Below are 55,816 nucleotides of genomic sequence, written 5' to 3'. Positions count from 1 at the left end.
CCAGCATGTCCTATTCGCAGTTCATCGCGGCGGTGAATGAAGGACAGGTCAAGTCGGTGACGATCGACGGGCAGAACGTGCGCGGCATGCTGGGTACGGGTGAGAAATTCTCGACCTACAACCCGGAAGACCCGCACCTGATCGACGACCTGCTCAAGAACCACGTGGAGATCAAGGCGCAGCCGCCGGAGTCGCAGTCGCTCCTGATGCAAATCTTCATCTCCTGGTTCCCCATGCTGCTGCTGGTGGCGGTATGGATATTCTTCATGCGCCAGATGCAGGGCGGCGCGGGCGGCCGGGGGGCGATGTCCTTCGGCAAGAGCAAGGCACGGCTGATCGAAGAAGATCAGGTCAAGGTGACCTTCGCCGATGTGGCGGGTGCCGACGAGGCCAAGGAGGACGTAGCCGAGATGGTCGATTTCCTCAAGGATCCGAGCAAGTTCCAGAAACTGGGCGGCAAGATCCCGCGCGGCGCGCTCATGGTCGGCCCGCCGGGCACCGGCAAGACGCTGCTGGCACGGGCCATTGCCGGCGAGGCGCGGGTGCCGTTCTTCTCGATATCGGGTTCGGATTTCGTGGAAATGTTCGTCGGGGTGGGCGCGTCGCGCGTGCGTGACATGTTCGAACAGGCCAAGAAGCACGCTCCCTGTATCATCTTCATCGACGAAATCGATGCGGTCGGCCGTCACCGCGGTGCGGGTCTGGGCGGCGGGCATGACGAGCGCGAGCAGACCCTGAACCAGCTGCTGGTCGAGATGGACGGTTTCGAAGGCACCGAAGGCATCATCGTGATCGCCGCGACCAACCGCCCCGACGTGCTCGATCCCGCGCTGCTGCGGCCGGGCCGGTTCGACCGCCAGATCGTGGTGGGGCTGCCGGACGTCCGCGGCCGTGAGCAGATCCTCAAGGTCCACATGAAACGCGTGCCACTGGCTGACGACGTGGAAGCGAAGTATCTGGCACGGGGCACGCCCGGTTTCTCGGGGGCCGATCTGGCCAACCTCGTCAACGAGGCCGCCCTGTTCGCCGCCCGCAAAAACAAGCGGGTCGTGGAAATGGAGGATTTCGAGAAGGCCAAGGACAAGATCCTCATGGGCGTCGAGCGCAAGTCCATGGTCATGAGCGATGAGGAAAAGAAGCTCACGGCCTACCACGAAGCCGGCCATGCCATCGTTGGCTTGATGGTCCCCGAGCATGACCCCGTGTACAAGGTCAGCATCATGCCACGCGGCCGCGCCCTTGGCATCACGATGTTCCTGCCGGAGCGTGACACCTACAGCGCCAGCAAGCAGAAACTGGAGAGCCAGATTTCCAGCCTGTTCGGCGGCCGGCTGGCCGAGGAGATCGTGTTCGGTCGTGAGCACGTCACCACCGGTGCCCAGAACGACATCGAACGTGCCACCAATTTGGCGCGGAACATGGTGACGCGCTGGGGGCTCTCGGAGCGGCTGGGGCCGCTGGCTTACAGCGAGGAGGAGGGCGAGGTCTTCCTGGGGCGGTCCGTGACCAAGCACAAGAGCGTATCGGAGGAGACGGCGCACCTGATCGACGAGGAGATCCGCTCGATCATCGACCGTAACTACGAGCGCGCCGAGCGTATCCTCCGGGAAAATATGGATAAGATGCACCTCATGGCCGAAGCGCTGATCAAATATGAAACCATAGACCGTCTGCAGATCGCCGACATCATGGAAGGCAGGTCCCCCAGGGTTCCCCAGAGCTGGGAGGACAATACGCCTCCCGGTAGCGGCGAGTCGGCATCGAAGGGTGGCGATCAGCCGGTATCGGGGTCCTTCGGCAAACCGGCGGAGCAGACCTGAGTTTTCGGGCCGCACAGGCTTTCGAACCCCTGGCGGGCGCAGTCTGCCAGGGGTTTTCTATTGTCCGCGATTTCGCTAGTTTTCTTGAGGACGTCAGAATTGGGGGAGGAAGCAGTGAAGAAAGAGTATTTCGGGACCGACGGAATTCGCGGCAGGGTGGGTGATTACCCGATCACTCCGGATTTCATGCTCAAGCTCGGGTGGGCGGCGGGCTGCGTCTTCGCCCGGGAGATGCCGGGCCGGCGTGTCCTGATCGGCAAGGATACCCGGATTTCCGGATACATGTTCGAATCGGCTTTGGAAGCCGGCTTTTCCGCCGCCGGCGTCGATACGCAACTACTCGGCCCGATGCCGACCCCGGCGGTCGCTTATCTGACCCGCACCCTCCGCGCCCAGGCGGGCGTGGTGATCAGCGCTTCACACAACCCTTATTACGACAACGGCATCAAGTTTTTCGGGCCGGACGGCATGAAGCTGCCCGACGAACTGGAACTGTTGATCGAAGACTATCTGGGCAGGCCCATGACCACTGTGGAGTGTTCGCACATCGGCAAGGCGACCCGCATCGTGGACGCGGCGGGGCGCTATATCGAGTTTTGCAAGAGCACGATTCCCCTGGGTATGCATTTTTCCGGAATGAAAATCGTGGTGGACTGCGCCCACGGATCGACCTACCACGTCGCTCCCGACGTGTTCTCGGAACTGAGAGCGACCGTGAGTACCCTCGGGGTCGCGCCGGACGGTCTCAACATCAACGATCGCGTCGGCGCCACGGATCCTGAAAACCTTCGCCAGACGGTGCTCGAGGAAAATGCCGATCTGGGCATAGCGCTGGATGGAGACGGCGATCGGCTGATCATGGTCGACCACCGGGGGGAGGTCGTCGACGGCGACGAACTGCTGTTCGTCATCGCCAATGCCCGGCACGCCGAAGGCGAACTGAAGGGTTCCGTGGTGGGAACCCTGATGAGCAATCTCGGCCTGGAGCAGGCGATACGGCGCCTGGGCCTGGAATTCAGGCGGGCCGCGGTCGGCGACCGCTACGTGATGGAAATGATGCTCGAACACGGCAGCATGCTCGGCGGCGAAGGGTCGGGACACATCATTTGCCGCGACCGCACCACCACGGGGGACGGCATCGTCTCCGCCCTGCAAGTCCTGGCGGAGATCGTCCGCAGCGGAAAAACCCTGCACGAACTGAAGCAGGGCATGAGGAAATATCCCCAGCGGCTGGTCAACGTGCGGCTGGCGGAACGGGTCAGTCTGGCTTCGGTGCCGCTGGTCCAGAAAGTGAAGGCCGAGGTGGAGGCGGAGTTGGGCGATTCGGGACGCGTACTGTTGCGCCCGTCGGGCACGGAGCCCTTGATCCGGGTGATGGTCGAAGGAGCGGACGAGGGCCAGGTCCGCGAGCTCGCCGACCGGTTGGCGGGAGCCGTGGCCCGGGCGTTTTCCGCCTGAAGCGTGTGCCGGCCAGGCTCGTTTCCGACTTATGCCATTGAACGGAAAGGGGACATTCCCTGTATCACGAGTCGGTCGGCTTCCCGTCCTCGCGCTGCATCTTTGCTACAATCGGGTGCGCAGCGCGGAGTCCGGCTGCCGGCCGTGTCAGCGATCCGGCCGACCATTCCCTCCTTTCCGACGATTCTAGGAGTGTTCCCATGGCTGGTGTCCTGCTTCGCTCCGGCCGCCTGAAGCACTTTTTGCCCCTGGGTGCCACCGGCCAGCCGGTCTACCGCGCGGCTTCGCAATTGCGGGCCGCGATTCGGCGGCAGCTCGGCCAGGAGGCGGCGGATTACTTCGCCGTGCCGGTCCAGGACGAGAAGGGGGATACCCTGGATTGGTATTCCGCATTCGATGGAGACGTGGTGCCCTGGACGTCGGCGACTCCGGAGGAGCGCGGCCCGGCCAGGGCCAGCCTGTTGGCGGCGCGCGAGCGCCTGCTGGAGAAGAGCCGGGCGCTGCAGGCGTCGGAGGACGGCGAGCAGCAGGTTTTTGGCAAGCTGCTGGCGCTGGCGACGCGTATTCCCGGGGAGGATCATGTGTATCTCGTCGGGGGGCGGCCGGTCATGACGTTCTGGGGCTTCGCCCAGCGCGAGGAGGTTTCGGAGCGTGACGTGCTGGCCAGCCTCGACGTAAGCGGCATCTCGGCATCGGCGGCGCGTTTCGAGGCGGGGCCGGGCAAGATTCCACCGATGCCTGGGCGCCGGCGCTGGTGGCACTGGCTGTTGTTGCCGCTGCTGCTTCTGGTGGGACTCCTCTTGTTCGGCTTGAAGAATTGCGGGCCGGACGGTCTGTCCGGGTTCGTCCGGCAAGAGCCTACGCCGAGCCCGCTTCCGCTGGAAAGGGAAGGGGATGTCATCCCCGACGTATCTCCCAGTCCCGATGCAAAGGAGGAAAGTGGGGAAAAGAGCCGCAGCGACGTCGCCGCCTTCGGTGAGCGAATCGACCGGAGCGGGCGCCAGGACCGGGACACGGTGAGCGTGAAGCGCTCGGTGGAGGGTTCCCGGACCGTCGTGGACTCCACGCAAGTGGATCAAAGCCCGGAAGGGGCGACCGATACCGAGAACTGGGACACGTCAGCCGCGATGCCGCCGGAGAGTGCGGCTGACGCGGCCGAAAGCACGTCAGTCTCCGAGGCCGCGTCTGCCCACACCGACGTGGCTGGGACCGGATCGCCTGGCGACGATAAGCCGCAACCGGATCCCGGCAGCGGAGGACAAACCGCCGAGGGCCAGCCGGCCGACGAAGCCGCGCAATCCGCCGAAGATAAATCAGCAGCGAAAACCGAACCACCTGCTGAGGCTCCGTCCGAAAAAGCCATTTCCAAGGCTGGAGCCAACGCGAGGACTTCCGGCGCGCCGCTGACGATCCCCAAGGAGGCAGCCAGGAAGGGCTCTACCGACTTCCTGAACGGCCAGTGGCAGTCCGTCACCGGTCTGCAGGACAGCTCCGGCAATCCGATTCGGCTCGAATACGATTTCAAGGGCAAGGATGGCATGGCCCGGCTGAAGCGTTCGGTCGGCGGCAAGGAGATGGAATGCACCGCGCCGGTGACTTCCAGTTTCAGCGGATCCAGGCTGGTGATCGACCAGGCCGGCGACATCCGCTGTCCCGACGGCAGCAGCATCCAGCGCTCCAAGGTGGAATGCACCACCGACCCGCAAGGCCATGCGGTGTGCAAGGGCAGGAATCCGGACGGTTCCGATTACAAGGTCCGGATCACCAAGAAATAGCGGAAGGAGCGGGGAAGCGGAATGCTGAGCGAATTGGTGGAATTCGCCGAGAACGCCACGCTGATCATGCGTAGCGGGGTCCAGTTCATGGATTTCGGCCTGACGCTGGACCTGCGCCGGGAGCCGCCCGGCGAGTTTGCCCTGCAGAGCGGCCGGCGCTCGCTGGCGCGGCTGGAATGGGACGAGCGGCGTGAGCGCCACGTGCATCCGGGTGATCCGGTGCTGGTGGTCAAACCCAGGTTCAGCGTGAGCGTCGATGAGTCCATCAAACTGCTGGATGGCTGCTGGCTGCCGCTGCCCGTGCTGCGAGCCGGTCCCCAGCGCCGCTTCGACCAGGGGCCCACCACCTGGGCCCGTGGCCGCATCGTCAGACTCGGCGAAGGCGAAGACCTGCGCGGTCACACTCACCGCCTGACACTGGCCTTCGACACCCAGGTACTGGAGGCGCGTGCGGCCACGGCTTATCTGGCGCCGACCCACGCCGACGTGCAGACCGGCGCCAGTTTCCAGCTTGCCTACCGGGCGCACGAGATGGGCTGGTATCCGGAACTGCCCTGGGTCGACGAATGGCTGGCGGAAGTGTTCCGCGACGAGGCGGCGGAGCGGTTGAAGCTGCCGGCCGAAGACGTCGACAGCGAGATCGAACAGCTCAGCCATCACGCCCATTACCTCAATTTTCTGTACCTGATCGGTGTACGGGCCAACATCCCGGAAATCCGGGTGCGCAGCAACGCGCCGGACGACATCTATGCGCCGATCCCGGTGGATCTGGTGCTGGACGTCGGCAATTCCCGGACCTGTGGCATCCTGGTCGAGGAGCACCCCCAGCAGCACGATGGCCTGAAGAACCGCTACGAACTCACCATCCGCGACTTGTCCGAGCCGCACAAGGTCTATCACGAACCCTTCGAGAGCCGGGCGGAATTCGCCCAGGCATTGCTGGGCAAGGAGCACCTGGCCTGCAAGAGCGGGCGCAACGATGCCTTCGTCTGGCCGACCATCGCCCGGGTCGGGCGGGAGGCGGCGCGGCTGGCCAATCACCGCCGCGGCACCGAAGGCTCGACCGGGCTGTCCAGCCCCAAGCGCTACCTCTGGGACGAGGACCGTTACGAGCCCGGCTGGCGCTTCAACGTCGCCTACAGCCGCGAGGAGATCGAACCGCACGCCACGGGGGCGCCGTTCAGTAACCTGATCAACGAGCGCGGCGAAGCCCTGCACGAACTGCCGGAGGCCGAGCGGATGCCGGTGTTCGTGCCCAAATATTCGCGCAGCTCCTTGATGTGCTTCTTCCTGGCCGAAATCCTGGTCCACGCCCTCGGGCAGATCAACAGCCCGGCCCAGCGGATCAAACAGGGCGATCCGGAAAAGCCCCGGCACCTGCGTTCCATCATCATCACCGTGCCGCCGTCCATGCCCAAGCCGGAGCGGCGGATCTTCGCCGCGCGTTTGCGCCAGGCCATGGCGCTGGTGTGGAAGGCGTTGGGCTGGCAGCCGGAGGACGACGGCATCGACGCGGTGGACGCGGCAGGCAACTCCACCGCCTGGCCGCGCTTCCCGGTGATCCATACCGAATGGGATGAGGCGACTTGCGCCCAGGCGGTCTACCTGTTCAGTGAAATCCACGAGCATTTCGGCGGGCGGCCGGAGGAGTTTTTCCGCATCCTGCGCCGCAGCGGTGTGGATCGTGGGGACCAGACGATCACGGTGGCCTCGATCGACATCGGCGGTGGCACTACGGACCTGGTGGTGGCCGACTACCGGCTGGACCATGGCCAGGGCGCCAACGTCTACATCCTGCCGGAGCAGCGGTTCCGCGACGGCTTCAAGGTGGCTGGCGACGATCTGCTGCTGGAGACGGTGCAGAGGATGATCGTGCCGGCGATCGAGGTGGCGCTGCTCGAGTACGGTGTGGCCGATCCCGCATCCTTGCTGTCCCAGCTCATCGGCGCCGAGACCCTGTCGGTGCAGGACCGTACCTCGCGTCAGCGGCTGGCCCTGGAGGTGTTCTATCCGCTGGGCCTGAAGCTGTTGCATGCCTATGAGCGTTTCGATCCGGCTCTGCCGGCGGAGTCGCATGGCTTCAGGATCGGCGAACTGCTGGTGGGGGATGACCGTCCCTCCGAGCACGTAGTGCGGCATTTCGCGTTGGGGGTAAAGCGGTCGGTTGGTGCCAGGGACAAGGATTTCGATCTGCTCGAAGTAACGATCCCTTTCGATCTGCACCGGCTGCACCGGCTGTTCCTGGAGGACCGGTTCGAGATCTGCAAGACCGTCCGGGCGCTGTGCGAGATCGTCCACCTCTATCACTGCGACGTTCTGCTGTTGAGCGGGCGGCCCTCCTGCATGCCGGGCATCCTGGCGCTGTTCCGCCGCCTGCTGCCCTTGCCGCCGGACCGGATCGTCCCGCTGGCAGGGTTCCGCGCCGGGGTCTGGTATCCCTTCCACCGCGACGGCCGGATCGGCGACCCCAAGACCACGGCGGTGGTCGGGGCGATGATCTGCAAAGTCGGCGGCGCCCGCCGCATCCCCAACTTCAACTTCCTGGCCCATGCCTACAAGGTGTATTCCACCGTCCGCCACCTGGGGCTGATCGACCAGAACCTCGTACTGCGGGACGCCGACGTGTATTACCGTGACGTCAATCTGGACGACGAGAACTACGAGCTTCCGGAGCAGCCGTTCGAGATGCGCGCCCGGATGATCCTGGGGTTCAGGCAGCTCGCCTCCGAGCGCTGGCCGGCGACGCCGCTGTACGTGCTGGACCTGAGCGAACGCGCCAAGCAGCTCCTCGCCAGCGCCGACCGCACCGCGCCCGCCGTGATCCAGATCGCTCTCAAACTGGACCGCAAGAAAGGCGCGGGGCCCGAGAGCTTCAGCGTGGCCTCCGCCGTCACCAGCCAGGGCACCGCCCTCAACCCGTCGCGCGACATCGTGCTCAAGCTCAACACCCTGACCACCGTCGGCATCGGCGAGAGCAGCTATTGGCTGGACACGGGCAGCATCATCCGTTAAGGGCATGCACATGACGACTTGGGATGACAAGACGCTGAGCGAGCGTTGCGAGGCGATTTTCCGGGGTGCGGGGGATGCGCTGGACTGGGTGGCGGAGGTGCGCACCAACGCCCAGCGGCTGGACCGGGAGGGCGACGGTCTGATCGAGAAGCTCCGGCGTTCGCGCAACCTGTGCCGGCGCCTGGGCGCTGCGGCCAAGCGTCCGTTTTCCGCCGGGGTGTTTGGCATGTCGCAGGCCGGCAAGTCGTATCTGATTTCCACCCTGGCGCGTTCCGCCGAGGGCGATCTGCAGACGCTGCTGGACGGCAGGCGGGTCGATTTCATCGGCCATCTGAATCCGCCCGGCGGCGGCAAGGAGGCGACGGGGCTGGTGACGCGCTTCACCCGCGAGCCCAGCGCCGCGCCGCAGGGATTCCCGGTCGAGCTGACCCTGTTTTCCGAGGCCGATATCGCCAAGATCCTGGGCAACAGCTTCTTCAACGACTTCGACCGGGAGCGGGTGAGCTTCGACACCGATCCGGAAAAACTCCGCGCCCTGCTGGGATGGCTGGAACCCTTGGCCCAGCCCGAGCCGACCGGGGGCCTGAGCGCCGACGAGATCATCGATCTCATCGATTACTTCGAGCGCCGCTTCGAGAAATCCTTCGCGCCCTTGCGCGCCGACTACTGGCCCAGGGTGATCGAACTCGCGCCGCGGCTGCGGACCGAGCACCGGGCGGAACTGCTGTCGGTGCTGTGGGGCGGAATTCCCGACCTGACCCGCGCCTATCGCCTGCTGGCCGAGGCCCTGGCGCGGATGTCGCACGCCGGCACCGTGTTCGTGCCGCTGGCCGCGCTGGTGTCCGAGACCGGGGGCGAGCCGGCCTGGCGGGCGGACAGCATCCTCAACGTGGACGTGCTGGACGGGCTCGGCAAGGAGGGCGGCGAAAGCCTGAAGGTCCTGCCCCAGCGTGAGGGCCAGGTCTTGGCCGAGGCAGAGGTGTCGCGTCCGGTGCTGGCGGCGCTGACGGCGGAGCTGCGCTTCGTGCTGGCCGACGCCCCGGCGATCGGCCTGCTGGAAGAGGTCGATCTGCTGGACTTCCCCGGCTACCGCGGCCGGCTGGACATCGCCGACCTGGAGGAGGTGCGCAAGCGCCTCAAGCGCGAGGACGCCGACCCGGCGGCGCAGCTCATGCTGCGGGCCAAGGTCGCCTATCTGTTCGAGCGCTACACCGAAGACCAGGAGATGAACGTGCTCCTGATGTGCACCCGCTGCGACAGCCAGATCGAGGTCACCTCGCTGGCGCCGGCCCTGTCCGCCTGGGTCCACGCTACGCAGGGCGAGACGCCGGCCGACCGCGGCGCCCGTCCGCCCGGGCTGGTCTGGGTGGTCACCCAGCTCGACCGCCGGCTGGAAGCCAAGCCGGGCCAGACTGCCGCCCAGCAGCAACAGGAATGGGCCAACATGGTCCACATCACGCTGCTGGAGCGTTTCTCCCAGTGCGACTGGCTGCACGAATGGAGCGAGGGCAAGCCGTTCGACAACGTCTTCATGGTGCGCAAGCCCGGCATGCTGCGCAGCGCGTTCAAGGTCGATGCCGATGGGGTGGAAACCGATTTCCTGTCGGAGGAGGAGCGCCAAAGGCTGGCCGGGCAGCGCGAGTTTTTCGTGGGTAACGAATCGGTGCAGCGCCATGTCCGCGATGCCGGCGCGGCCTGGGATGCGGTGCTGGGCGTCAATGACGGCGGCATGACCCGGCTGGCCGAATATCTGCGCACCGTTTGTCTGCGCGAAACGAAATGGAACCGGATCGGCGAGCAGCTGGTCAAGATCCAGCAGGAAATCGGCGAACACCGGCTGCTGCCGTATTTCCAGGCCGAGGGTGCGAGTGAGGTCGAAAGGAAGAAGCGCTGTGCCGAACGGTTCTACCAGGCGGTGGTCGAGTCCCCGGATGGCTTCGGCGAATTGCTCCATCGCCTGCATCCCGCTGCGGAGCAGCTGCGGCGGCTGTACCTCACGGCAGACGACGCCGGCGGGAAGGGCGAAGCCGAGACTGCCAGGCCCGCACCGGCACGCCGCGGCCTCATCAACCTGCCCGTGGCGAAAACCGCCGGGCCGGTGCCGGAGCGTGGCGGGCGCGCAGAGAATTTCGCCAGAGCGGTGATATCGGCCTGGATACTTCAGCTCCGGGCTTTGCCGGAGCAGGCCGACTTGCTACGCTATTTGGGGCTGGGCGAGGAGGCAGTGCGTATCGTCAGTGACGAACTGGTCACCGGCGGTGACCGGCTGCAACTCGAGCGGAAACTGGTGGAAGCGTTGCGTCCGCTGGAAGAGATGCGGGGTACCACCCGCATCGGCATCGTCGATCAGCAGGTGATGGTGGTGCGGCGGGTCATCGGCGAATTCGTCGACCTGTTGGGATGGGCCGAAGTACCCTTGGGCGCCCGGCCGGAATCGCCGATGGGTGGGCGCCGACTGTTCGAACCGCCGGCGGCGATCGCGGCGGCCGCCTTGCCTCGGCTCAGCGTGGAAGAGCTGAATTATCCGGCAGCCTTCATCGTCGATTGGTTGGAAGCCTTCCGCAGACTAGCGTTGGACAATGCCGGGCATAGCGCCGGCCGCGAGATCACGCCGGAACAGAATCTGCGTCTGGGCGAAATCCTGGCGACCCTCGGCGTCGTAGCCGGGCATTGAGAGAGACGGTGATCACGATCAGATGCGAACTGGTCAACGACCCGGGTAGGGGTCCCGGCCATGGGCTGATCCGCATCGGCGGGCTGGAGCAAACCGCAGGCCGGCTGGAATTCTGTCTGGAGCGTAACCAGGGCTCGGCGCCTTTTCTGGGGCCGGACGGGATTTGGCAGGCTCAGGAATTCTGGCATGGGGTGGGCTCGGAGGCTGGGCCCGATTCTGCGGTTGCAGGCACACAGCCCCAACCCTTCTCCCAAGGGGAGAAGGGAGCCGATCCCTCTTCTTTTTCCACGGTTCGGGAAATGGCAGCCGAAGCCCGGTCTTCGCATCCTTTTCCCTCTGGGACAAAACCGCCGGGAGCGGTTCTGGTTGAGCAGAGCTCACCCGAAGGGTTTCGGGCAGGATGGCCCGAAAACGAAAAGTGGCCCGAAGGGCCGGATGAGGGGGAAAAGCCGCATGGCGCCGATACGCCATCCATGGGCAAGGGGACCCTCCAGTCCATCCCCCGCCAAATCCCGGTCGGCCCCGAAATCGTCGACCCCATCGTCAGCCAGCCCCCCAGCGTGGTGTTCCGCCTGACCCTGTCGGCGGACGGCGCCCGCTACCCTTGCGTCCTGCGGATTCAGCGGCCTTTGCTCGGTTCCGGCGCATATTTCGAGGCCAAGCCGGCTCCCGCGACCCAAGCGGAGCCTGAACCGGTCCCGGAGCCCGTGCCGGTTCCCGAACCCGAGCCGATTCCTGCGCCGGCACCGTCGCCCGAGCCGGTTCCGCCGCCTGTTCCCCGTCCGTCGCGCGGCCTCTGGCTCGGATTCGCCCTGCTACTGGCGCTGGCCGGCGCGGGCGCCTGGGCCTGGTGGGACTGCCGCATACCGGCGCTGCCGGGACCGCAGTGTCAAACCGCCGCGCCGAAGACGGAGCAGAACGCCGAGGCGCAGCCTGTTTCACCTCCCCAGCATTGCACCGGCCTCAGCGCCGAGGATTGCCTGGCGGCGGCGCAGAAGCGTCTGGCCGCACGCCAGCCGGATGCTGCCCGCCAGTTGTTCCAGGAAGCCGCCGAGCTCGGGGCACCCAAGGCCTATATCGAGCTGGGACGGATGTACGATCCGGACACCTGGTCCGCCGAAACAAGCCCCGCGGCGAACGCCGACTGGGAGACCGCGGCTTACTGGTACGACGAGGCGGCCCGCACCGGAGACCGGGACGGTAGGCTGGGGGCGGGGCGGCTGTATTGCCGTAATACCCAGGACCCGGCCTTCCTGTCCCACGCCCTGGAACTGTTGAGGAAGGCCGTCGCGGAAGCGCCGGGTGATGCGGCGGCGGAGGCAGTGTTGAAGGAATGCGAGGAGAAGGCGAAATGAAACTGCGCTTGAGGGTATTCGGTTTCGTCACCGTTCTGTTCATGGCGCCGGCCTTCGGCGCCGAGCCCCTGCTGATGCCCGGCAAGAAGACCCTCTACCAGCGCGTCCTGACCCGCCCCGGCGCCCGCATCGTGCCCAATCCGGGGAAGACCGACGGCAAGCCCGCGGCGGCGCTGTCGCGCTACTATGTCTACGAGCGGGAAACCCTGGACGGCAGGGAATGGCTGCAGGTCGGCGGCGATTCCCGCGGCAGGATCGACGGTTGGCTGGACGCCGCCCAGAGCGTGCCGTGGAACCAGCAGCTGACGCTGGCGTTCACGAATCCGGCCAACCGTTCCAGGGCGCTGCTGTTCGAGAAGAAGGAGGGCGTGCTGGAGGTGCTCAAGTCTGCCGATCCCGGTGCCATGGCCGCCTCCATCCTGAAGACGGTGGAATCCGGCAAGCCCGATCCTCGGCTGATTTCGGTGGAACCCCAGGAATACGTCGATCCGGCCAAGAAGTTCTACCTGCTGCCCATCCTGCAGGCGGAGGAGCTGACCTCGCCGCGCAACGTACGGGTGTTGGAGGTCGCCTCGGTCACCGCCAAGCGTGGCGAATCCTCGCCCGCGGAAACCCGGCGCGAGGTCCCGGACGCGCCTTCGGTGCTGCGCAATTTCAGCGCCGCGGTGGTGTTCGTGATCGATTCGACCATATCCATGGGGCCCTACATCGACCGTACCCGCGAGGCGGTGCGCCGGGTCTACACCAGGATCGAGAAAGCCGGCCTGGCGGATCAGGTGCGCTTCGGGCTGGTCGCCTTCCGTTCCAGCACCCAGGCCGTGCCGGGGCTGGAATACGTCTCCAAGGTCTACGCCGACCCCAGCGAAGTGAAGACCGGCAAGGACTTTCTCGCCAAGGTCGCGAGCCTCAGCCCGGCCAAGGTGTCGAGCTCCACCTTCGACGAGGACAGCTATGCCGGAATCATGACCGCGCTGCAAAAGATCAAATGGAGCGGATTCGGCGGGCGTTATGTGGTCCTCATCACCGATGCCGGCGCCATCGACGGCAACGATCCGCTGTCCCAGACCAAGCTGGGGGCGGACCAGGTCCGCATCGAGGCTGAACAGCTCGGCGTGGCCTTGTTCGGTCTACACCTGAAGACGCCCGCCGGCAAGGCCGACCATGCGAAAGCCACGGCGCAATACAAGGTGCTGACCCAGAACCAGGTCGCCGGCCGGCCGTTGTATTACGACGTCGAATCCGGCGACGTGGGCAGGTTCGGGAAGATCGTCGATTCGCTGGCCGACACCATGGCCAAGCTGGTGGAAGGGGCCTCGCAGGGCCGGATGGTGGCCGGCAGTGTGCGCACCGCGGCGGGCGCCAAACCGAAGGACGAGAGCGAACGGATCACCAGCGACGCCCTGCTGCTGGGCCACGCGATGCAGCTGGCCTATCTCGGCCGGGAGAAGGGCACGCAGGCGCCCGATCTGTTCCAGGCCTGGCTGTGCGACCGCGACTACGCCCATCCCGAGCTGGCCGCCACCGAAGTGCGGGTGCTGCTGACCAAGAACGAACTGAGCAATCTCAGCCAGACCGTCAAGCTCATCCTCGACCAGGGCGAGAAGTCGCAGGAAACCACCGGCACGGCCGCCTTCTTCGATCTGCTGCGGTCCTCGGCCGCGCATCTGGTGCGCGATCCCGCCAAGCTGGCCGACCCCAAGGCCCGCAAGCTGGCCGAACTGGGCCTGCTCGGCGAATACCTGGAAGGCTTGCCGTACAAGAGCGCGGTGATGAACCTGACTTCCGATCAATGGGAGCAATGGAGCCAGCGGCAGCAGGAGGACTTCCTCGACGGCCTCCGCCGCAAGCTGCGGCATTACCAGATCTACCACGACGACGCCGACCGCTGGGTGATGCTGGACGGCTCGAACGACCCCAGCGAAGCGGTCTATCCGGTGCCTATCGGCGCCTTGCCGTGACCTCCCTGCTGGAACTCGCGGGCGTGGAACGGCGCCGGGGCGAAGGCGAGGGGGCTTTCACGCTGGAGGTCGGGGAATTGTCCCTGCGTGCAGGCGACTGTCTGGCCGTCACCGGCCCCAGCGGCTCCGGCAAGAGTACCTTGCTCGACCTGCTGGGGCTGGTGCTGTGCCCGGATCGGGCAGAGGTGTTCCGGTTTCTCGATCGAGACGTGGCCGCGCTATGGCGGTCCGGCGGAGACGGTGGGCTCGCCGCCCTGCGCTCGAGGCACCTGGGGTATGTCCTGCAGACTGGCGGTCTGCTGCCTTTCCTCGACTTGCGGGAGAACGTCGAGCTGTCGCGCCGCCTGCTGGGGTTGGGGCCTGACTCGTTGACCGGCGAGCTGCTGGCTCGCCTGGGACTGACACACCTCAAGGCCAAAAAACCCCGCGCCCTTTCGGTCGGTGAGCGCCAGCGGGCCGCCATTGCTCGCGCCTTCGCCCACCGGCCCGCCCTGGTGCTGGCGGACGAACCCACCGCCGCGCTCGATCCATCCCTGGCCCTGGAAGTCTGCCGCCTGATGCGGGAGCTGGCGGCGGAATTCGGCATCGCCCTGGTGATCGTTTCCCACGACTGGGCGCTGGTCCGCCGGCTGCGACTGCCGGAGCTCCGCGTCGTCCCGCAAGCCGGCACTTCAGGATGCCGCAGCCGCCTGGAAGGGGTGAGCGATGCGTGATGCCGTGCGCCAATTGCGCAGTGTCGCGGAGCTTGCCTGTCGAGACCTGCTCCACGAATGGCGGGTCTCGCTCTGCCTGGCGCTGGCGATCGCCGCCGTGCTGGCGCCCTTGCTGGTGCTGTTCGGCCTGAAGTCCGGCATCGTCGATACCCTGACGGCGCAGATGAAATCGGATCCGCGCAACCTCGAGATCGTCTGGCGGCTGAACGGTTCACTGGACCGCGATTGGCTGGAACGGCTGCGCGCGAATCCGCGAGTCGGCTTCGCCGTGCCCAGCACCCGCACCCTCGCCGCCACCCTGGATCTTGCCGCCGCCGACGGGAAGGGTCTGGAGGATGTCGACCTGATGCCTACGGATGCGGGCGATCCGCTGTTCGGCGTCGAGGATGCAGTTCCGCAAGGGCTGGGCGCGCTGGCTTTGACCCACGAAGCGGCAGACAAACTCGGCGTTTCGGCCGGCATGAGCGTGGAAGGCGTGGTCTACCGCAATCTCCACCAGCAGCGGCAGGTGTTGAGGCTGTCGCTGCGGGTGAGCGCGGTGCTGGCCGAATCCGTTCATTCCGGCTGGGGTGCGTTCGTGTCCTTACCCCTCTTGGAAGCCCTGGAGCATTACCGCGACGGTTACGCCGTGCCCGAGCTGGGCGTCGCCGACGGGGCGTCTCCCACCTCCGGTGCGTCCCGCTACGCCCGGCTCCGGCTCTATGCGCGCAGTCTGGAAGCCGTGCCGGGGCTGGCCGAATCGCTGCGCGCCCAAGGCTACGACGTTTCCACCCGCAGCAAGGACATCGAACTGGTCAAGAACATCGACCACGCCCTGAGCTTCCTGTTCCGCCTGATCGCCGGAGGCGGGATCGCCGGCTGCGTGCTGTCGCTGGGTGCCAGCCTCTGGGCCAGCGTCGAGCGCAAGCGGCGCGACCTGGCGCTGCTGCGCCTGGTCGGCATCCGCAATACCGTGCTTGCCGGCTTCCCCGCCATCCAGGCCGCAGGCGTCGCCGCGGCTGGAATCGCGCTGGCGTTCGCCGCCTATTTCGCGGCAGCCGAGGCGATAAACCGGACCTTCCGGGCGGATCTGAGCCGGGAAGAGTTCGTATGCCGTCTGCTGCCGAATGACGGAGTGACGGCCGCTTTTCTGACCGAAAGCCTGGCCGTTCTGGCTGCACTGATCGCCGTGGCGGCCGTGCTGCGGATCGAACCGGGGGAGAGCCTGCGGGAGAACTAACCGTGCTTCGGCAACACCGGATAGCCGGCCAAATCAAGGACTATTGGCGGCCGGTCCGGCGCGTTAAACTTGGATTGGCACAGACCGCAAACCCTCTCTCACCGAACCCAAGGGAAGACCCGCCATGACCAGCATCCTGCGTTCATCCACCTCATTCGCGGTTGTAATGATCTTCCTGTCCGCTTGCGCATCGCAGCCGCTGACCCACTCCGAAAAAGAAACCCGGCGGGCGGAAATCCGCTCGATGGCGAACCAGATGCTGGCGCAGCTTTACCAGAGTTATCCCGAGGCCGAGGCGCGTGTCCGCAATTCTGCCGGTTACGCGGTATTCAGCGATTTCGGCATGAAGATCCTCTTTGGCGGCGGTTCGCACGGCGAAGGGGTCGCGATCAACAATGCGAACCAGAAGGCGACCTACATGAAGATGTTGGAGCTGTCGCCTGGTCTGGGCTTCGGGGCCCAGAAGTTCCGCGCGGTGTTCCTGTTCGATACGCGGGAGTCTTTCGACAAGTTCGTGAATTCCGGCTGGGAGTTCGGCGGAAATACCGAAGCCGCTTTGCAGACCACTACGCAGGGGGCGGGCGGTCGCTTAGGGGTTACAGTGTCGCCGGGCGTGACGATGTACCACATCAGCGAAGCCGGCGCCATCGTCGGCATCAGCCTCGCCGGCGCCAAGTATTACAAGAATGACGAATTGAACAACTGATCCCCGAGCGGGAAGGGAAGCGGCGGGAGGCCTTGCTCCAGAGCCTCTTCCCATCGGTCCACACCGCCGCGGCCACGCTATTGCCGGACATGTTGGCCGCACCGCCCCTGTCCAGCACCTGGTCGATCCCCGGCAGCAGGCGCGGACCTTCCGCTGGAGACCGACGGACACTGGTGCCCATTCATGATGGCGAACTACCGGAGGAAGCGGCGGAGACAGCTGCTCCGCCTCAGTTCTCCGCCTCGTGTATGGCCTCGTCCTGATTTCTCGCCAGGTCGGCGTCGAGAAAAGCCCCGCATTCGGGCACTTCCATGCGAAATTGGGAGGTGACATCGATGTCTACGACGGCCTCGCGCATACTGAAATCCAGCACGTGGCCACCCAGGGTTTCGGCCTTGTCCAGGAAATGCACATGGTAGCCGGCGACGTTGACGCCCTGGGTGTAGTCGGGAAAACGGAAGCCGACCAGGGTGCCCTCGAGATGTCCGTATTCGAATTCGGGCTGCCGGCGGGCGACTTCGACCAGCGGCGGGTAGGGCTTGCGCTGGCGCGGAACGGTCCGGACCCGGATGTGATCAAAATAGGCCAGCACCCGGATCGCATAGAAGACGTTCTTGCTCGGCACGGCCTTGTCGACGGCGGCCTGGAACTGTTTCCAGTCGATCGGGTCGGGCCAGACGACCTGCACGGTCGGGTCGAACAGGGTCACCACGGCGAACGGCGTCTTGGCCGTGGGCGGGACGGGATAGGCCTTGCCGTCCGATTTGATCTGGAAGAACCGTCCGCCAAGGGCGATCATCTCGCCATCCAGTGCGTTGAAGGTGCCCAGGCCGAAGTCGCCGTGCCTGGCCAGTTCGCCGTAGGTGGTATCGCCGTCGTAAACGCCTTCCATCAGCGCGCCTATGGTGGAGGCCTGGAACACCTCATGATCCTCATGGCCGAGCGGATGGAACAAATCGCCTTTCTGCTGGTGGGTGCGGAATGCCTGGATGAAGATGTCGTCGATGGCCACGGACGTCTCCTCTCAAGAGTCAGTGCTGCGCCGAGGCGTCGATCGCCTCGACCAGGTGGACGTTGTCGCTGTAGTCGATGGGCACTTCGATCAGCACCGGCGCGTCGGCCGCGAGCGCCCGGTTCAGCACAGGGACGATCCCGTCCGCGGACTCGATCCGGTACCCGATCGCGCCGAAGGCCTCCGCCAGTTTGACGAAGTCGGTGGGGCCGAACTCGGCGCCGAAGCTGCGCCCGTAGTCGCGCATCTGCAGGCTGTGGATCAGGTTGTAGCCGCCGTCTTTCCAGACGATGTGCACGATCGGCAGTTTGAGGCGCACCGCGGTTTCCAGTTCCATGCAGGTCATGAGGAAGGAGCCGTCGCCCGATACCGAAACCACTTTCTTGCCGGGCCGGGCCAGGGCCGCGCCGATGGCCCAGGGCAGGGCGACGCCCATGGTCTGGTGGCCCATGCTGAACAGCAGGTGACGCGGGGCGTAGCAGAAGAAGTAGCGGGCCATCCAGATCTCGTGGGCGCCGACGTCGCAGGTCACCGTCGCCTCGTCGTCCAGCGTGGCCCGAAGGTCGTGAATGAAGCGCAAGGGGTGGATCGGCATACCGGTCAGTGCTGCGCCGCGGGCTTGCTCCTCCAGCAGACGCCGCCGCGCCGCGGCGACGACGGGGCGTCCGGCTCGATCCTCGATTCGGAGCAGGCTGCCGAGCGCGGCCAGGTTGGCGGCGATGTCGCCGACCAGTTCGGCGGCAGGGTGGTAGGCCCGGTCGACGGCGGCGGGCAGGGCATCCAGGTGGATCGCCTGCGACTGCGGTGAGATCCAGGCGGAAGGTTCGTATTCGATCGGGTCGTAGCCGATCGTGAGTACCAGATCGGCTTGGCGCAGCACCTCGTCGCCCGGCTGGTTGAGCACGTAGCCGACCCGGCCGACGAACTGATCGACCAGATCGCGGGACAGGGTGCCGGCGGCTTCGAAGGTCATCGCCACCGGCAGCGGATGCCGCTCCAGGAAACGCCGGACCGCCGCCGCCGCTCCAGGTGTGCTGGCCCGCAATCCGAGCAGGATGGCCGGGGCTTTGGCATCGTTCAGCAGGGACGCCGCGCGTTCGACGACGGCGGCCGGGGCCGTTCCCCAGACGGCGGGTTCGGCCGGCGCCAGGGCCTGCGCGGTGACCGGCGCGGTGAGCATGTCGTTCGGTACCGAGACGTGGACGGCTCCGGCGCACGGCGTCTGCGCGGTGCGGAAGGCGTTGACCAGGATTTCCGATACGGTATTCGGTTCCTCGACCTCGACGCTCCATTTGGTGATCGGCGCGAACAGGCCGACCGAATCCAGGTTCATGTGGCTCTGCTTGAATTGCACGGCCCGCGGCACCTGGCCGGTGATGACGACCAGCGGGTCGCGGTCCTCTGTGGCGGTAGCGACGCCACAGACGGCGTTGATGAGGCCGGGGCCGGAGGTGGTGAGCACCACGCCGGGCCGGCCGGTGATCCGGCCCCAGGACTGGGCCATGAAGGCAGCGCCGGTTTCGTCCCGGCAAACGATGAAGCGCGGGCCGCGGTCGGCCAGCACGTTCAGGATCGGGAGTATCGCGCCGCCGGGCACGCCGAAGACGTATTCGACGCCCAGCGCCTGGAGGGAGTCGACCAGCAGGTCGGCGCCGGTGCGGGGAGGTATCGTTTCACGCATGAGAAAGCCTTTTTTTGGTTTGGAAGTTTAGCAGCCGGTCAGCCGTGCATAAGCCGGGGTCCACATCCGTTCATCCACCATGCGTTCCAGATCGGCATCGCTGGGAGGTGCTGCGACGCCCGCGGCGACGGCCTCCTTCGCGACGGCCAACGCAATGAGGCGGGATACGTTGCGGATGGCGGTCAGGGGCGGGAGCAGGGGGCCGTGCGGGTCGGTGGCCGCGGGGGATGCGTCGGCCAGGGCCTGGGCGGCGGCCATGAACATGCCAGGGGTCACCCGGCGCGCGCCTATGGCGAGGATGCCCAGGCCCAGTCCAGGGAAAATATAGCTGTTGTTGCATTGCGGAATCGGGATCGTGCGTCCCTCCCAGGCGACGTCGGCGAACGGGCTGCCAGTGGCGACCAGGGCACGGCCTTCGGTCCAGGCCAGAATCTGCGCGGGCAGGGCTTCGCAGCGGGAAGTCGGGTTCGACAGCGGCAGTATGATGGGGCGGGGTGTATAGTCGGCCATCGCCTTGACGATGGATTCGGTGAAAGCCCCGGCCGCGCCGGATACGCCGATCAGCACGCTCGGGCGGGCGTTGTTCACTACCTCGGCCAGGCCGATGGTCCCGGCTCGGTCCACCCGCCAGCCGGCCAGCCGTTCCGCGGGCTGCGCGAAGGCTTGCTGGAACGGCGGCAGGCCGGAAAGCCCCTCGCGCAGCAGGCCGGACCGGTCGATCAGGAAACATCGTGAGCGCGCTTCGGTCTCGGACAAGCCGTCCCGGACCATGGCCGCGCAGATCTGTTCGGCGATGCCGCAGCCGGCCGAGCCCGCGCCGAAGACGGCGACGACCTGATCCCGCAGCCGCGTTCCCGTGACCTTGACTGCGGCCAGCACCGTGCCGGTGGCCACTGCCGCCGTGCCCTGGATGTCGTCGTTGAACGTGCACAGCCGGTCGCGGTAGCGCTCCAGCAGCGGGCCGGCATTGGCCTGGGCGAAGTCTTCCCATTGCAGGAGTACGTTCGGGTAGCGCCGCATCACCGCCTGCACGAAGCGCTCGACGAATTCGTCGTATTCGGTGCCCCGCACCCGCGGGTGGCGCCAGCCCATGTACAGCGGATCGTTCAGGAGGTCCGGGTTGTCCGTGCCGACATCGAGCAATACCGGCAGTGTGCGTGCGGGGTGGATTCCGCCGCAGAGGGTATACAGCGCCAGCTTGCCGATGGGGATGCCCATGCCGCCTGCGCCCTGGTCTCCCAGGCCGAGGATACGCTCGCCGTCCGTCACCACGATGACGTCGACCTCACGCTGCGCGGTATTGGCCAGCAGCTCGTCGATGTGCTCGCGCTCGGGGTAGGCGATGAACAGTCCGCGCGGATGCCGGTAGATGTGGCTGAACCGCTGGCAGGCTTCGCCCACGGTGGGCGTATAGACGACGGGCATCGTCTCCCCGATGTAATCCTGCATCAGTCGGTAGAACAATACTTCGTTCTCGTCCTGCAAGGCGCGCAGGTAGATGTGGCGTTCCAGGTCGGTGGGCTTGGCGCGAAAGGCCTCGTAGGCGCGTTCGACCTGGGTCTCGAGGGTGTCGACATGCGGCGGCAGCAGACCGAGCAGGCCCAGTTCCCGGCGTTCCTGTTCCGGGAAGGCCGGGCCCTTGTTGAACAACGGGTAATTCAACAGCAGCGGGCCCCTCAAGGGGACCGTCCAGATTTCCCCGCCGGTCTGCGGATCGCGGGTGATTTTGAAGTCGATCATCGAAGAGTCCTCAGCGTGGGCCAATCCGGAGGCTTGCGATCCCGAGATAGATTTCCACCAGGAAGACCAGCAGGGCCAGCATCAGCGCCCCCATGGCCGCGATGAACAGCAGTGCGATCGCGGTGCCCAACTGTGCGTCGGATATCCCGCCGACGAACAGGATGCCGACGACGGTGCAGATCAGGAGCGCACTGATCGTGCAAAGCGTGAGCGCGGCGCCGATCAGCCGGGCGCGGCGCCAGAGAATCCGGAGTTCCACGTGGGCGTGCGGCCGCGTCTTCGGGTCGAGATGTTCCAGGTTGTCCTCGAGCTGGCGCGCCCGGTCGATGCAGCGGGAGAGGCGGACCGTCATCACCGACAGCACCGCCCCGATGCTGGTCAAGAGGAACACCGGGGCCACGGCAAGCTGGATGACGTGGGCGACGTCCTCGACGTTGATCAGGAATTGCATCGGCCGTCCTCTAATCCGGGTATACGAGTCCGAGGCCGGGCCGTTCGGTCACCCGGAGCCGGCCATCCTCGAGGATGAAGCCGCCTTCGGCGACGTCGCGGGCCAGGTCGAAGCTGCCGTCCAGGTCCAGGTAGCGGGTGGCCGGGCAGGCGAGGGCGGCGTGCAGGGCGGCGGCGATGCTGATGCGGCTTTCGTCCATGCAGCCCCACATCAGATCGATCCCGGCGGTTTCGGCGATCGTCGCGATACGCCGCGCCGGGGCCAGCCCTCCGCACTTCATGAGCTTGATGTTGAAGATGCCGCAGGCGGCCGGCGGTGCAGCCAAAGCGAAGGCATCGGCGGGGCCCAGCAGGGATTCGTCGGCGGCGATCCGGCGCCGTATCGCTTTCGGGAGCGCCCGCAACCAGTCGGTTCGCCCTGCCGGGAACGGCTGTTCGACGAACTCGATGCCGAGTTCCTGCACCAGCCGGTCCAGACGGAGCAGGCCGTCGCGATCGTAGCTCTGATTGGGATCGACCCGTACGACGTACGACGGCCCGCCCGGCCAGCGTTTCGTGCAGCCGGCGCAGGCGTTCGAAGTCTTGCTCCTCGTCGCCGCAAAGCTTGACCTTGAGAACCCGGAAGCCGAGCGCCAGATGTTCGCGCGCCTCGGCCAGCGTTTCTTCGACCGGCTTGATGCCGATCGTGACCGAGGTCGGCAAGCTGTCGTGGGCGCGTCCCAAAATTTCGACCAGGGGCAGGCCGAGACAGTGGGCCACCAGATCGTGCAGCGCCATGTCGAGAGCGGCGCGGGCGGCCGGCGCGGCAGGCAGCCGTTCGGCCAGTTCCCGGCACAGCCGCGGCAGGGTCCGGATGTCCCGGCCCATCAGCCACCCGAGACGATCATGATCCAAAGCGGCGTGGCAGGCTTCCAGGGTTTCGCCGGTGACATGCCGTTCGGGCGAGGCGGCGCCCAGTCCGAGCAGTCCGTCGGCGGTCCTGATTTCGACGATGAGGTTGTCGACTTCCTCGATCGAGCGGAATGCGATGCGGTAGGGACGCGTCAGCGGAAAATGTTCGGTCCGCACCTGGATGTCGGCGATCTTCATGCGACTTCCTCCCGTTCCAGCAACGCCCGCAGCGGCGGCAGGAGGTCGGTTACACCGTCTTCCAGCGGGCAGACGACCGGGACGTCCAGGGTCCGGGCCAGCCTGCGCTGCGCTTCCCGCAATCCTTCCGGGCCGGAATCCCGTCCGTTCAGGCTGACACCCAGCACCGGTACGCCGTAGTGTTCGATCAGCCGGATTTCGTCTTCCACGGGAGGAATCCGGAAACGGGATCCCTCAAAGCCGTCGTAATGACGCCGGCCCGGCGCGTGCTGCAGGATGACACCCGCCGCGGCCCCGGACAGCAACAGCTCCGCCCCGCACGGCCCGCTGGGATTGCGCAGGGCGGACTGTCCTTCCAGGATGATGAGGTCGGGCCTGACTTCACGGTAACAGGTCAGGATGGCGTGCTCCAACTCGCCGCTGACGAAATCATTGGGGAGCGCGTCCAGGATGAGGCCGTACCGTCCGCCCTGCATCCAGCCGGTCTGGCCGGTATAGATCATCTCGGTCCTGATGCCGTCCGCATTCAGCGCCTGCGTCAAGAGGCGGGCGGTGGTGCGCTTTCCCAGGGCGCAATCGGTGCCGAGCACCGCGATCCGCGGGGCGGCGACGCCATGGATCTGGCCGGTCCAGAAATGCAGTTCGGCGACCGCTTTGGGCCTGCGCAGGTCGAGGATGCTGGCGCCGTGGCGGGCCGTCTCCGCCGCGATTTCCGGATCGTCGCCGGCGAGGTCGTGCAGGCCGTTGACCAGCGACAGACCGGCTGCCGCGGCTTCGAACAAGGCCGCGCGCAGGGTTTCGGTGAAGCGGCCGCCGTGGGTCGCCATGCCGACGATGGCGACGGCAGGGCGTCTTCGCCCCTGGGCCAGCGCGGCTTCGATCGAGGCGAACACCGGGATGTTCCGCGGCCGTCCGTCGAGCAGGGTGTCGGCGTCGTGGCCTGCGCAGTCCGGATCGATCACGGCGACGATGTCGAAGCGGTCCGTGCCGCGGACCAGGCCATGGGCCACTTTGCCGTGGACGTCTTCGAAACAGCCGTGTGCCAGTATGAGGGCGGGCGACCTCTCCAAACTCGGATTCCTCCAGTGAGCCTGATGAAGGATATCCATCATATAACGGGATATGGCGCGAATCGGTGAAATCTTGCACCAGGGCCGGCGGCTCCGGAATGCTTGTCATGAATCCTACAAATTCCGCCTGGTACGCCAGGGATGCGCACTGCCGGTACCAAGGCGTTTGCCGCAATGCATTGAATTTACGGGGGATGTCTTGCCTGGCGATGATGGCATATCGGTTGCTTATTTTTCTTTGAAAGTCTTTCAAGCATCCCTAAGGAGGTGTTCCATGACCGGCTACGGATTCATCGACCAGAACCATTGCAAATCGGCCATCCCCGGTGAGTCTCCTCAGGAACAGGAGACAGTGGCGAAAGATCCGGAGGAATACCCCTTCTACATCATCCCGGCGCCGCCAGTGCCGGGACGGACCTCGTGGAGCGTGGTTCCGTGGTAGGAGGCGAAGCCGCCAGCCCGTCCCTCGCGGAGCTTCTGCGTGAGGACGTTGGCTGCGTATTCGAGCGCGATCCGGCGGCCCGCAGCCGGCTGGAAGTCATGTTGACCTATCCCGGTGTCCACGCGGTGCTGCTGCACCGGTTCGCCCACCGCCTGTGGCGCGCCGGACATCGGCTGAGCGCACGGCTGCTGGCGGCGTTCGCCCGCTGGCTGACCAACGTCGACATTCATCCCGGCGCGACCATCGGCCGGCGCTTCTTCATCGATCACGGCGCCGGCGTCGTGATCGGCGAGACCGCGGAGATCGGCGACGACGTGACTCTCTATCATGGCGTCACCCTCGGCGGAACCTCGTGGAACAAGGTCAAACGCCATCCCACCCTGGGCAACGGCGTGCTGATCGGCGCGGGCGCCAAGGTTCTGGGTCCCATCGTCCTGGGCGACCAGGTTCGAGTCGGTGCGAATTCGGTCGTGATCAAGGACGTGCCGGCTTATTGCACGGTGGTCGGGATTCCCGGCAAGGTCGTGCAGCCCAAGAGTTCGCGTAAGTCCGACCCGCACGGCATCGACCTGGACCATCATCTGATCCCCGATCCGGTCGGCAGGGCAGTGCAATGCCTGCTGGATCGGATCGAGACCCTGGAAGACGAACTGGTGAAGCGGCGCGTCGAAGCGGCCCACGAATGCAGGCAGTGCGATGGCGAGGCGGTGTGCAGGGAACCCGCGGCAGCCGATCTTGAATGAGGAATATTTTCGAGGATGAAGGCATGAGCAGCGACCCGCCGGCAAAGACCCAGCACTGTTCCTTCTGTGGCATCGAACAAGGCAGGGACACTCCCCTCATCGCGGGCATCGAGGGCCAGATCTGCGAGGCCTGTGTACGGCTGGCCGAACAGGTCGTGGCCAACTGGGGTCGCAAGCGTTCGATGGCGGAGCTGCATGGCAATGTCCCCAAGCCGGAGGACATCAAGCGCCACCTCGATCAGTACGTGATCGGCCAGGAACTGGCCAAGGAGATCCTCTCCGTCGCCGTCTACAACCACTACAAGCGCCTCCGCCACGAGAGCCGCGAGATTCTCGGGCTGGCCGGGAGCGACACCGAAGTCCAGGTCGGCAAATCCAACATTCTGATGATCGGGCCGACCGGCACCGGCAAGACCCTGCTGGCCAGTACCCTCGCGCGCATCGTCGGCGTGCCTTTCGTGGTGGCCGATGCGACCACGCTCACCCAGGCCGGTTATGTCGGCGACGATGTCGAGAACATCCTGGTCCGCCTGCTGGAGGCCGCCGACGGCAGTGTCGAACGGGCCGAGTGGGGTATCGTCTACATCGACGAAGTCGACAAGCTGGCGAAGAGTCCGGAAATGGCGATCAACACCCGCGACATTTCCGGCGAAGGCGTGCAACAGGCACTGCTGCGCTTCGTCGAGGGCAGTCAGGTGAAGGTGGCGGCCCGTGGCCGGCGCCGCGAGGGGAGCGGAGGCGGGGAAGAGGTCACGATCGACACCCGCAACATCCTGTTCATCGCGGGCGGCGCCTTCCCGGGGCTGGAAAGACACGTGGAAAAGCGCATCGGCCCTCCGCGTGGCGAGATCGGCTTCCACGCGCCCGTGCAGGATGCCAAAAGGCCGCTTCTGGAGGAACTGCTGGCAGAAATCCAGCCCGAAGACCTGCGGCGCTTCGGCCTGATCCCCGAGTTCATCGGCCGTTTCCCCGTCATCGCTCCCCTGGAGCCGCTGGACGAAGCGGCCTTCGTCCGCATTCTCACCGAGCCCCGCGATGCCCTCGTGCGGCAATACCAGAAACTGTTCGCCTACGAAGGCGTGGAGCTGGTGTTCACCGAGCCCGCGATCCGCCGCATCGCCGCGCGCACCATCGAGCGCGACACCGGCGCGCGCGGTCTGCGCAGCATCATCGAGCATATCCTCCGGCGGCCCATGTTCGAGATTCCCTCCCAGTCGGATGTCCGTCAGTGCGTCGTCGATGCCGATACGGTGGACGGAAAGGCGCCCGTCACGCTGGTGAGGGCCGAAGAGGAGGCGGGGGGAGCGCGGTTGGCCGCAGGCGAGGTTTGATCTTTTTCACCGCGCCAGGGGTGAATCGGATGCCCGTTCCGGTGATACCCTGAGGCGCCATGGCTGGCCCGTTCCCCCCATCCGAAACTCATCATTCCCCCAACGTTGCCCTCGCCGGGCACAGCACCAATCTCGTCGGTATCCCCACGGAGCTTCTCGCCAGCCCCGATTTCAACCAGCATCCTCTGCCCTTGCGCATCCACGGCATTCGCGAGGCCCACAGCGGTCTGTTCGCCAGGCTGGGCCGCTGCGAGAACCTTCGGGAAGCGGGCGGTGTCTTCCAGGATTACATGAGCGTGGTGTTCGGTTTCGAGGAGGAGCAGCGTCTCGGCGAAGACCGTCAGGGACGGCGGCGATTCCGGGGCAGTTACCTGCGCTTGCTGCAGGATTGGGGCTTCGATTCCAACAATCCGCAAGGGGCGGTCTTGAAGGGTTGGGTCGAGAGCCGCTTCGGTCTGTTTCCCACTTTCCACAAGCAGCCATTGACCGGTTTTGCCACCCCGGCCTGGATGGACTACGTCGAAGAGAAAATGGCGAGCCGCTTCCACAACAACTGCATCTATCTGCAGCTCGACCTGCTCTTCGAATTCTGCCAATGGGCGATCGCAAGGTTCGAGACGCCGGCGCGTCGCCACGTCAGGCTCTATCGCGGGGTCGACAGTCTCGGTGAATTCTGCCCCTTGGGGGCCGGCAACGGACGGGAAATCCTCGTGCGTCTCAACAACATCGTTTCTTTCTCCGCTGACCGGACGCAGGCGGGGCAGTTCGGTGCCTATATCCTCGAAACCGAAGTTCCGGTCGTGAAGCTCCTGTTCTTCAACGATCTGCTGCCGAGCCATCCTTTGCGCGGGGAGGCCGAGTATCTGGTGATCGGCGGGGGTTACCGGGTGAAGATCGTCGTCTGACGCAGATGAACCGGTGCATCTGGACAGCGGCTGGCCTATGATACGAGAAACCTCACGAAGCCCGGAGCGGCCCCTCCATGAACATGAAAATGATCTTCACCACGGCCGCACTGGCGATTTTCCTGCTGCTTGCCGGCATCGATGCCCATGCTTTGAAAGAGCCGGCGCCATCGAGCGCCCCGCCGGCGCCGCCTGCCGAACAGGATGAGCTGGCGCTGTTCCGCGCCAGCATCCGGATGGAAAAACGCGAATTCGTCGCCGATGCGATGGATCTGGATGAAGTCCAGGCCAGGAAATTCTGGTCGATCTATCATCAGTACGAAGCAGATCTGATGAAATTGAATGAGGCCCGCTACGCCTTGATCAACGACTACGCCGTCAATTTCGACAGTATCAGCGAAACCAAGGCCGATGAGCTGGTCAGGGCAGCCCTGGAGTTCCGCAAATCGCGCACGGCTTTACTGGAAAACTATTACGGCAAGCTAGCGAAAGCTCTTTCGAAGAAGATCGGCGCCCGCTTTCTCCAGGTGGAAAGCGTTCTGCAGGGGGCGGAAGACGTGGAAATCGGCGCTTCCCTACCGTTGATGCCCAAGTCTCGATAAATCGGGGAGGCCGCAAGCCGTCGCCGCCGCGGTTGTCGTCTCGGGGCAACGGGCTACAATGAATAGAGGTACCTATGCCCGCCGATGATTTCGGATGATCCCCCGCCAAGATATGACCGAAGGGGAGGGCAGCGGCTCATGTCGAGGGGGACACGCTCATGTTCAAGCCATTTGCTCGAGGGTTGATGTGCATCGCTCCGGTGTTGCTGCTCGTTGCGTGTTCTTCGCACACCGTGGCGCCCAAAAAGGATTCACTGGTCCAGTCGGCTCCGTCCACCGGGTCGGACACGCCCCGGGATTTGGATTTCATGCCGAGGAGCCGGCCACGGGCGGAGTACATGACCCGTTATCTGGGGGTGTTTCCCCGCTACCCTGCGCTCGAGCCCCAGGTCGCCTTCTGGCGCAAAGTCTATGCGGAGTGGAGTCGGTCCCAGGTCGCCCTGCACGACGATCGCTACCTGGGGCTGATCTACGAGGTCGTCGACCTGCCCGGGGAAGCCGGTGGCGGCTTCACGCCCAGCCAGAAAGCCCGGGTGCAGGAGCGATTCGATTACTGGAAATACCGCTTGCGTAACCTGGAGGACAAACTGGCGTCGCGCGCGCCGCTGGATGCCGCCGACCAACAGCTGGCCCGGCGGATCGACGAGCAGGCGGACCTCCGGACGGCCATCAGGGGCGCTGCCGAGCGTCTTCGCTATCAGCGGGGGCTGCGGGAGCGGTTCAAGCGCGGGTTGGAGATCAGTGGGCGTTATGACGAGCATTTCCGCCGCATCTTCCGCAATGCCGGTTTGCCCGAGGAGCTGGCGCTTCTACCCCACGTGGAATCCTCGTTCCAGGCCAATGCGAGGTCTTCCGCGGGGGCGGTGGGCATCTGGCAGTTCACCGCCGGAGCCGCCAAGACCTTCATGAATGGCCAGGACAGCGTAGCCGCGCGCCTGGACCCGATCGCCTCCGCCCACGGCGCAGCACGCTATCTCAGTCACGCCTACGGCAAGCTGGGGAGCTGGCCGCTGGCCGTGACGTCCTACAATCACGGCATCGGGGGGATGCAGAAAGCGAAGAACGTCTACGGGCACAACTTCGAACGCATCGTCCAGGATTACGATCATCCGCTGTTCGGCTTCGCCTCCCGCAACTACTATGCGGAGTTTCTGGCCGCGGTGGAGATCGCCGCCGACCCGGAGCGGTTTTTCCCGGAAGGCGTGAATTACGAAGATCCACTGGATGAGGCGCCCAGCCCATTCACAGTGGCGGGAAAGCCGTCTGTGCCGCTCGTCCGGCCGGTGCTGCATAAGGTTCCGGCGCATCCTCTGAAAGGGGACCGTGTCACCTCGGTCCGCTTCCCCAAGTCCCTGCATGGCAAGGCCGGCCCTGCACATGCGGCAGTGAGCCTCCGCCCGGTCGCCAAGGCCCGGACCAGCCGTCCCGTCGTCGCTGCCATCGGCAGGAGCGGCGAAAAACTGCGTCTTGCCCGTTCACGCTGAGACTCGGCGACGGTCTCCGAGAGTGTTTCGGGGACCGGGATGGCAAGTCCTTCCACGATCCTTTAGGATGCGGCGTCTAGACAAGACGCGGAGTGCATCATGGCTTTTTTGGGCTGGCCGGTTTCGGGCGGCGGCGGATTTCTCACACCTGCGGTACACGGCGCGGGCGATGCGGCTGGCGCTGGCTGGGTCGGGCTGCTGGAGGGCGTGCTCGATTCGACCACCCGGTTCTTCGACGGCGGCGGCACGTTCGAATTCCTGCCGGGACTTTCCGCCTTGGCTCCCAACATCCATCCCCTCCTGGTCCATTTCCCGATCGCCTTCCTGAACGCATTTTTCCTGCTCGACCTGACTGCCGTGGCGTCGCGTAAGAAAGAACTGCGTTTGGTCGCGAGCTGGATGCTGTACCTGGGAACGCTGGGTGCGGTGTCGGCGGCTGCGGCGGGGCTGTTTGCGGCGGGTTTCGTTCCCCACGGCGAAGCGGTGCACGAGATCATGGAATGGCATATGCGGCTGGGAGTGACCGTCACCAGTCTCGCCCTCGTCCTCTCCCTCTGGCGGCTGATCGCCCGCTACCGGTTTTCCGGCATGGCCAACGCCTTTCACCTCTTTCTGGCGAGTCTCATGGCAACGGCGATGTTTTTCGGCGCCGACCTGGGCGGATTGATGGTCTACGAGCACGGCGTGGGCGTGAAAAACCTGCAATCCGTTGAGGCTGCGCACCACCACGAACACGGCGGGGGCGAGCCCTAGCGGATCAGGTACCGCGGGTGCTCAGGAACGGCAGCAGCACGCCGCAAAGCAGTACCAGGGCGCAGCCGGCGAGCGCCGTTCCATCGGGAGCCTTGGCGAACCAAAGCCAGCCGAAGGCCAGGTTGAACACGGGCGTGGCGTAGCTCACCGCGCTGACCAGGGCTGCGGGTGATTCCTGGTACGCGCGCGTCATGAGGACCTGTGCGCCGCTCGCCGCCAGGCCGCAAACGAGGAGCAAGGCCCAGGCCTCCCCGTCTCCCGGCACAGTGAATCCCGAGAGTCCAAACCAGGCCAGATGCATCGGTATGGCGACCGCGCAGAAATAGAACACGACTGTGCCGGGCGGATTGCTCTGTCCGGCACGGGCGACCATCAGGTAGGCGAGAGCGCTGAGGAATCCCGAGCCCAACGCCATCAGCCTGCCCAGTTCGTCGGAAACGTCCGCCCGCGGTCTCATCAGCAGGTACAGCCCGACCAGGGAACCTGCCAGTGCGGCCCAGATCCAGCCGCTGTTCCTCTGGGCGAGCACTTTCGGGCCGAGCAAGGCCACGAACACCCCGCTGCTGGCTCCGAGAAAGGCAGCCTCCCCAGGTCCGATCCGCTGGATCGAAATGAAGGAAAGAATCAGCGCCAGCGAGCCAAACAGCCCGCGCAGCCATAGGGACGGACGCATATCGCCCAGCAGGGAAGGTATCCGCGAGCGGATCAACGCGGGAAGGAGGAGAACGGCGAGGTTGACGATGATCCGGAAAAAACTGACCGTCATCGTCGGCAGTTCGGGATGCCTCACCCCGAGTGCGTATACCGAGACGCTCATCACGGAAAACAGGAGGGAGGCGGACAGCATGGCCCAAAGCCCCCGAATGTTCCGCGGCTTTGAGGAACGCGGCCGAAAGTTCAACATCGGCGGAGCAAGCCATCGCGGGCCGCGGATTGAATCCCGCGTGAATTAACACTATATTCCGGCGGGTTTTTCAGTCGGGCCGCTCCAACGGCCGCATCAGGTTTTTGACGACAGGACTCGACAAGAACGATACACATGACGATCGACAAAAGAAAACTGATCCGTTACGGACTTCCCGCCATTTTCCTGATCTTGGCCGCTTTTGCCGGCGAACTGATGCTCGAGGGGCTGATCGAATTCGCCGACCTCCTGCTCGAACTTTCCCAGCATGCCCTGACCACCTTCTATTCGAAGGTGTTCGAACTCGATCATCTGGAAGCCCAGCACAAGGCGGCCTGGACCAGCATGATCACGTTCATCATCGTGCTGATCTTGGCCATCCGGAAACTGGCGCCGAAAGTCGCCCTCAAAATCGAAGAAGGCAGGACCTGGTGTCGAGATCGGCGCCATGCGCTCCGCGCCTGGTGGCGCGGCCTGGGCTGGTTCAAGAAAACCGCGTACGTGGGCGGCGGCGTGGCGGTGCTGGCCGGCCTCGCGATGATCCTTTGATGTGTCCTAACCGGTCAGTTCGAACTGGGCCGTCCAGTCGCGGTAATTGAACACCTGGCCGGTTTCACGTACCCGGGCGATGGAGTCGAGGTCGATTTCCCCGTAGACCCATTGCGGTCGGTTCAACTCGCCGATCGCGAGGATGCCGTTGTCGGGATGGCCGTAATCCACCGGCGTGTAGATCGCTGCCGCGCCGACGTTGACGTCCACGGCCTCCGACCAGGGAGCCGATCCCACGGTCGGCGACTGTACGACGTAGCACTGGTTTTCGAGCGCCCGTGCCTGGCAGCCGATCCGTACCCGGTGATAGCCGGCCAGGGTATCGGTGCAGCTCGGTACCAGGATGAGGTTTGCGCCCATCTCCACCTGGCGGCGAGCGATCAAGGGGAATTCGCTGTCATAGCAGACGTTGATGCCGATCCGGCCGAATTCGGTGTCGAAGGTACGGATCTCCTTGCCTGGTGAGATCAGCCACTGCTCGTTCTCGAACCGGGTCATCAGCAGTTTGTCCTGAAATTCCGGCCTGCCATCCGGACGGAACAGGAAGGCGCGGTTGCGGTAGCTGCCGTCCGGCTGCCGTACCGGGAAGGTGCCGGCCAGGATGTAGATGCCATGCTGCTCCGCCAGATCGGCATAGAGCATCATGAAGTCGGGCAAGACCGACTGCATTTCCGCCAACTGGGCCGACAGGCTGCGGTACACCGCTTCTGGGAACAGTGAAGCCAGCTCCATGCTGAAGTATTCCGGGAATACCAGCATCCGGGCGCCGTTGCCGGCGGCCTCCGCTACCCAGCGCTCGGCCTTCTCCTGGTAGGTCGCCCATTCCCCCAGGAAGCCGATGTCGTACTGGGCGGCGGCGAGAAACAACGGCTTCATCGAGCGGAATCCTTCAGCGGCTTGAGCCAGAACACCATGGGCTTCTCCGTCTCCTCGGCTTGATCGACGTCCTTCCAGGCATAGGTGGTGACGAGTTCGGGGTGCTTGACGTAGCCGAACCGGCTCCAGATGGCATCGAGCGGCACATAGTCGGCGGGTCTCAAGGGGTGATCGTCCGGCCTTTGCACGCAACAGAAGGCGCAATAGTCGAACTTTCCCAGGCGGCGGGCATGGCCCTCGCGGCCTTCGAAGAACCGCTTGTAGATGCCCCGGCCACGGTAGTCTTTCAGGAGCACCGATTCGGCGCAGTAGAAGATCCTGGCCGGATCGTAGCCGTGCTCGAGGAAGGGGCGTTTGAATTCAGGCGTTTCGTCCTCCATCGGCAGGCCCGTGGAGGCGCCGATGGCGCGTTCGCCGTCCAGAGCCAGCACCACCACGCTCTCCGGCGATTCCACGTAAGTCTGCAGATAGCGTTCCTCGTATTCCGTGGTGCCGTCGTACAGATAGGGGAAATCGCGGAATACCTCGATGCGCAGCCGGGCCAGGTCGGGGATGTATTTCTCGATTTCGGGCCCCGTCAGGACCTTGACGATGATCGCCTCGCTCATGGCTGTCAGGCCTTTTCGACCTGCTCGATCCAGTCCTGCAGGTTGTAATAGTTGGTGATGCGGGCGACCTTGCCATCGCGGATGTCGAAAAACGCGCCGGCCGGCAGGCGATACTTTTGGCCTTTGGCGGGCGGCAGGCCCTCGTCGGTCACCCGGTATTCGCCGAGGACGACGAATTCGGCGGCGGCGCGGGTGCCATCCTCGTTGGTCATGATGGTCATGTCGACGAGCTGTTCCTTGTAATTGCGGTTCATCCGGTCCATGAAGGCCCGGAACGCTTCCTTGCCGATCTCGCGGGGGCCCTGGTTGATGTCGTGGATCACATCGTCGGTGAGGAGGCCCAGGAAGGTCTCCATGTCGCCTGCGTTGAAGGCGGCGTAATAATTCTCGATGAGGGCTTTGGCGTTCTGATGCATGGCGCTGATATTCCGGCTACTGGGTGAGGAACTTCCAGGGGAGTCACGTCCCCGGAATTCAAAAGCGCGTAATTTTATGAGGGGAGCCCTGGCCTGTCGAGACCGGTCGACAGGCCGAGGCTGGCACGTCGGATTATTCCGTATAGAGCGGCACCAGATCGATGTCGATGCGGCGATTCTGGGCCTTGCCTTCGGCGGTGGCGTTCGATGCCACCGGCTGGTATTCGCCGTGTCCGGCGGCGGTCATGCGGGCTGGGTCGATGCCCTTGGACTGCAGATATTTGACCACTTCACAGGCGCGACCGGCGGACAGCTCCCAGTTGCTGGAGAAACGGTGGGCCAGATGTTTGCCGATCGGCACGTTGTCGGTATGGCCTTCGACTTCGATGCGGTGATTGGTGGCGCTTTGCAGGGTGGGAATGATCTTGTCGATCGATGCCTTGCCTTCCTTGCTGATTTGATAGCCGCCTTCGGGGAAGAGCAATTCATCTTCCATGGTGACGCGGAGACGGTCTCGCAACTGCTGGATCTTGACCTCGTCGGCTTCCACCTCCGTGCGCAGCTGTTCGTTGAGCTGTCTTTCGTAGCCGACATCGCGGTCGTAGGTGCTTTGCATCACGCATCCGCTCAGCACCCCGGCGGTGAGCACGGTCGTCGCGAATTTTTTTACCATGGTTTTGCTCCTTATTTGATCGGCGGTTGGTTGATGAGCGCCTCAGCGGCCTCGCGGCGATTGTCCCGGAAAAACCGGCGGATCACCAGGTTCGGCCTTTTCCACGCGGCTGATGAGTGAACCCTCCGCCAGCCGGGTGTAAAGAAGCTCTCCGGGCTGAATATCTTCCCAGGAATGGACGACGGCGTCGTCGGCCGCCCGCAGGGCGATCGAGTAGCCCCGGGCCAGGGTCGCGAGCGGGCTCACCGTGTCCAGCCGCTGGCCCAGGGCCTGGAGCCGTTCGCGTCGGCGTTCCAGGAGGAGCGATGCCGAACGCCGCAGGCGGGATTCGAGCGAATCGAGCTTCCCGGTAAGGTGTATCACCCGCTGGGCGGGATCGTGGCGGACGAGCCTCAGCTCCAGACCTTGTAACCTCTGGCGCTCGAGATTCAAGCGCGCGGCGGCGTTGCGAGCGAGCCGGTGTTTCAGCTCCGCCAGGCGTTGTGCCTGGCGCCCCAGCCGCTGTTTGGGATGGCATTGCTGCAGCCGGCGCTCGACGAAGTCGAGCCGCTGCTGGACCGTTTCCAGCCGTCCGAGGAAACTCCGGCGGAGTTGGGATTCGAGGCGTTGCAGGCGAACGCCGAGGTCGATCCGGTCGGGTGTGACCGCTTCGGCCGCCGCGGAAGGCGTAGGCGCGCGCAGGTCGGCGGCGAAGTCGGCGATGGTGAAATCCACTTCATGGCCGATCCCGGTCACCACGGGTGTCTGGCAGGCCACGATGGCCCGTGCCAGGCTTTCGTCATTGAAGGCCCAGAGGTCTTCCATTGAGCCGCCGCCGCGCGCCAAAAGCAGGACATCGCACCAGCCGCTGGCGTCGGCCTGCTGCAAGGCTCGGATGAGTTCCGCCGGCGCCTCGCTGCCCTGGACCTTGGCGGGAAAAATGATGACCGAAGCCGCGGGGTAGCGCCGCGCCAGCACGGTGAGGATGTCGCGGATCGCGGCGCCCGTGGGCGAGGTGACGACACCGATGCAGGTGGGGAAGCGGGGGATGGGCTTCTTGCGGGCCGGATCGAACAGTCCTTCGGCGTCCAGGCGTTTCTTCAGCGCTTCGAAGGCGCGGTGGAGGACGCCGTCGCCGGCCTCCTCCAGGAGGTCTACGATCAACTGGTAGTCGCCGCGGGGTTCGTACAACCCTACCTGGGCGCGGGCCAGAACGTGATCGCCATTGGTGGGTTTGAAGCCGAGCAGACGCCCGGAGCTGCGGAACATGGCGCAGCGGACCTGGGCCTCGGCGTCCTTCAGGGTGAAGTAGAGGTGGCCCGAGGCCGGTGCAGCCAGATTGGACACTTCGCCCTCCACCCAGAGCGTGCCGAAATGGCTGGACAGGGTGATACGGGCTTCGCGGTTGAGACGCGAGACTGTATAGACGAATTCGGGCCGGCCATCCGGCGATGAGCGCAGGTTCACGCCCGCTTTCAATCCAGGGATTGTTTGAAGCGGTGGATCAAGCGGCGGTCCCTTTTGGACGGGCGGTGGGCGGGTTCGTTCGCGAACGATTTCTCATCCCGTCTGCGGGCGGCGTCGGCTTCGCGCCGTGCCTGGCTTTCCGGGGTTTCCCGATAGAGCAGGACGGCTTCTTTGGCGGGTCGGCGCTGGGTGTTCAAGGCTTCGACGACGACTTCCCAGACCTCCCGTTCACGCGTGATCTCCAGCCGGGCGCCGATGCCGATTTCCTTGCCGGGTTTGGCGCGCTGGCCATTCAAATGGACCTTGCCGCCGTTGATGGCCTCGACGGCGAGCTGCCGGGTTTTGAAGAAACGAGCGGCCCAGAGCCATTTATCCAGCCGAACCTTCGCTCCACTCGCCTCGGCAGGGGGGAGATGCGCAGCCGGATCCGCCATGCCGATCAGCTCGAAACCGGCAGACCGCCTTCGATCCAGGCCTTGAAACCGCCCGCCATGCTCACCGTACCACGCCAGCCAAGCTGCTGCAGGATATCGGTGGCCAGAGTCGAACGGAGGCCGCTCTGGCAGTAGACCACGATGGCTGCGTCCTTTTTTCCCTGGAAGACGGGATGGGTTTCGATGCGGAACTCCACCACACCACGCGGGATGTTGATGGCACCGGGCAGGTGTCCGGCCGCGTACTCTTCGGGCTCGCGAACGTCGAGAATCAAGGTATCGCCGAGCATTGTCCGAACCTCGCCGGGGCCGATTTCACGAATCCGCTGCTTGGCGGCGGCTACTAGATCCATGGGGGTGAGGGCCATGGCCACTTCTCCTTGGGTGGACGTCGAAGTTGCCGGCTCAGGCGTTGAGCCGGCGCAGTTCCTTGGGCAGGGAAAACACCACCTTTTCCTCGATGCCCTGGGTTTCCGTGGCGGTGCGACCGCCCCATTCCTTGAGCTGGGCGATGACCTGCTGCACCAGGATCTCGGGGGCCGAAGCGCCGGCGGTGACGCCGATGCGCTGGGCACCCGCCACCATGTCGCGGGTCAACTGGGCGGCGTTGTCGATCAGAAAGGCTTTACGGCCGAGCTTGTCGGCGATTTCGCGCAGGCGGTTGGAGTTGGAGCTGTTGGGCGATCCGACCACCAGGATGGTGTCGCACTGGGCCGCCAGTTTCTTGACGGCATCCTGGCGGTTCTGAGTCGCATAGCAGATGTCGTCCTTGCGCGGGCCCAGTATCTTCGGGAAACGCATTTTCAGCGCTTCCACCACGGCACCGGTGTCGTCGATGGAAAGCGTGGTCTGAGTGACGTAGGCGAGGTTGTCCGGATTCTTTACCTGAAGCATTTCGACGTCTTCCGGCGATTCCACCAGATAGATACCCCCGGCCGGGTTGTCGTACTGCCCCATCGTGCCTTCCACTTCCGGGTGCCCGGCGTGGCCGATGAAGACGATTTCGCGGCCTTCGCTGGCATGTTGGTGCACTTCGATGTGAACCTTGGTGACCAGCGGGCAGGTGGCGTCGAAGACCTGCAGGCCGCGCTCTCTGGCTTCTTCCTGGATCTGCTTGGAGACCCCGTGGGCGCTGAAGATCACCGTCGAATTCTCGGGCACTTCCGACAGCTCCTCGACGAATACCGCGCCACGCTCCCGGAGCCCATCGACCACGTAGCGGTTGTGGACGACTTCATGGCGTACATAGATCGGCGCGCCGAACACCTCGATGGCGCGGTCGACGATTTCGATGGCGCGGTCGACGCCGGCGCAGAATCCGCGGGGATTGGCGAGGATGATTTCCATGGGGCTGTTACCGGGCTAATTTCTTACCTAAGAGGTGGGGCATTGTGTCATGGCATTACCGCGGAATCAACGCGAGGCCGGGGCGGTTCGCGGTCGCGGTGCCAGATTGGTTCGTGATGGCCGCCCATGCGGGCCAGCATCCGGGCGACCACGAACAGGAAGTCAGACAGCCGGTTCAGATAGGCCAGCGATTCCGGATTGACGGCTTCTCCGCGCGCCAGCGCCACCAGCCGCCGCTCCGCCCGCCGGCAGACCGTCCTGGCGACGTGGCAATGGGCCGCCGCCAGGCTGCCGCCGGGCAGCACGAAGTCCTCGAGCGGGGGCAGTCGTGCGTTGAAATGGTTCAGCCAGACCTCCAGCCATTCGGTCTGCCGGCGCTGAATCGAGGGCTGGCCGGGCAAGCTCAGTTCGCCGCCCAGATCGAAAAGGGTCTGTTGCACTTCGACCAGGCAGGCGCGCAGCTCCTCCGAAGTGGCCTGGGTCAGTACCAGGCCGATCACGCTGTTGAGCTCGTCGACGGTACCACAGGCCTCGATGCGCAGGCTGTCCTTGCCGGTGCGGCAGCCGTCGCCGAGGCCGGTGGTGCCGTCGTCGCCGGTTCGGGTATAGATTCGGGTCAGGCGGTTTCCCATCAGATTAGCTTCTCCTCGGAGACGACGATGCCGTCTTCGTCCGCGTAGAGATAATGGTCGGTGCGGAAGTTCACGCTGGCGAAGGTGATCAGGCAGTCCCGGTCGCCGCCGCCCCGCTTGTGGCTATCGAGAGGGTGGGTGTGGAGCGCGCGGATGCCGATGGGGACCGTACCGAGTTCCACGGAGTCCCGCACACAGCCGTAGACGATGATGCCCTGCCAGCCGTTGTCGGCGGCCAGCCGCGCCAGATTTCCGCCCAGCAGCGCGCAGCGATGGGAAGCGCCGCCGTCGATGACCAGGACACGGCCATCGACCTCCCGTGCCAGGGTTTCACGGATCAGCACGCTGTCTTCGAAGACCTTGAGGGTCGTGATCCGTCCGTGAAACCGCGACACCGCCCCGAACGGGCGGAACAGCGGCTCCACGATCTGGAGCGGATGGGTGCCGTGGAACTGGTCGCAGAGGCCGGCGGTGGTGAACTCCATGGTTGGAAACTCCGTGGGTGGCATCAGAGATAGCGTGACAGCAAGGCAGTATCGTCGCAGGGCGCGGGCAAGGGAATCCTGACCTCCCAGCCGCCGCCGGGAGCTTCCTGCATGGCATTGCCCTGGGAGTCCTCCATGCCGGTGAGCAAGAAATCGAGGTTGCCTTCGGGGCGGATCAGCTCCAGTCGGTCGCCCACGCCGAACTTGTTCTTGACGGTGACTTCGGCCATGCTGCCATCGAACCTGGTGACTTCGGCGACGAACTGCTGGCGGTGGCTTTCGGAGCAGCCCCGCACATAGTTCTGGTAATCCTGGGTATGGTGGCGCTGGTAGAATCCGTCCGTGTAGCCGCGCTGCGCCAGATTTTCCAGCACGCCGAGCAGGTTCCAGTCGAATTGCCGCCCGGCGAGCGCGTCGTCGATGGCTCGGCGGTAGACCTGGGCGGTGCGCGCCACATAGTAATGAGACTTGGTGCGGCCTTCGATCTTCAGGCTGTCTACCCCGATCTCCACCAGCCGCTGCACGTGCTCGACTGCTCGAAGGTCCTTGGAGTTCATGATGTAGGTGCCGTGCTCGTCCTCCATCACCGGCATCAGTTCGCCCGGGCGGTTTTCCTCTTCCAGAAAATACACTTCGTCGGCCAGCGGGTGGCGCTCCGCGGCGCCGCAGTCCGCCAGGCTGCCATTCAACTCCGCGAGGTTCAGCCGCAACGCTCCCGGAACATAGTCTCCTTCGGCGTTCTCGTGCGCCGGGGCGACGTCGTATTTCCAGCGGCAGGCATTGGTGCAGGTGCCCTGGTTGGGATCACGGTGATTGAAATAGCCGGAGAGCAGGCAGCGTCCGGAGTAGGCGATGCACAGCGCGCCGTGGACGAAGACTTCGAGCTCCGTGTCCGGGCATTGCTGGCGGATTTCGGCGATCTCGTCGAGCGAGAGCTCGCGCGACAGGATGATCCGCGAGATGCCGGCCGACTGCCAGAACTTCACCGCCGCAAAGTTCAACGTGTTGGCCTGCACCGACAGATGGATGGGCATTTCCGGCCAGGCCTCGCGCGCCAGCAGGATGAGGCCGGGATCGGCCATGATCAGCGCATCCGGTCCCATCGCAACCACGGGCGCGATGTCTTTGATGAAGGTCTTGATCTTGGCGTTGTGGGGCAGCACGTTGGCCGCGAGATAAAACTTCTTGCCGAGGCGATGGGCCTCGGCGATGCCCAGCGCCAGGTTTTTCTCCAGGAAGTCGTTGTTGCGGACCCGCAGCGAGTAGCGCGGCTGGCCGGCATAGACGGCATCGGCGCCGTATGCGAAGGCATAACGCAGGTTCTTCAGGGTGCCGGCAGGGGAGAGCAGTTCGACAGAAGGCATCGGGAGCAGCGATATGAAGAGGGCATAGCTCGACGGCACTATACCAGAACCTGACGCCGCTTGACGCAGCCCATGCCTGGGCCTGGTCACCGGCGCAAACGGCCACGATTACGATCCGCGCATGCCCTACTGCTGCTTGAAGACGATGCCATGATCGGCAAGAGCGTCCAGCTCGGGCCGAAGCGGGAGGGTCATGCGGTCGACGGGGTGAGGGATGGCGTGGCAGCGGCGCTGGCGCGGTTCGTCGCCCGGCTCCGCGCGTCGGTGGTCCGGTGAGCCGCGTCACTTGTGCCGGAGCTCCGCCGAAGCTCCCATCCACCGGCCTGCATCACGGTCCAACCACTCCCTGGCCCGCTCGCGCCCTTTCAGGACGAGATCGAGGAACGCCGTGCTGACGCCGGCCACCTCGGCCCAATGCCGGACGTCGGGCCCCCGCTTTCGCGGCGGCCGCTCGACGGACCGCATCGGCCCCCCGGACGGACCGCTGGCCGAGCCATTGCGGGCACCGGCGGTGCCGGAACGCTGACCGACCTGCAAGGTAAGGTCGTCGCCGGACCAGGGCAGCCATCCTCCCCCTTCCGATCCTTCGCCCGGTACCGGCTGCGACGGCGGCCCTTTCCATTTCTGTCCAGGCTCCACACCGGCAAGAGTGTCGTGGGTACCGCCCTGCAGTACCAGCAGGTATTTGCCGCCGGCTGGCATGGACTGCCACAAAGCCGAGCGCAGGGAGGTGGCGCTCATGCCATAGGGGTCATCGTCGTCGGTACCGGTCACGGCGAGGAGAGGCATCGCCATCCCCGCGGCACGCTCGTCCAGTTTGCCTTCGGCCAGCGTGACGTGCGGACTGAGGACGACGGCGCCGGCGAATCCGAATTCGGCATTGGCCGGGAACGCCGCCTTGACCGCCTCTCCCGCCAAGGCGGACGCGGCCTGGGCGCCGAGGTCGAACCCCGTCACCGCCGCTTTGGCCGGATCCGCGACGGCATAAGGGTTACCCGGAGTCGCGGCGCGCTGGCGCAGTTCGCCCAACGCCCAGGCCAAGTGGCTCACCCGGCTTTCCAGCGAGGCCGAGGAGAAGTAGGTCCGCCCTGTCGCCCGCAGTTCACCGGCATCGAGCTTGTCCGAGGCCCAGAATACTTTGCCGAGAGCCGCCGGCTGCACGGTGAACACGGCGTAGCCAGCTGCCGCCCAACTGCGGCGCCAGAATGCCCCGGCAGTGGCGTCTTCGCCCAGGCCTGGCAGATAGACGACGAGCGGGAAACGCCCGCTTCCGGATGGCGCGAGAAAACTGATGTCGAGTTCAGCGTGCAGGTGCTTCCACGTTTCGCGAACCTCGTTCGTTGCATAGATCCGCTCCGGGCGGTAGCCGCCCTGGGCGTCCAACTCCTCCAGCTTCGCTTGCGTCTCTTCCGGCAACGGCGGGCCCGGCTGCCGGCATCCGGCAGCCGACAGCAGGACGGCAAAAACCGCCAACCGACAACATACAAAAGCTCCATACCCATCGGCTCGCGGCTGGTTCATAGGGCGATTTCCTTACATCGGCTTCCAAAAGGAGAGTTCTCGCATTTGCCCGGTCCGGACATTTTGGTGTTCTTGCCCGGTTTCAAGGGGTTGAAATGCCGGATTCGTGAGATCGCCGACCCCATGCCGACCGTGATCGTCGAGCCGTGAGATCAACGAACGAAGGCCGCCGTAACCCGTGCCATCCGCAGCGCCGGGCGGTCGGTGGCTGTCGTCGCCTACGACCCGGGCGCTCAGGACATGCTCCGGGTCCTGCAGACCGCCAGGATCGGGCCGGCCCGCAACCGGCCGGCATCCCCCGCGATCCGGGGCATGGTCAATCCGCGGTGGTTCGGCGCCTCGGCCATGCCGTCCGGTCTGCGTACCGGCGGATAATGATGACACAACTCGGGGTCGATCCGAGGACGGGGCGCTCGGCGGACGGCGTCGATGGGGTGGGAGTTGAACCTCCGGGGGTGCGCTCGGTGCCAAACTCCCGATCTGCGGCGACTGAACCGCCCCGGTTTTCGCGGAGGCTCGCCGGGTTGAGTCGGACCTCCACCGCGGAAGCCTGACGGGTGAGTCGCCGGTGATCGGTTGCCTCGGTTTGGGCGTGTGGATATAGCCGCTGGGTTCGGGCAGCCCGTCGATCGTCTCAGCCGATGCGTTACCGTGGCCGTCACCGCGGCGTCCCACGGAGGGTGAATCACCCGATGTCATCGAACCGCTCCGGTACGCTCGCTCTCACATACGCGAGAATCCGACGCCCAGCCTGGGATTCCTCACCCGCCGCCTCCCTCTCCGGGTTGCGGATTCGGCGTCGAGCCCGTGTATTCCGGCGCTTCGATGAACACGTCCATCTGCTGACCGACGAATACCGGCAAGGCGGCCGGATCGAAACTGTAGAGCACCTGCAGCACGCGGGTATCCACCCGTTCTGTGCTGTCGCCGGTCAGGGAGCGCTTCGGCACGATGTAAGGCTCGACGTAAGCCAGTTTCAGCTCCGTGCCGAGCTGGCTGTTGCCGCGCAGATAACCGTAGGCCTTGCCGTCCTTGCGAAAGCGCCAGGCGTCGTTTTCGTCGATGTCGACCCGGACGTGGAGCCGGTCCATGTCGCCCATGATCACCAACGGCGTGCTCAGAAAACCGGTGGTGGCATATTCGCCGAGGCGGACGTTCACCTGGAGGACTTCCCCTCGGATCGGCGCCCGCACCACCATCCGGTCGAGGGTGGTCTGGACCGCAGCCAGTTGTGCCTCCGCCTGCCTGACCTGGGCATGGGCCGTTTCCAGCCGGGCCTTCGCGATCAACACGGCATTGCGTCGCCGCTTGATGTCCTCGGCGCTGATGGCCCGTTCATCGGTCACGGCATCCGCCAGTGCCAGGAGCGTATTCGCATCGGTCAGCGAAGCTTCGGCTTCGGCCACACCGGCCTGGGCCTTGAGCAGATCGGCCCGCCGTATCTCCAGCTCCGCCAGCGGCTCGCGATCGTCCAGCCGGAACAGGACGGCGCCAGCCTCGACCCGATCGCCGACCTTGACTTCGACGCTCTTGACCAAACCCGGCAAAGGGGTGCCGATCCCGATATTCCGGCTTCTCGCCTCGACGATCCCGGCGCCCGCGATGTACGACGCGAACGGTGGACGGGCAGGCTCCACCACCGCCGGCGCGACCGGCGGCGGCTGGTTGCCTGTGACCACCGAATAGACTCCGAACAGGAATCCCGCTACGGCCAGTATCGGCAAGGTGGCTTTGGGTAACATTCCGTCTCCGCGATGAGGGAGGTCACGACTGGCCGGACGACCGGACGACTTTCACCACCTGCCCGTCGTCCATCTGCGCGATGCAGTCGGCAAACTCGAAGATCCGGGCGTCGTGGGTGACGATCACCAGCGCCCGGTCCTCGTCCAGTGCCACCTGTTTCAGCAAATCCATGACCCGGTGTCCGGTTTCATGGTCCAGCGCGCTCGTAGGCTCGTCGCAGACGATCAGCTTCGGCCCGTGGACCAGGGCCCGGGCGATCGCCACCCGCTGCTGCTGGCCGCCGGAGAGCTCTGAGGGCAGAGATCCGGTGCGCTCGGCCAGCCCGACCCGCTCCAGCACCTCCACGGCCCGGCGCTGCGCCTTTTGACGGCTGATGCCGTTGAGGATCATCGGGATCGACACGTTTTCCGCCGCCGTCAGGCTGGGCAGGAGGTTGTAGGTCTGGAATACGAAGCCGATGTTGGCGGCACGGAACCTGAGCTTGTCCTTGTCCTTCATGTGCAACAGGTCGTGGCCGAATACCCTGCAAAGCCCTTCGTCCTGGTCGAGGATGCCGGCGATCACCGATATCAAGGTGGTCTTGCCGCAGCCGGACGGGCCGACCAGCATCATCAGCTCGCCGGCATGGATGTCGAGATCGATGCCCCGCAGCGCGACGACCTGCTGCCCGCTGCCGTCGTAAGTTTTCCGGACTCCCCGGCATTCTACCGCCACAGTCGATGTTCCCATGGTTTCCTCAGCCCTTGAACACGATGGCAGGCTCGAGTTTGATCACCTTGCGGATGCTCAGGAGGGCCGAGAACACGCAGATCAGTGTCACTCCCAGTCCGCTGAACACCAGCAGCTGCCAGGGAAACTTGAAAGCCAGAATGGTATTGCGCATGGACCAGCCGAACAGCGAGGTCAGCCCGACCCCCAGCCCGTAGCCGACCATACCCACCAGCGTCGCCTGCAGCAGGATCATGCCCAGCAGGGTGCCGTTGCCCGCCCCCATGGCTTTCAGCACGCCGAACTGGCGGATGTTTTCCAGGGTGAAGTTGTAGAAGGTCTGGCCGGCAATGGCCGCGCCCACGATGAATCCGAGGGTGACCGACATGCCGAAGTTGATCGGGATGCCGGTGTTCTTGAGAAAATAGTTGACGGTAAGCTCCTCGAACTCGGCCTGGGTATAGGCAGCCAGCCCGGTGGTTTCCCGGATGCGGCGGGTCAGCGCGTGGACCTCCTGTCCTGGCCTGGCCTTGACCAGCACGAAGGACAGGAGCTTCCGCTCCCTGGGTGCATACAGCGTGGCCCGCGAGTAGGTCGTATAGACCACCGGCTGGGACTGGAAAGTCCGCGTGGTCTTGGCAATGCCGACCACCACCGCGCGCCGGTCGTTGAGCTCCAGCGTGTCGCCCACTTTCAGCGGTACGGGCTTGCCGGCCGGATCCTTCGACGGTCGGGCGAGCTTATCGCGGGCGCCGTCGATGTCGACGATCACCGAATCGGCCCGCCGCAAATCCTCCAGCCGGCCTTCCAGCATGACCGGCGGCCCGCCGATGAGGGTGGCGTCGTCCAAACCGATCACGTTGCAGGTCTGGAAGGTCCCGTCAGCCAGCCGGGCCTTGATCATCCCCTTGTACATGGGCATCGCCCAGTCCACCCCGCTGACGCCCCGCACCCGGAACAGTTTGGTGTCCTGCAGCGGCTTGATGTCGTCGACGAACTGCACCTTGGGATCCATCACCCAGATATCGGGGAGGCCGACGTCGGTGACGAAACTGTACGAGCGCATCATCAACCCGACGAAGATGGCTGGCTGCTGTGTCATGATCAGCGAGGCGAAGGTCAGCCCCATGACGATGCCGAGGTACTTGCCGCGGTCCCCCATGAGCATCTTCAAGGCGATGTAGTTCACGGTCCGGCCTCACCGGCTGAGAGATGCCTGAGCGCAGCCATCGAGAAGCGGGCGATATGCTCCGCGGTTTTCTCGATCTCTTCGGGTGTGGCGATGATCTCCGGGCAGAGCCGGTCGATCAGCGAACGCGAGTGCCGATACATGAGGCACTGACCAACGATGCTCAAACCCAGCCGATGCATGTCCGCCTCACTGACACCGGGGCCGACCAGTTCGGCGATGATGCCTTGCAGCAGCGCACAGCGGGGTTTCATCGTGGATTCGATGACCTGGTCGAGCGCAGCGGTGGGATCGGCGATCTCGCGGGCGATCAACTTTCCATGGCGTCCGAGATGGGTCTCGTCCAGCAGACGCGCCAGGAAGTTGGCGATGAACTGGCGCAGCCGCACTTCCGGCGGCAGGCTCGAATCGCACGCCAGCGTATCGGGATAGCGTTCATGGGTTTCGCGGAACGCCGCCGCGAGCACTTCCGAATACAGAGCCTCCTTGCTGCGGAAATAGTAGTTGACGGACGCCGCATTCACGTCCGCCCGAGCGCAGATATCCCGTACCGTGGCATCGTGGAATCCCTTCTCGGCAAACACGTCCAGCGCGGCTCGCAGCAGCCGCTTGCGAGTGGGGTCAGGGAAAGGATGGGTGTTCGGCGGATTCATCCAGATGATTGAAACAATTGTTTCAATCAAAAATACTAAACCGATGGATCGAAGTCAAACATTCGATTCCTCCCGCGTCAGAATGGTTGTCGCCTCCGGTTTTCGGAGCAGATGGGATGGGGGGATACTGAGAGCGTGAGGGATGCGACGTATCCTGAGCTCCTCAAGGAGCAAGCCTTGTCGAAGGTGTTCGGGCGTGGCGGGAAGAGCGCCTGATGGCGTTGCAGGAAAGCCATGGCTTGAGCGGTGATGCCTTGGATGCCCGGTGCCGGGAGCACGGGGTGTTCGTCCATCGGTTGGCCGAGTGGAAAGCCGATTTCTGCGGGCCGTCCGAGCCGGCAGAGCGGTGGAGCCGTCGGCAGCGACCAGTGCCCGTTGCGGCATTGCGAGCCACCCCGCAAACTGACGGCGGCCGAGCAGCCGATCCGGGCTGCCAGGGGTTCAATGGCAGCCCACTGCGATGGGGGTTGGCGCGGCACTCACCCGCCAGACGCACGGCGAGTTCGCGGACTTCGGCGGAGTACTTTCATGGCTTTCTTCACGGCGCCATCCTCTCGAGACGTGGAGCCTCCTCGAAACCCGGAGCGGTTCACGCCCGGCTGCATCGGCCATTGATCCGCGCATGGCTCCGGGTGGGGGGCAAGCACAGCCAGCGAAAATACGACTATCCGCCTGATCTGCAAGATTCCGCGGTGCAGACCGTCTTACAATAGGCAGAGCCGCTGTCGGCGGCATGGCAGATCTGCAGGACCGGACCTGACTATCGAGTCGGATGTGACTGATGAAACCGAAGGCGCTCTGGGGCGAATTCCAGGGATGGCGCCGTTGCCTGACGGCGGCGCTGATTGTGCTGGCGATCGCCGGCTGCATCGAGGCTTACCGCACCGGTCACGATGCACGTCATGGTCCCCGGGTGCCGTGGGAGCGGCGCCTGAGCGAGGAGGACTATCTGGCCCGCCTCGCCGCCGGCAGCGTGTCTTACAGCCGCGATGTCCAGCCTATCCTCGATTCGCGCTGTGTCGTCTGTCATGGCTGTTATGACGCGCCGTGCCAGCTGAAGCTGGAGTCCTTCGACGGCCTGGAGCGCGGCGCCAGCAAGACTCCCGTCTATGACACTACCCGTCTCCAGGCCACTCCGCCAACGCGTTTGTTCATCGATGCAGAAAATGTTCAAGGCTGGCGTTCCAAGGGGTTCTTCCCGGTACTGAACGAACGGGGCGATTCGCCCGAGGCGAATCTGCGGGATTCCTTACTGTTCCGGATGCTCGAACTGAAGAAAGCGCATCCCTTGCCCGTTTCCGGCGCGTTGCCGGACACTTTCGACTTCCGTCTGGACCGCACCCTGAACTGTCCCACCGTCGAAGAGTTCGACGATTTCGAGGACGATCACCCCGAGTGGGGGATGCCTTACGGTTTCCCCGGTCTGAGCGAGCGCGAGCACGATATCGTGGTGAAGTGGCTGCGCGAGGGCGGGTTCGCGCCGCCTCCCGCGCCCGTGTCGGCCGAGGCCGCATCGGCCGTGGCGCAATGGGAGGCGTTCCTCAACGGCTCCAGTCCAAAGGAACGGCTGTTTGCCCGCTATGTCTACGAACATCTCTTCCTCGGCCATCTGCATTTCCGTGGTCTGGCGCCCCGCGAGTTCTTCCGGCTGGTGCGCTCCCGCACACCGCCCGGGGAGCCGATCCGGGAAATCGCGACGACCCGACCCTACGACAGTCCGGGACCGGGGGAATTCTATTACCGCTTGCGACCGGTGCAGCAAAGCATCGTCGCTAAGACCCACATGGTCTACGAACTCGACGACGCCCGGATGCGGCGCTACCGGGAGCTGTTTCTGGATCCCGAGTACGCGGTCGACCGGCTGCCGGGGTATGCCGCCGCCGATGCCGCCAACCCCTTCAAGACGTTCGTTGCCATTCCTCCCAGGTCGCGCTACCGGTTTCTGCTCGACGACGCCCATTTCTTTTTTTCCGGTTTTATGAAGGGATCGGTGTGCCGCGGCCAGGCCGCACTCAATGTGATCCAGGATCGGTTTTGGGTGGCTTTCACTCATCCGGACGCCGATCCCGTCAGCAACGACGCCCAATTCCTGGCCGATCAGGCGGAGCGTCTGCGGCTGCCGGCCGAGAAGGAAAACTCGCCCGGGATCGGGGACATCTGGTACACCTACCGGGCACTGGAAGAGGATTATCAGGCGGCCAAGGCGGCGTGGCTTCGGGCACACGGTGAGCGCGGTGGCACCACGCTGGCTGACCTGTGGGATGGCGACGGCGACAATCGCGATGCCTTGCTGACGGTGTTCCGGCATTTCGACAGCGCTTCGGTTGAGCGAGGGCTGGTCGGCGACACGCCGCTGACCGGCTGGGTCGTCGATTATCCCTTGCTGGAGCGGATTCATTATCTGTTGGTGGCCGGGTTCGATGTGTTCGGCAACGTCGGCCACCAGTTGGCGACCCGTCTGTACATGGACTTCATGCGTATGGAGGCGGAAAACAATTTTCTGCGGTTCCTGCCGTCGAGCATACGGCAGGCCGAACGCGCCCGTTGGTACAAAGGCATTGGTGCGAGAATCAACGATCTTTGGCAGAGTCCGCGCTGGGGGATGGGTGGGGAGACGCTCATCGATTATCGGACCGGCAATCCCAAGCAGGAGTTCTTCGATCGGGTCCGGGCCGGTTTCGGCAAGGCGGCGGGCCGTCCCGATCCGTTCACCGGCTGCGGCGTGGCAGTGGAAGGATGCGGGGAGGGCGGCGAGCCAGCGTTGCCGCCGGCGCAGGCGTCCGTCGAGCGCGAACTGCGACGCCTGGCATTCGCGAGGGGCGGTGGAGTCGCCTTTCTTCCCGAACTGTCGTACCTGCGCATCCGGACCGGGAGCGGTGGGGCGGAAGACGGCTGGATCTACAGCTTGGTCAAGAATACGGCGCTCGAAAACGTGTCGATGCTGTTTCTCGAAGAGATAAGGCGGACGCCGGCGGACGATACAGTGACCCTGGTTCGCGGTATCGTCGGAAGTTATCCGAATTTCTTTTTCGATCTGGATGCAGCCGAGGTCGGCGAATTCGTGGACGCCATCCTGAGTGTGGACGGTTCCAAGGCGTTTGGGCGGAGGCTGGTCGAGCGCTTCGGTGTCCGCCGAAGCAATCCGGCATTCTGGAGAATATCGGATTGGTTCAACCGCCGGTACCTCGAAGCCAGCCCCGTCACGGCGGGCTGGCTGGATCTGAGCCGTTACGACAATCCATGACCGGTTCCGGGGTCCAATGGACGACTATATTCAGCCGTTCCGGAGCGCCGGCGAACTCGGATGCCAGCCACTGGCTTCCGCCGACCGAGGCGATCCTGCCGTCGATGCAGACGATGGGCTGACGGTCTCGCAGCCACGGCGGCAGTCCGGCCTCCTGGAACAGTTTCTTGAGTTCGTGGTGTCCTCGGCGGCCTGCCGGTTCGAGCCTGTCGCCCGCCCGTCGGTAACGCACGGTGATGCGCCCGCTCCGCCATTTGTCCGGATCGATGCCGGGGCCGGGGCACAGCGCGGCATGGAGGCTGCCATTGCCGGCCAGCGTGAGCGGTGTTTCTCCGCTCCAGGCGGCCGTCCAGGAGGCATCGAAATCCGCCGACGGAGGAAGCAAATGGAGGCGATGGCGGTAGCGCCTGACCGTGCCTTCGGCCCAGGCAATCATCGGCGTACGGTCTCCGGCCGTTTCGACGACCTCCTTCCGTATCCGCTCCAGCAGTTTCGCGGGGGGGGCTCGCAGACCCCGCTTATGTATCCAGCGGCGCAGTAGCAGCCGTTGTTCGTCCGGCTGCAGCCTCTGCACGATCTCGAGAACAAGGGTGCCGGGCTCGTCCGCGGCCGTCGCGGCCGCCATCAGGGTGTCCGCTCGTCTGTCCAGGAGTCCGGCGGCTTCGGCACAGTGGCCGGCACTGCGGGTGAGATTGGCCGCCACGGCCGGCCAGCGCCCGGCGAGCTGCGGCAGAATCCGGCGGCGGATGAAATTACGGTCGTAGCGTTCGTCGCGGTTGCTGGGGTCTTCGATCCAGCTGAGGCCTCTTTCCTGGGCGTAAGCCAAAATGTCCCGGCGGCCGAAGCGGAGCAGGGGACGATGCAGGATGCCGGCGCCGAAAGCGACGGCGTTCGGCATGGCGGCGAGCCCGGCCAGCCCTGCGCCGCGCAGCAGCTGCAGCAGCAGCGTTTCGGCCTGGTCGTCGAGATGCTGTGCCGTCACCAGGATGTCCCCCGGATCCAGCAAGGCTTCGAGGGAATGGTAACGGGCGGTGCGCGCCGCTGCTTCGGGACTGTCGCCGGGCCGGGAGCGACCGTCGACCTGCAGGATGTCCAAAGCGACACCGTATCGGTCGGCGACCGCCGCGCAGTGGCGGGACCAGGCCTCGGCTTCGGGCTGGATTCCATGATGAACGTGGATGGCCCGCACTCCAATGCCGGAGACGCGGCGGACCTCGCACATCAGATCGAGCAAAACGGCGGAATCCAGCCCGCCGCTGAAAGCCACCCGATAGGTGCTGCCGGGGTGGAGACCGGCGCGGAAACTGTCGAGGCTCAATCTCACCAGATTCGCCCCGTCCCGGCGGGTTCTCCCTCAGGTGGCCGGTTCTTCGTAAACGCCGTAGCCCATGAGGCGCTCGTAGCGCATGGCCAGGAGTTCTTCCATCGGCAAGGCGGCGAGTTCCTCGAGATTGCGCTTGAGTTCGGTCTTGAGGTTGTCGGCCATCCGCTCGCGGTCCCGATGGGCGCCTCCCAGGGGTTCGGGCACGATCGAATCGATCAGCCCCAGTTCCATCAGGCGCTCGGAAGTGATACCCATGGCTTCCGCGGCCAGCTCGGCCTTGTCCGCGCTCTTCCAGAGGATGGAGGCACAGCCTTCGGGCGAGATGACGGAATAGGTGCTGTATTGGAGCATCAGCAGACGGTCGCCGACGCCGATGGCCAAAGCTCCCCCTGAGCCGCCTTCGCCGATCACCACGCAGACGATCGGGGTCTGCAGCTGCGCCATTTCGAACAGGTTACGAGCGATCGCCTCGCTTTGGCCGCGTTCTTCCGCGTTGATGCCCGGATAGGCCCCAGGGGTGTCGATGAGGCAGACGATGGGCAGCCGGAAGCGCTCGGCGAGCCGCATCAGCCGCAGCGCCTTGCGATACCCTTCCGGCCGCGGCATGCCGAAATTCCGGTGGATCTTTTCCTTGGTATCGCGTCCTTTCTGGTGTCCGATGACCAGGACGGCGGCGCCATCCAGCCGGGCCAGTCCGCCGATGATGGCCGGGTCATCGGCGAAGGCGCGGTCGCCGTGCAGTTCGTGGAATTCCTGGAAGATCAGATCGATGTAGTCACGGCTATGCGGCCTTTGCGGATGCCGCGAGATCTGGGAAATCTGCCAGGCGCTGAGAGAGGAAAAAACCGATTCAGTGAGCTTGCGGCTTTTTTCTTCGAGCTTGGAGATTTCCTCGGAAATGTTGATTTCGTTGTCGAATCCGACGTGTCTGAGCTCTTCGATCTTGGCTTCCAGCTCGGCGATCGGCTGTTCGAAATCCAGGAATTTCAGATCCATTCGAGTGTTGTCAACGGGCCTGGGATGATGTGGCCGTCTAGTTTAACACTTCGGCCAGGAAATTCTGCATCGCCTGCCAGGAGCGCCGGTCGGCCGTGGGGTCGTAAACGGTGCCGAAGCTCCGGTCGTTGGCCAAGGGGTTGGAGAAAGCGTGGAGGGTGTGACCGTACATGTGAATTTGCCAGTCGGCCCCGGCCTCGGTCAGCTCGCGGCCCAAGGCGAGGGCCTGTTCCGGCGGCGCCATGGGATCCTCGTAACCGTGCAGCACCAGCACCTTGGCGCGGATTTTCCGACCCGCCGTATTGCCCGGCGGAATGAACAGACCGTGGAAGCTGACCACACCCCGCAGGTCGGCGCCGGTCCTGGCGAGATCCAAAACGCACAGGCCGCCGAAGCAGAATCCCATCGCCGCAATGCGTCCAGGATCGACTTCGGGAAGCGAGCGCACGGTGTCCAGGGCCGCGTTCATCCTGGACTGCAGCAGGCCGCGGTCCGCCATGAACGGCGCCATGAGCTGGGCGTTCTGCTCCGGCCCGCTGCCCACTATCCCTTTGCCGTACATGTCCAGGGCGAACGCGGCGTAGCCCAATTCCGCCAGCCGTCTGGCCTTGTCGCACACGAAAGCGTCGCGACCGCCCCAGGCGTGAGAGACGAGGATGCCGGGACGGGGCAGAGGAAACTCGTCGTCGCAGGCGAAATAGCCCGATAGCAACGTATCGGCATGGTGATAATCGATTTCGCGCATCTGCACGGCCATGGGTGCGTGTCTCGTTCAGGTCAGCCAGGGGGCGTGATTTTCCCCGGCTTTCCTGCGTCCCGCAAGCCGGTTTGGCGGCGGGTGATACAATGCGCGGATCGTTGTGGTCCGTGGAGTTGCATCCGATGAGTTCCGACCCTTTCAAGCGGGTGGTGCAGGCGATCGACGCCGCCAATGCGCAAGATCCGAATCGTGAGGATTGGCAAGGAACCTCCTACCCCAAGGAACTGCTCTACGGCCTGCGCATGAGCGAATGCCTGGAGCGGCTTTGTCCCACCGCATCCGAACTTCTGCGCCTGGCCGCGCGGGGGCAGCACATAAGACGGTGGGAAATTCCGCGCAGCGATTATCCTGCCACCCGCGAGGGTTATCTGCGGTGGCGAACCCGCCTGTACGGATTTCATGGCGACCAGCTCGGGCTGATCATGGCCGGGGCCGGTTACGACGAAGATTCGATCCGGCGGGTGAAACGCCTGCTGAGCAAGCGGGACCTGCGCTCCGACCCGGAATCGCAAGCCCTTGAAGACACGGCTTGCCTGGTTTTCCTCGAGTACTATTTCGCCCCCTTCGCCGCCGGTCAGGATGAATCCAAGCTCATCGACATCGTCCGCAAGACCTGGCGGAAAATGTCGGACGTGGCTCGGCTCCGAGCTGTGGAACTCACTCTTCCCGGGCCGTTTGGCGCCGTCGTGGCGAAGGCGCTGGATGCCGGCATGTCGTGAGTTCCGACCGGTCGCGGATGGCACGATGACTCGGCCGTATTCGCTTACCCGTTATGCGTGGCTGTCGATCTTCGTGGCGATCTTCACCATGGCGGTCAAGGCGGCGGCTTATCGGGTCACGGGCTCGGTGGGGCTGCTGTCGGATGCCCTGGAGTCGATAGTCAATCTCTCGGCCGCGGTCGTGGCGCTGGCGATGTTGAGGTTATCGGCGCAGCCGGCGGACGCGCGACATCACTTCGGGCACGGCAAGGCGGAGTATTTCGCCAGCGGCTTCGAAGGCGTCCTGATCCTCGTGGCTGCCGGAGCGATTCTGTTTGCGGCCTGGGACCGGTATCTGCATCCCCATGAATTGGCCGAGCTTGATCTGGGCCTGGGGTTGTCAGTCGCGGCGGCGGTGGTCAACGGTCTGGTCGGCTGGTTGTTGGTTTCGGTGGGACGGAAAGCCGGCTCGATCGTCCTGGAGGCGGATGGGAAGCATCTGCTGACCGACGTGTGGACTTCGATCGGAGTGGTTTGTGGCGTGGCCGCTGCCGGTCTCACCGGCTGGCACGATTTCGACCCGGGCGTCGCGGCGCTGGTGGGTTTGAACATCGTATGGACGGGCGCCGGCCTCATCCGCCGCACCATCGCCGGGTTGCTCGATGCGTCGCTCCCGCTGGAGGAGAACCTGAAGATACGGGGCATTCTCGAAACGTTCCGCGAGCGTGGGGTCGGTTTCCACGATTTGAGAACCCGCCAGTCTGGAGCGCATCGCTTTATGAGCGTACATCTCCTGGTGCCTGGAGCCTGGACGGTACAGGCGGCGCACGATCTGGCAGAGGAGATCGAAGCCGAACTGGGAGGCGCGCTGGCGAATCTGACCGTCGTGACCCATATCGAACCGATCGAAGATCCGGCGTCGTTCGGTCATCACGAGCCGTTTCCCGAGACCGCTCCGGAAGTCACGAATCCTCATCCTCCGCAGACCGCCCGCCCTTTGCGTCTCAAGATCGCCTCGGTGGCGGGAGCGGCCCTGCTCCTGGGGGGGGGCGTTGCCGGCGTGGTGGTGTCCGGAGTCTGGCTCGACCTTGCATTGGCTGCCGTGCTGTTCGGTTTCGTCCTGATTCTGGCGGTGCAACGGCGAGGTGGCCGGCAGCGAAAGGCTGGGCGTCAGTAGCCGAAGACGTCCTTCTTGAAACTGCGCTGCCAGGCTCGGGCGTAGCCTGCTTCTCGTCTGCGGTCTCCGTGCGGCGGCGTTTCACCGGTCGACCGGACGATCAGCTGCCCGTCGTCTCGCGAGTAGCCGTACACACCGGTGATGGAGATGGCCTGGTCAGGCGCGACGAAACTGTAGCAGTGATTGATCAACAAGGGGTCCGGCGGTGGCTCGCCGGCCAGCGAGGCGACGATGGCAGCCGCGCAGACCTTGGCCTGGGAGTTGGCCGAAAAGGCGGATTTGGGCATGGGGTCCGCCTGGCAGGCATCGCCGATGACATGGACTGCCGGATCGTACACCGAGGCGAAGCTCAACGGGTCGACTGGGCACCAGCCGGATGCGTCCGTCAACCCCGACTGTTCCGCCAAAACTCCGGCCTTCTGTGGCGGGATGACGTTGAGCACATCGGCACGGAAAGTGTCGAACTCGGTTTCGACGGTTCGCCCGGCGGCATCGATCCGCTCCAGCCGTCCCTCTTTTTCCGAGGAAACCCATTCCACCATGTCGCCGTAGAGTTCGCGCCAGGCCTGCTCGAATGCCGGCTGCTTGGAAAACCGGGTCTTGGCATCGAGTATCAGGATCTTGGAGCGGGGTTTGTGCTTTTTCAGGTAATAGGCGATGAGCGAGGCGCGTTCGTAGGGGCCAGGCGGACAACGATAGGGAGAAGGTGGTGCGGTGATCAGAACCAGGCCGCCGTCGGGCATCGCGCGGATCTGCCGGGCGAGCAAAGCGGTCTGGGGGCCGGCCTTCCAGGCATGGGGAACGAACCGGCTCGCCGCCTCGTCATAGCCCATTATCGCCTCCCAGCGAAAGTCGATGCCGGGGGAGAGGACTAGCCTGTCGTAGGTGACCTCGGCACCATCGTTCAGTATCACACGCCGTCGCTGCCGATCCAGGCGGGCGACCCGGGCGGTTACCTTTCCTATATCCAGCTCCCGCCGCAACCAGTCATAAGACCGCGCGAGAGTCCCCATGTCCCCGAGGCCGGCGACTGCTTCGTTCGATCCGGGGCAGGAAAGATAGGTCTCCTGCGGTTCGATCAATGTGATCGTCAGACCGGGATTCATCTGCTTCAGATAGCGGGCGGCCGTGGCACCGCCATAACCGCCACCGACGACCACGACCCGGCCGCCTGAGCGAAGACCCTTGCCGGAAGCGCAGCCACCCAGTCCCCAGCCCATGCCGCAGACTGCCAGCAGGCGCAGGAACCGCCGCCGGCGGATCATGGCCGCTTTCCCAGAAAGCCGGCGATCGCTTCAATGTCCTGGTTCGTGAGTCCGGCAGCGATCCGGTTCATGACCGTGCCCGATCTTTTTCCTTCACGGTACTCCCGCAACAGAGATGCCATCTCCTTCGCATCGAAGCGGCGTAACGATGCCGGTTCGGGAATCTGCTCCTCCTCGTCGGCATGGCAGCCGAGGCAACCGAGCGCAGCCAAAACCATGTCCGGTTTTTCGGCCCGGGCCGGGAAACAGAGAGCGACAGCGATCGTACCGATCTGGACGCGTCTCACAAACGACAAAACGTCACGATGGGTGTTCGGTAGCTGAGTCACGGGGATTTGTAGAAGTATAGGACCGACGGATTTTATGCAAGCATGTCGCTTTGACCAAGCCGGGATTCCATGGAAGGGATGTCATCGGGAGAGTTATTTATGTCGTTGATTTATAAGAAACTACCCCTGCGTCAAAATGTCGCAGATTTTTCTTGACAGTTTGGGGGAGGGTGATAGACTCCCTCCACCGATGGACCGGTACCGCCTCTGTTGCGGGGTCCATGAAATGCCCGTTAGAGGCAGAACCGATAGGGAATTAGAGAAGCGGGCGTCGGCGCCGAATGCCGGCCCCTGTCAACCATCACTTTAGGAGGAACAAACAATGGCAGCAACAACCATTGGTGGTGCAGCTGCGGCGGAAGCGCCGCTGCTGGACAAGAAGTGGCTCACGTTCGCACTGGCGATTTACACCGTGTTCTACCTGTGGGTGCGGTGGTACGAAGGTGTCTATGGCTGGTCCGCCGGACTGGACTCGTTCGCGCC

52 protein-coding genes and 1 pseudogene (1 of these 53 cut by a window edge) are annotated in these 55,816 nt (G+C 64.8%); 24 read left to right on the top strand and 29 right to left on the bottom strand.

Annotated features, from left to right (window positions below):
• The 10 genes from ftsH to ACSHWJ_RS03895 all read left to right on the top strand — a co-directional run.
• Nucleotides 1-1,820, top strand: the 3' portion of a protein-coding gene (gene ftsH, locus ACSHWJ_RS03940; protein WP_187148265.1) for an ATP-dependent zinc metalloprotease FtsH. Its footprint begins 88 nt before the window's first position; the window shows 1,820 of its 1,908 coding nt (coding positions 89-1,908); the start codon falls outside the window, past its left edge; the stop codon is at nucleotides 1,818-1,820.
• A 114-nt stretch (nucleotides 1,821-1,934) separates the two neighbouring features.
• A complete protein-coding gene (gene glmM / locus ACSHWJ_RS03935) occupies nucleotides 1,935-3,278 on the top strand; it encodes a phosphoglucosamine mutase (RefSeq protein WP_010961099.1) in 1,344 nt (447 codons plus the stop codon).
• Nucleotides 3,279-3,478: 200 nt separating this feature from the next.
• Complete coding sequence (locus tag ACSHWJ_RS03930) at nucleotides 3,479-5,053, top strand: SrfA family protein (protein WP_010961098.1); 1,575 nt, start codon at nucleotides 3,479-3,481, stop codon at nucleotides 5,051-5,053.
• A gap of 21 nt (nucleotides 5,054-5,074) precedes the next feature.
• The gene (locus tag ACSHWJ_RS03925) at nucleotides 5,075-8,065 is read left to right on the top strand and encodes a virulence factor SrfB (protein ID WP_432539486.1); all 2,991 of its coding nucleotides are present in this window, start codon (nucleotides 5,075-5,077) and stop codon (nucleotides 8,063-8,065) included.
• Between the two features lie 10 nt (nucleotides 8,066-8,075).
• Complete coding sequence (locus ACSHWJ_RS03920; protein ID WP_432539487.1) at nucleotides 8,076-10,739, top strand: putative virulence factor; 2,664 nt, start codon at nucleotides 8,076-8,078, stop codon at nucleotides 10,737-10,739.
• 8 nt (nucleotides 10,740-10,747) lie between these two features.
• Nucleotides 10,748-12,094, top strand: a complete 1,347-nt coding sequence (locus tag ACSHWJ_RS03915) for a tetratricopeptide repeat protein (protein WP_435920142.1) — start codon at nucleotides 10,748-10,750, stop codon at nucleotides 12,092-12,094.
• The gene (locus tag ACSHWJ_RS03910; protein ID WP_432539489.1) at nucleotides 12,091-14,052 is read left to right on the top strand and encodes a vWA domain-containing protein; all 1,962 of its coding nucleotides are present in this window, start codon (nucleotides 12,091-12,093) and stop codon (nucleotides 14,050-14,052) included. The genes ACSHWJ_RS03915 and ACSHWJ_RS03910 overlap by 4 nt, the downstream gene beginning before the upstream one ends.
• Nucleotides 14,049-14,765 (top strand): ABC transporter ATP-binding protein, encoded by a 717-nt coding sequence (locus ACSHWJ_RS03905; RefSeq protein WP_010961093.1) that lies wholly within the window; start codon nucleotides 14,049-14,051, stop codon nucleotides 14,763-14,765. Before ACSHWJ_RS03910 ends, ACSHWJ_RS03905 begins: the two co-directional genes overlap by 4 nt.
• Nucleotides 14,758-15,984: an FtsX-like permease family protein gene (locus ACSHWJ_RS03900; RefSeq protein WP_432539490.1), complete on the top strand. Its 1,227-nt coding sequence runs from the start codon at nucleotides 14,758-14,760 to the stop codon at nucleotides 15,982-15,984. Before ACSHWJ_RS03905 ends, ACSHWJ_RS03900 begins: the two co-directional genes overlap by 8 nt.
• 124 nt (nucleotides 15,985-16,108) lie before the next feature.
• Nucleotides 16,109-16,690, top strand: a complete 582-nt coding sequence (locus tag ACSHWJ_RS03895) for a YSC84-related protein (RefSeq protein ID WP_017365482.1) — start codon at nucleotides 16,109-16,111, stop codon at nucleotides 16,688-16,690.
• Nucleotides 16,691-16,919: 229 nt separating this feature from the next.
• Here the strand turns inward: ACSHWJ_RS03895 and budA are convergent, their stop codons facing one another.
• From budA to ACSHWJ_RS03860, 7 genes and pseudogenes are all read right to left on the bottom strand, one after another.
• On the bottom strand, nucleotides 16,920-17,702 hold the full coding sequence (budA, locus tag ACSHWJ_RS03890; RefSeq protein ID WP_218800236.1) for an acetolactate decarboxylase: 783 nt from the start codon (nucleotides 17,700-17,702) through the stop codon (nucleotides 16,920-16,922).
• Between the two features lie 19 nt (nucleotides 17,703-17,721).
• Nucleotides 17,722-19,383 carry an acetolactate synthase AlsS gene (gene alsS, locus ACSHWJ_RS03885; protein WP_333689128.1) on the bottom strand — a complete coding sequence of 554 codons (1,662 nt, stop codon included), beginning with the start codon at nucleotides 19,381-19,383 and terminating at the stop codon, nucleotides 17,722-17,724.
• Between the two features lie 27 nt (nucleotides 19,384-19,410).
• On the bottom strand, nucleotides 19,411-21,123 hold the full coding sequence (locus tag ACSHWJ_RS03880) for an NAD-dependent malic enzyme (protein ID WP_218800234.1): 1,713 nt from the start codon (nucleotides 21,121-21,123) through the stop codon (nucleotides 19,411-19,413).
• Between the two features lie 10 nt (nucleotides 21,124-21,133).
• The gene (locus tag ACSHWJ_RS03875) at nucleotides 21,134-21,574 is read right to left on the bottom strand and encodes a DUF2721 domain-containing protein (RefSeq protein ID WP_010961087.1); all 441 of its coding nucleotides are present in this window, start codon (nucleotides 21,572-21,574) and stop codon (nucleotides 21,134-21,136) included.
• A 10-nt stretch (nucleotides 21,575-21,584) separates the two neighbouring features.
• Entirely contained in the window at nucleotides 21,585-22,058 is a 474-nt protein-coding gene (locus tag ACSHWJ_RS03870) for an enolase C-terminal domain-like protein (protein ID WP_435928713.1), read from the bottom strand.
• 292 nt (nucleotides 22,059-22,350) lie between these two features.
• Nucleotides 22,351-22,662: pseudogene (locus ACSHWJ_RS03865) on the bottom strand (dipeptide epimerase); the annotation flags it as partial.
• Nucleotides 22,659-23,732 (bottom strand): DUF1611 domain-containing protein, encoded by a 1,074-nt coding sequence (locus ACSHWJ_RS03860; RefSeq protein WP_432539491.1) that lies wholly within the window; start codon nucleotides 23,730-23,732, stop codon nucleotides 22,659-22,661. The pseudogene ACSHWJ_RS03865 and the gene ACSHWJ_RS03860, both read right to left, overlap by 4 nt.
• Before the next feature lie 274 nt (nucleotides 23,733-24,006).
• On the opposite strand from ACSHWJ_RS03860, the gene ACSHWJ_RS03855 reads away from it, so the two are divergent.
• The 7 genes from ACSHWJ_RS03855 to ACSHWJ_RS03825 all read left to right on the top strand — a co-directional run bounded on the left by ACSHWJ_RS03855 (nucleotide 24,007) and on the right by ACSHWJ_RS03825 (nucleotide 29,992).
• The gene (locus tag ACSHWJ_RS03855) at nucleotides 24,007-24,174 is read left to right on the top strand and encodes a hypothetical protein (RefSeq protein ID WP_010961084.1); all 168 of its coding nucleotides are present in this window, start codon (nucleotides 24,007-24,009) and stop codon (nucleotides 24,172-24,174) included.
• Complete coding sequence (gene cysE, locus ACSHWJ_RS03850) at nucleotides 24,168-24,917, top strand: serine O-acetyltransferase (RefSeq protein ID WP_218800232.1); 750 nt, start codon at nucleotides 24,168-24,170, stop codon at nucleotides 24,915-24,917. Before ACSHWJ_RS03855 ends, cysE begins: the two co-directional genes overlap by 7 nt.
• Entirely contained in the window at nucleotides 24,914-26,248 is a 1,335-nt protein-coding gene (gene clpX, locus ACSHWJ_RS03845) for an ATP-dependent Clp protease ATP-binding subunit ClpX (RefSeq protein ID WP_010961082.1), read from the top strand. Before cysE ends, clpX begins: the two co-directional genes overlap by 4 nt.
• A gap of 59 nt (nucleotides 26,249-26,307) precedes the next feature.
• Entirely contained in the window at nucleotides 26,308-27,153 is an 846-nt protein-coding gene (locus ACSHWJ_RS03840) for an NAD(+)--dinitrogen-reductase ADP-D-ribosyltransferase (RefSeq protein ID WP_432539492.1), read from the top strand.
• Between the two features lie 77 nt (nucleotides 27,154-27,230).
• Nucleotides 27,231-27,755 (top strand): hypothetical protein, encoded by a 525-nt coding sequence (locus ACSHWJ_RS03835; protein ID WP_432539493.1) that lies wholly within the window; start codon nucleotides 27,231-27,233, stop codon nucleotides 27,753-27,755.
• 338 nt (nucleotides 27,756-28,093) lie between these two features.
• A complete protein-coding gene (locus tag ACSHWJ_RS03830; protein ID WP_249385320.1) occupies nucleotides 28,094-29,239 on the top strand; it encodes a lytic transglycosylase domain-containing protein in 1,146 nt (381 codons plus the stop codon).
• A 99-nt stretch (nucleotides 29,240-29,338) separates the two neighbouring features.
• Entirely contained in the window at nucleotides 29,339-29,992 is a 654-nt protein-coding gene (locus ACSHWJ_RS03825; RefSeq protein WP_010961078.1) for a DUF2231 domain-containing protein, read from the top strand.
• Nucleotides 29,993-29,996: 4 nt separating this feature from the next.
• Here the strand turns inward: ACSHWJ_RS03825 and ACSHWJ_RS03820 are convergent, their stop codons facing one another.
• Nucleotides 29,997-30,839: a DMT family transporter gene (locus ACSHWJ_RS03820; protein ID WP_432539494.1), complete on the bottom strand. Its 843-nt coding sequence runs from the start codon at nucleotides 30,837-30,839 to the stop codon at nucleotides 29,997-29,999.
• A 192-nt stretch (nucleotides 30,840-31,031) separates the two neighbouring features.
• On the opposite strand from ACSHWJ_RS03820, the gene ACSHWJ_RS03815 reads away from it, so the two are divergent.
• A complete protein-coding gene (locus tag ACSHWJ_RS03815) occupies nucleotides 31,032-31,445 on the top strand; it encodes a hypothetical protein (protein WP_432539495.1) in 414 nt (137 codons plus the stop codon).
• Nucleotides 31,446-31,451: 6 nt separating this feature from the next.
• Here the strand turns inward: ACSHWJ_RS03815 and ACSHWJ_RS03810 are convergent, their stop codons facing one another.
• The 11 genes from ACSHWJ_RS03810 to trhP all read right to left on the bottom strand — a co-directional run bounded on the left by ACSHWJ_RS03810 (nucleotide 31,452) and on the right by trhP (nucleotide 39,726).
• Nucleotides 31,452-32,321, bottom strand: coding sequence for a carbon-nitrogen hydrolase family protein (locus ACSHWJ_RS03810; RefSeq protein ID WP_432539496.1), 870 nt, complete (start codon nucleotides 32,319-32,321; stop codon nucleotides 31,452-31,454).
• The gene (locus tag ACSHWJ_RS03805) at nucleotides 32,318-32,929 is read right to left on the bottom strand and encodes a GNAT family acetyltransferase (protein ID WP_010961074.1); all 612 of its coding nucleotides are present in this window, start codon (nucleotides 32,927-32,929) and stop codon (nucleotides 32,318-32,320) included. Before ACSHWJ_RS03805 ends, ACSHWJ_RS03810 begins: the two co-directional genes overlap by 4 nt.
• A 5-nt stretch (nucleotides 32,930-32,934) precedes the next feature.
• Nucleotides 32,935-33,345, bottom strand: a complete 411-nt coding sequence (locus ACSHWJ_RS03800) for a ketosteroid isomerase-related protein (RefSeq protein WP_010961073.1) — start codon at nucleotides 33,343-33,345, stop codon at nucleotides 32,935-32,937.
• Nucleotides 33,346-33,478: 133 nt separating this feature from the next.
• The gene (locus ACSHWJ_RS03795; RefSeq protein WP_010961072.1) at nucleotides 33,479-34,018 is read right to left on the bottom strand and encodes an OmpA/MotB family protein; all 540 of its coding nucleotides are present in this window, start codon (nucleotides 34,016-34,018) and stop codon (nucleotides 33,479-33,481) included.
• A 42-nt stretch (nucleotides 34,019-34,060) separates the two neighbouring features.
• Nucleotides 34,061-35,464 (bottom strand): exodeoxyribonuclease VII large subunit, encoded by a 1,404-nt coding sequence (gene xseA / locus ACSHWJ_RS03790; RefSeq protein WP_282213316.1) that lies wholly within the window; start codon nucleotides 35,462-35,464, stop codon nucleotides 34,061-34,063.
• Between the two features lie 8 nt (nucleotides 35,465-35,472).
• Complete coding sequence (locus ACSHWJ_RS03785; RefSeq protein WP_282213317.1) at nucleotides 35,473-35,898, bottom strand: RNA-binding S4 domain-containing protein; 426 nt, start codon at nucleotides 35,896-35,898, stop codon at nucleotides 35,473-35,475.
• 5 nt (nucleotides 35,899-35,903) lie between these two features.
• Nucleotides 35,904-36,266 (bottom strand): rhodanese-like domain-containing protein, encoded by a 363-nt coding sequence (locus tag ACSHWJ_RS03780; RefSeq protein WP_010961069.1) that lies wholly within the window; start codon nucleotides 36,264-36,266, stop codon nucleotides 35,904-35,906.
• Nucleotides 36,267-36,303: 37 nt separating this feature from the next.
• Nucleotides 36,304-37,245 carry a 4-hydroxy-3-methylbut-2-enyl diphosphate reductase gene (gene ispH / locus ACSHWJ_RS03775; protein ID WP_010961068.1) on the bottom strand — a complete coding sequence of 314 codons (942 nt, stop codon included), beginning with the start codon at nucleotides 37,243-37,245 and terminating at the stop codon, nucleotides 36,304-36,306.
• A gap of 47 nt (nucleotides 37,246-37,292) precedes the next feature.
• Nucleotides 37,293-37,877, bottom strand: a complete 585-nt coding sequence (locus ACSHWJ_RS03770; protein WP_010961067.1) for a cob(I)yrinic acid a,c-diamide adenosyltransferase — start codon at nucleotides 37,875-37,877, stop codon at nucleotides 37,293-37,295.
• Nucleotides 37,877-38,362, bottom strand: coding sequence for a ribonuclease E activity regulator RraA (gene rraA / locus ACSHWJ_RS03765; protein WP_218800224.1), 486 nt, complete (start codon nucleotides 38,360-38,362; stop codon nucleotides 37,877-37,879). Before rraA ends, ACSHWJ_RS03770 begins: the two co-directional genes overlap by 1 nt.
• 23 nt (nucleotides 38,363-38,385) lie before the next feature.
• Nucleotides 38,386-39,726: a prephenate-dependent tRNA uridine(34) hydroxylase TrhP gene (gene trhP / locus ACSHWJ_RS03760; protein WP_218800223.1), complete on the bottom strand. Its 1,341-nt coding sequence runs from the start codon at nucleotides 39,724-39,726 to the stop codon at nucleotides 38,386-38,388.
• 150 nt (nucleotides 39,727-39,876) lie between these two features.
• On the opposite strand from trhP, the gene ACSHWJ_RS03755 reads away from it, so the two are divergent.
• A complete protein-coding gene (locus ACSHWJ_RS03755) occupies nucleotides 39,877-40,002 on the top strand; it encodes a hypothetical protein (protein ID WP_282213318.1) in 126 nt (41 codons plus the stop codon).
• A gap of 6 nt (nucleotides 40,003-40,008) precedes the next feature.
• On the opposite strand, the gene ACSHWJ_RS03750 is transcribed toward ACSHWJ_RS03755, so the two are convergent.
• Complete coding sequence (locus tag ACSHWJ_RS03750; protein ID WP_432539497.1) at nucleotides 40,009-41,247, bottom strand: alpha/beta hydrolase family protein; 1,239 nt, start codon at nucleotides 41,245-41,247, stop codon at nucleotides 40,009-40,011.
• A gap of 204 nt (nucleotides 41,248-41,451) precedes the next feature.
• Here ACSHWJ_RS03750 and ACSHWJ_RS03745 point away from each other — a divergent pair, with 204 nt between their 5' ends.
• A complete protein-coding gene (locus ACSHWJ_RS03745; protein WP_282213320.1) occupies nucleotides 41,452-41,622 on the top strand; it encodes a hypothetical protein in 171 nt (56 codons plus the stop codon).
• Nucleotides 41,623-42,008: 386 nt separating this feature from the next.
• On the opposite strand, the gene ACSHWJ_RS03740 is transcribed toward ACSHWJ_RS03745, so the two are convergent.
• The 4 genes from ACSHWJ_RS03740 to ACSHWJ_RS03725 are packed head-to-tail and all read right to left on the bottom strand — an operon-like array spanning nucleotide 42,009 to nucleotide 45,540.
• Nucleotides 42,009-42,989: an efflux RND transporter periplasmic adaptor subunit gene (locus tag ACSHWJ_RS03740; protein ID WP_010961063.1), complete on the bottom strand. Its 981-nt coding sequence runs from the start codon at nucleotides 42,987-42,989 to the stop codon at nucleotides 42,009-42,011.
• Between the two features lie 22 nt (nucleotides 42,990-43,011).
• A complete protein-coding gene (locus ACSHWJ_RS03735; protein ID WP_218797877.1) occupies nucleotides 43,012-43,719 on the bottom strand; it encodes an ABC transporter ATP-binding protein in 708 nt (235 codons plus the stop codon).
• 7 nt (nucleotides 43,720-43,726) lie between these two features.
• On the bottom strand, nucleotides 43,727-44,887 hold the full coding sequence (locus tag ACSHWJ_RS03730; protein ID WP_017365506.1) for an ABC transporter permease: 1,161 nt from the start codon (nucleotides 44,885-44,887) through the stop codon (nucleotides 43,727-43,729).
• Complete coding sequence (locus ACSHWJ_RS03725; protein WP_282213321.1) at nucleotides 44,884-45,540, bottom strand: CerR family C-terminal domain-containing protein; 657 nt, start codon at nucleotides 45,538-45,540, stop codon at nucleotides 44,884-44,886. Before ACSHWJ_RS03725 ends, ACSHWJ_RS03730 begins: the two co-directional genes overlap by 4 nt.
• Before the next feature lie 781 nt (nucleotides 45,541-46,321).
• On the opposite strand from ACSHWJ_RS03725, the gene ACSHWJ_RS03720 reads away from it, so the two are divergent.
• Nucleotides 46,322-48,784, top strand: a complete 2,463-nt coding sequence (locus ACSHWJ_RS03720) for a fatty acid cis/trans isomerase (protein ID WP_282213322.1) — start codon at nucleotides 46,322-46,324, stop codon at nucleotides 48,782-48,784.
• Here ACSHWJ_RS03720 and tilS read toward each other — a convergent pair.
• The 3 genes from tilS to ACSHWJ_RS03705 are packed head-to-tail and all read right to left on the bottom strand — an operon-like array spanning nucleotide 48,741 to nucleotide 51,861.
• Nucleotides 48,741-50,108 carry a tRNA lysidine(34) synthetase TilS gene (gene tilS / locus ACSHWJ_RS03715; protein ID WP_282213323.1) on the bottom strand — a complete coding sequence of 456 codons (1,368 nt, stop codon included), beginning with the start codon at nucleotides 50,106-50,108 and terminating at the stop codon, nucleotides 48,741-48,743. The genes ACSHWJ_RS03720 and tilS overlap by 44 nt on opposite strands.
• 30 nt (nucleotides 50,109-50,138) lie before the next feature.
• A complete protein-coding gene (locus tag ACSHWJ_RS03710) occupies nucleotides 50,139-51,104 on the bottom strand; it encodes an acetyl-CoA carboxylase carboxyltransferase subunit alpha (protein ID WP_010961057.1) in 966 nt (321 codons plus the stop codon).
• Between the two features lie 37 nt (nucleotides 51,105-51,141).
• The gene (locus ACSHWJ_RS03705) at nucleotides 51,142-51,861 is read right to left on the bottom strand and encodes a dienelactone hydrolase family protein (protein ID WP_218797872.1); all 720 of its coding nucleotides are present in this window, start codon (nucleotides 51,859-51,861) and stop codon (nucleotides 51,142-51,144) included.
• A 125-nt stretch (nucleotides 51,862-51,986) separates the two neighbouring features.
• On the opposite strand from ACSHWJ_RS03705, the gene ACSHWJ_RS03700 reads away from it, so the two are divergent.
• Together ACSHWJ_RS03700 and ACSHWJ_RS03695 are read left to right on the top strand one after the other, a co-directional pair.
• The gene (locus ACSHWJ_RS03700; protein ID WP_041361132.1) at nucleotides 51,987-52,583 is read left to right on the top strand and encodes a DUF4202 domain-containing protein; all 597 of its coding nucleotides are present in this window, start codon (nucleotides 51,987-51,989) and stop codon (nucleotides 52,581-52,583) included.
• A gap of 25 nt (nucleotides 52,584-52,608) precedes the next feature.
• Nucleotides 52,609-53,739, top strand: coding sequence for a cation diffusion facilitator family transporter (locus ACSHWJ_RS03695; RefSeq protein WP_010961054.1), 1,131 nt, complete (start codon nucleotides 52,609-52,611; stop codon nucleotides 53,737-53,739).
• On the opposite strand, the gene ACSHWJ_RS03690 is transcribed toward ACSHWJ_RS03695, so the two are convergent.
• Nucleotides 53,733-55,004 (bottom strand): NAD(P)/FAD-dependent oxidoreductase, encoded by a 1,272-nt coding sequence (locus ACSHWJ_RS03690; RefSeq protein WP_041361130.1) that lies wholly within the window; start codon nucleotides 55,002-55,004, stop codon nucleotides 53,733-53,735. The genes ACSHWJ_RS03695 and ACSHWJ_RS03690 overlap by 7 nt on opposite strands.
• Nucleotides 55,001-55,222 carry a c-type cytochrome gene (locus ACSHWJ_RS03685; protein ID WP_228370156.1) on the bottom strand — a complete coding sequence of 74 codons (222 nt, stop codon included), beginning with the start codon at nucleotides 55,220-55,222 and terminating at the stop codon, nucleotides 55,001-55,003. Before ACSHWJ_RS03685 ends, ACSHWJ_RS03690 begins: the two co-directional genes overlap by 4 nt.
• Nucleotides 55,223-55,655: 433 nt before the next feature.
• On the opposite strand from ACSHWJ_RS03685, the gene ACSHWJ_RS03680 reads away from it, so the two are divergent.
• On the top strand, nucleotides 55,656-55,816 hold a 161-nt coding region (locus tag ACSHWJ_RS03680), incomplete at its 3' end, for a methane monooxygenase/ammonia monooxygenase subunit C (protein ID WP_435920143.1).

Origin of the sequence: Methylococcus sp. S1M, from assembly GCF_051295855.1 — a bacterium.
GTDB classification, from domain to species: domain Bacteria; phylum Pseudomonadota; class Gammaproteobacteria; order Methylococcales; family Methylococcaceae; genus Methylococcus; species Methylococcus capsulatus.
This window is presented reverse-complemented; position numbering and strand designations above follow the sequence as displayed.

Bases quoted from the DNA above. Each gene is read 5' to 3' on its own strand.
- ACSHWJ_RS03930 (WP_010961098.1), top strand. From the start codon at position 3,479: ATGGCTGGTGTCCTGCTTCGCTCCGGCCGCCTGAAGCACTTTTTGCCC.
- ACSHWJ_RS03925 (WP_432539486.1), top strand. From the start codon at position 5,075: ATGCTGAGCGAATTGGTGGAATTCGCCGAGAACGCCACGCTGATCATG.
- ACSHWJ_RS03920 (WP_432539487.1), top strand. From the start codon at position 8,076: ATGACGACTTGGGATGACAAGACGCTGAGCGAGCGTTGCGAGGCGATT.
- ACSHWJ_RS03910 (WP_432539489.1), top strand. From the start codon at position 12,091: ATGAAACTGCGCTTGAGGGTATTCGGTTTCGTCACCGTTCTGTTCATG.
- ACSHWJ_RS03900 (WP_432539490.1), top strand. From the start codon at position 14,758: ATGCGTGATGCCGTGCGCCAATTGCGCAGTGTCGCGGAGCTTGCCTGT.
- ACSHWJ_RS03895 (WP_017365482.1), top strand. From the start codon at position 16,109: ATGACCAGCATCCTGCGTTCATCCACCTCATTCGCGGTTGTAATGATC.
- alsS (WP_333689128.1), bottom strand. From the start codon at position 19,383: ATGCGTGAAACGATACCTCCCCGCACCGGCGCCGACCTGCTGGTCGAC.
- ACSHWJ_RS03880 (WP_218800234.1), bottom strand. From the start codon at position 21,123: ATGATCGACTTCAAAATCACCCGCGATCCGCAGACCGGCGGGGAAATC.
- ACSHWJ_RS03875 (WP_010961087.1), bottom strand. From the start codon at position 21,574: ATGCAATTCCTGATCAACGTCGAGGACGTCGCCCACGTCATCCAGCTT.
- ACSHWJ_RS03855 (WP_010961084.1), top strand. From the start codon at position 24,007: ATGACCGGCTACGGATTCATCGACCAGAACCATTGCAAATCGGCCATC.
- clpX (WP_010961082.1), top strand. From the start codon at position 24,914: ATGAGGAATATTTTCGAGGATGAAGGCATGAGCAGCGACCCGCCGGCA.
- ACSHWJ_RS03840 (WP_432539492.1), top strand. From the start codon at position 26,308: ATGGCTGGCCCGTTCCCCCCATCCGAAACTCATCATTCCCCCAACGTT.
- ACSHWJ_RS03835 (WP_432539493.1), top strand. From the start codon at position 27,231: ATGAACATGAAAATGATCTTCACCACGGCCGCACTGGCGATTTTCCTG.
- ACSHWJ_RS03830 (WP_249385320.1), top strand. From the start codon at position 28,094: ATGACCCGTTATCTGGGGGTGTTTCCCCGCTACCCTGCGCTCGAGCCC.
- ACSHWJ_RS03825 (WP_010961078.1), top strand. From the start codon at position 29,339: ATGGCTTTTTTGGGCTGGCCGGTTTCGGGCGGCGGCGGATTTCTCACA.
- ACSHWJ_RS03820 (WP_432539494.1), bottom strand. From the start codon at position 30,839: ATGCTGTCCGCCTCCCTCCTGTTTTCCGTGATGAGCGTCTCGGTATAC.
- ACSHWJ_RS03815 (WP_432539495.1), top strand. From the start codon at position 31,032: ATGACGATCGACAAAAGAAAACTGATCCGTTACGGACTTCCCGCCATT.
- ACSHWJ_RS03810 (WP_432539496.1), bottom strand. From the start codon at position 32,321: ATGAAGCCGTTGTTTCTCGCCGCCGCCCAGTACGACATCGGCTTCCTG.
- ACSHWJ_RS03805 (WP_010961074.1), bottom strand. From the start codon at position 32,929: ATGAGCGAGGCGATCATCGTCAAGGTCCTGACGGGGCCCGAAATCGAG.
- ACSHWJ_RS03800 (WP_010961073.1), bottom strand. From the start codon at position 33,345: ATGCATCAGAACGCCAAAGCCCTCATCGAGAATTATTACGCCGCCTTC.
- ACSHWJ_RS03795 (WP_010961072.1), bottom strand. From the start codon at position 34,018: ATGGTAAAAAAATTCGCGACGACCGTGCTCACCGCCGGGGTGCTGAGC.
- ACSHWJ_RS03785 (WP_282213317.1), bottom strand. From the start codon at position 35,898: ATGGCGGATCCGGCTGCGCATCTCCCCCCTGCCGAGGCGAGTGGAGCG.
- ACSHWJ_RS03780 (WP_010961069.1), bottom strand. From the start codon at position 36,266: ATGGCCCTCACCCCCATGGATCTAGTAGCCGCCGCCAAGCAGCGGATT.
- ispH (WP_010961068.1), bottom strand. From the start codon at position 37,245: ATGGAAATCATCCTCGCCAATCCCCGCGGATTCTGCGCCGGCGTCGAC.
- ACSHWJ_RS03770 (WP_010961067.1), bottom strand. From the start codon at position 37,877: ATGGGAAACCGCCTGACCCGAATCTATACCCGAACCGGCGACGACGGC.
- rraA (WP_218800224.1), bottom strand. From the start codon at position 38,362: ATGGAGTTCACCACCGCCGGCCTCTGCGACCAGTTCCACGGCACCCAT.
- trhP (WP_218800223.1), bottom strand. From the start codon at position 39,726: ATGCCTTCTGTCGAACTGCTCTCCCCTGCCGGCACCCTGAAGAACCTG.
- ACSHWJ_RS03755 (WP_282213318.1), top strand. From the start codon at position 39,877: ATGATCGGCAAGAGCGTCCAGCTCGGGCCGAAGCGGGAGGGTCATGCG.
- ACSHWJ_RS03750 (WP_432539497.1), bottom strand. From the start codon at position 41,247: ATGAACCAGCCGCGAGCCGATGGGTATGGAGCTTTTGTATGTTGTCGG.
- ACSHWJ_RS03740 (WP_010961063.1), bottom strand. From the start codon at position 42,989: ATGTTACCCAAAGCCACCTTGCCGATACTGGCCGTAGCGGGATTCCTG.
- ACSHWJ_RS03735 (WP_218797877.1), bottom strand. From the start codon at position 43,719: ATGGGAACATCGACTGTGGCGGTAGAATGCCGGGGAGTCCGGAAAACT.
- ACSHWJ_RS03725 (WP_282213321.1), bottom strand. From the start codon at position 45,540: ATGAATCCGCCGAACACCCATCCTTTCCCTGACCCCACTCGCAAGCGG.
- ACSHWJ_RS03720 (WP_282213322.1), top strand. From the start codon at position 46,322: ATGAAACCGAAGGCGCTCTGGGGCGAATTCCAGGGATGGCGCCGTTGC.
- ACSHWJ_RS03710 (WP_010961057.1), bottom strand. From the start codon at position 51,104: ATGGATCTGAAATTCCTGGATTTCGAACAGCCGATCGCCGAGCTGGAA.
- ACSHWJ_RS03705 (WP_218797872.1), bottom strand. From the start codon at position 51,861: ATGGCCGTGCAGATGCGCGAAATCGATTATCACCATGCCGATACGTTG.
- ACSHWJ_RS03700 (WP_041361132.1), top strand. From the start codon at position 51,987: ATGAGTTCCGACCCTTTCAAGCGGGTGGTGCAGGCGATCGACGCCGCC.
- ACSHWJ_RS03695 (WP_010961054.1), top strand. From the start codon at position 52,609: ATGACTCGGCCGTATTCGCTTACCCGTTATGCGTGGCTGTCGATCTTC.
- ACSHWJ_RS03690 (WP_041361130.1), bottom strand. From the start codon at position 55,004: ATGATCCGCCGGCGGCGGTTCCTGCGCCTGCTGGCAGTCTGCGGCATG.
- ACSHWJ_RS03685 (WP_228370156.1), bottom strand. From the start codon at position 55,222: ATGGTTTTGGCTGCGCTCGGTTGCCTCGGCTGCCATGCCGACGAGGAG.